Source organism: Erythrobacter ani, from assembly GCF_019204025.1.
In the GTDB taxonomy this organism is placed as follows: Bacteria; Pseudomonadota; Alphaproteobacteria; order Sphingomonadales; family Sphingomonadaceae; genus Erythrobacter; species Erythrobacter ani.
Genome location: NZ_JAGSPB010000001.1, coordinates 1,021,269 through 1,076,127, shown reverse-complemented (window position 1 = coordinate 1,076,127; position 54,859 = coordinate 1,021,269). Strand labels below are relative to the sequence as shown.

Below are 54,859 nucleotides of genomic sequence, written 5' to 3'. Positions count from 1 at the left end.
AAAAGCCGCTCGACCAGTCGATCTCAGGAATGAGCCTGCCGTTCATTAGCGGCCAGTCATAGGCGGCGTGGCCTGCATTGAGACCTGCAACCCATGCGCCGAGCAGCAGCTGGATAAACAGCACCGCCGCGACAATCACCGATGCTACTGTGAACGGAGCCGGGGCCACGCCAGGCTCGCGCGCAATTCGCCGCATGTCCCGTGTCGTCCAGACGAGCCCGGCAAGCAGCAGCAGCGCGGTGAGCAAATGGAGTGACAGACGGAAATGGCTTACATCGGTCATATCGCCGACGAGTCCCGATTGGACCATGAGCCAACCGAACAAGCCCTGAAGCCCGCCCAGCGCAAGCAAGCCGACCAAGCGCGGCTTAAACCCGCGAGGTATCACGCCCTTGATCCAGAACCACAGCAGCGGAACCGCGTAAACCACGCCGACCAGCCGCGCGAGCAGTCTGTGGAACCACTCCCAGAAGAAGATGAACTTGAAATCGGCGAGCGTCATGCCGCCAACGCTCGCCTCGAGCCTGTATTCCGGCGTGGCTCGGTACTTCGCGAACTCTTCCTGCCACGCTGCGTCGTTCAAGGGTGGGAGAATGCCGGTGGCCACATTCCATTCGGTAATCGAAAGGCCGCTTTCTGTGAGCCGCGTGATACCCCCAACCAGTACGATGACCACGACGAAGGCCGCTACCACCTCAAGCCAGCGCGCAATCGCAAGTGGGCGAGCGAAAGGGTCGCGATGCGATTCGTGCAATTCGTTCGGAAGAGCGCTGGTGGCCATGATGGCCGCGTAAATGTGCCGCGAGGCGGCTTTGCGCAAGTCCGTTTGCCGCAAACCCCTTTGCAAAGGGCGCAAGATTGCCCGCTAAATCGATAGTTCGATGCCGCAGGACTTGCGAAATGTGATAATGTTACATATCTGCAGTTCCACCACATGGCTGACACCTTCCTCTCGATTCGCCAGCGGTTCGACCGCGCAGGCATTTTGCTCGCAGGGCTCTGCGCACTGCACTGCGTCGCAACTATCGTCGTCGTGTCGGCTTTGGGCCTTGGCTCGCACTTTCTCTTGTCGCCCGAAATTCACCGGTTCGGACTGGCGCTGGCACTGATCATTGCGGCGGTTGCGATCGGGTGGGGCGCTCTGAAGCATCGGCGTGCGGCGCCGTTCGTAACCGCGATGACGGGACTTACCTTCATGGGCGGAGCGCTCGCGATCCCGCACGGCGCTGGTGAAGCGATCCTCACGCTGATCGGTGTGGTGCTGGTTTCGGCAGGCCACCTGCTGAACCTGCGCCCGGCCTCGCGCTCAGACTGATCCGCGCAGGCCTCGCAAACTCGCGGTTGCGCTTGCTGCGCTGAGGCCTATTTCACCTCCCATGAGCGATACCAAAAGCATCACCCTGAATGGCGAATCGCGCCGGACGAGCGCCGCGACGATCGCAGATCTTGTGCGCGAGTTAGAGTTTACGCCGGAGAAGGTCGCGGTCGAACGCAATGGCGATATCGTGCCGCGCTCGACCCTGGCGGAAGCTCCGCTTGCAGCGGGCGACACGCTGGAGATCGTGCACTTCGTCGGCGGCGGGGATGACGCAGATGGCAAAACTGACACATGGAGCGTCGCGGGCCGAACGTTCCGGTCACGCCTGATTGTCGGGACCGGCAAATACAAGGATTTCGAACAGAACGCCGCCGCACTCGAAGCAAGCGGCGCGGAAATCGTCACGGTTGCCGTGCGGCGGGTGAATGTGAGCGATCCCAAAGCGCCGATGCTGACCGATTACATCGATCCCAAGAAGGTGACATATCTGCCAAACACCGCGGGATGTTTTACCGGTGACGATGCCGTGCGCACCCTGCGGCTGGCGCGGGAGGCAGGCGGCTGGGATCTCGTCAAACTCGAAGTGCTTGGCGAGGCGCGCACGCTCTATCCCGACATGCGCGAAACGCTGGCGGCGACGGAAACGCTCGCCAAGGAGGGCTTCCTCCCGATGGTTTACTGCGTCGACGATCCCATCGCGGCCAAACAGCTGGAAGATGCCGGCGCGGTGGCAATCATGCCGCTGGGCGCGCCGATCGGATCGGGGCTGGGCATCCAGAACCAGGTCACGATCCGACTGATTGTCGAAGGCGCTAATGTACCGGTGCTGGTCGATGCAGGCGTCGGGACTGCTTCGGACGCGGCAGTGGGTATGGAACTGGGCTGCGACGGCATCCTCATGAATACTGCCATAGCTGAGGCGAAAGACCCGATCCGGATGGCCCGGGCGATGCAACTTGCCGTCGAGGCAGGCCGTGAAGCCTATCTTGCCGGGCGTATGGGCCGCCGCAAATATGCCGATCCCAGTTCACCCTTAGCGGGACTCATTTAATGACCGACACCCCGCCGCAAATAACGCTCGAAGATCACGGGTTGAAGGGCCGATACGTCATCAGACCGGATGGTGAGGGCGAGGAAGCCGAGCTTACCTATTCTCGTGCGTCCGACACACTCATCATCGTCGATCACACCGGCGTGCCGGATGCATTTCGCGGACGCGGCTACGGTAGGTTTCTCGCCGAGCGGGTGGTCGCCGATGCGCGCGAGAAGGGCTTCAAGATCGTGCCGCTCTGCCCCTTTTTCAAAGCTCAGGCCGACCGCCACCCCGATTGGGCGGATGTGATTTCCGGCTAACCGCCTAACACAAAATTAACCATGGTCGGCGAAAAGGTCCCTGTAACAGGGAGACGACCGTGACACTTGCCAGCACCACCAGTTTGGCCATCGGCGAAATGCGCGAGTTCGCAAGCTTCGCCGCGTGTGAGCAACGCTACATCAAACGCAGCCTCGATATTGGGCTGGCGCGCTGCGATGCGTTTCGCCTGTGGGGTCGGACTGAGCAAGAGAACACTGCGATCCGCCGCCAGTATGTGGCCTATCAGGATCTGAAGACCCTCCGCGACCTCGTTCCTACGGTCGGTGCCATGGGTGAGATCGAGCGGTTCATCGGCAAGCTTGTACGCACTGTCACCTTCGATCTCGAGCAGGAGCGGCTCGCGACGTTTTCGGCCTTCCGTTTCCTGTACGAACGTCTGCTCGGTCCCGAAGCGCGGCCCTATTTGCCCGCTGTATTCTGCGCCGCAGCGGCTCTGCCGCAAATTCGGCCCGAACGACGCAAGATGCTGCTACAAAGCTTGAGCGAAGCAGCAGCGACCGCACCTGCATGGTCGGATGCAATCCCAAGCTTTTATCCCGAGTTCATCGAGGACGTCGAGGCGGCTTGAAGCCCGCTTCGCCGGCAGACTACCCCTTGTACATCCCGTCGATGCGCGGCTGGTAGCGGTCGCGGATTTTATGCCGGCGGATTTTCATGCTCGGCGTCATTTCCTCGTTCTCGATCGTAAAAGCTTCGTCCGCAAATTCGAACTTTCGCACTTTTTCGATCACGGAGAGGTCCGCATTGGTCCGGTCGACGGCCTTCCGCACTGCCTGTTTGAAAGCGGGCAGGTTCTGCAGCGCCTTGAGGTCGAACTTCTCATCATTTGCGCGCGCCCATTCGAGCGCCCATTCGGCGTCTGGTACTATCAGGCCGACCACGTGCGGGCGCTTGTCACCGCTCACCATCGCCTGCGCGATTTCGGGTTGCAGCGTGAGCATCCCTTCGATTTTTTGCGGGGCAACATTATCGCCCTTGTCGTTGACGATCATATCCTTCTTGCGGTCGGTGATCACGATCCGGCCTTTGTCATCGAGGTGGCCGATATCGCCAGTGTGCAGCCATCCATCAATGATCGTGCGCGCCGTTTCGGCATCATTCTGCCAGTAACCGTGCATGACCAATTCGCCGCGGCACAGGATTTCGCCGTCCTCGGCAATCTCGATATCGACGCCGCGCATCGGCGGCCCGACCGTGTCCATTTTCAGACCGATTTTGGGCCGGTTGCAGCTCATCACGGGCCCGGCCTCGGTCTGGCCGTATCCTTGCAGCATGGTGAGCCCCATTGCCTCGAAGAAATTGCCGACATCGGGGTTGAGCGGGGCGCCGCCGGAAACCATCGCCTTGATCCGCCCGCCGAACTTGGCTCGGATCTTGGGGCGAAGGGTGCGTTCCACCAGCGCATCGAGCGGACGGTCGCGCAGGCGTTTCTTGCCCTCTGTTGAATTTTCGCTGATCCTGAGCGCAGTATCCATCATGAAGTTGGCCACGCGGCCCTGTTTCTCGACCTGCTTCATGATGCGCGTGCGCAGCACCTCGAACAGGCGCGGCACCACCACCATGAATGTCGGGCTGGTTTCCTCGATGTTCGAGGCGAGCTTTTCCAGGCCTTCGGAATAGAAGATTTCCGCCCCGACCGCGATCGGCAGGTATTGCCCTCCAGTATGCTCATAGGCGTGGCTGAGCGGGAGGAACGAGAGAAAGCGCTCTTCGCTGAGTCCGAAATCGTTGATGAGGATTTCCGCCGCCCCTGCGATATTGCAAAGGATTGATCCGTGGTGCTGTTTCACCCCGCGCGGCGCGCCGCCCGTGCCGCTGGTGTAGATCAGACAGGCCGTATCGTCCCGCTTGATATGGGCGAGGCGCGCGTCGACGGATTCGCGCGCGGCAGCCGCGTCGCCTGCGATCAGATCGTCCCAATTGTGATAGTCGAAGCTGCTCGCCTGTTGGCGGTGGAGATCCTCGATTCCGATGACGTGCTCGACTATGCCGGTGCGCCCAATTGCGCCCACAAGCGGTTTGAGCAGTTTCTCGGTTGAGACGATGACCGCCCGCGCGCCCGAATTGTCGAGGATGTGCGCGTGATCGCGCTCTGTATTCGTGATATAGGTCGGGACCGAGATGCATCCCGCTGCCATGATCGCGAGATCGGCAACGCACCATTCCGGACGGTTTTCGGAAACGATGGTAACGCGGTCGCCTTCGCCCAGCCCGATATGGCGCAGGCTTTCGGCCAGCAGGCAAACTTGGTCCGCGACCTGTCGCCAGCTCTGGGTGGTCCATTCGCCGTCTTTCTTGCGCCCCAGAAACGGAGCATCGCCCTTTTCATCGGCGCGCTTCAGAAAGAGTTCGACCAAATTGTCAGCGCGGTCGATGTCCTGGAGCGCTTGCGGGTCGGTAGGATCGATCACCGGGCGCGCCCCGGATGCTGGATGTTCGTTGGCTTGCACGGGAAATGGCTCTCCTCATCCCCTTGGAGGGTGTCATTATAAGTATGCTGTGGTCCTTGCGGTTCCGGATTAGGCGTTGTTCGCCGTAGCGGCAAGGAGGGCGGCGCCAGCTATTCGTAGCCGAGCAAGTCGGCGACGCGCGGATCGCCCGCCGATTCCCAGCCATCAGCCGTTCGGCGCAGCGCATTGGCTTTCCCGCGCGGCGTTCCGAAACGGATGTCGCCGTGACCAAGCGCCTTCAACTCGTCCGCCATTCCTTCTATCACGCTGCCTTCTTCAGACAGCACGATCTGGCCAAATCCCATGATCAGGGGGAGGCCCAGGGCCTCTTCGGCGGTCATGCCGAAATCGAGGACGCCGATGATCGAGCGCGCGATCTGAACCGGGATAGTTGGTCCGCCGGCTGCTCCGATTACGAGGACGATCTCCCCTTCGTCGTCGAACACGATTGTCGGTGCCATCGATGAGCGCGGACGCTTTCCACCTTGGACACGGTTGGCGACCGGTTTGCCGTCGACTTCGGCGGTGAAGCTGAAATCGGTCAGCTCGTTGTTGAGATAGAACCCGCCAAAGAACAACCCGGACCCGAAAGCGCCTTCGACGGTCGATGTGTAGCTGACCGCATTGCCCTGCGCGTCAACGACGGAGAAATGCGTGGTGCCGTTTTCGAGCGGCTCGTCACCGTCGGCGCGGGCGAGGGGTGCGCCAGGCGGGGTGCCAGCGACGACTTGTTCGAGCGCGCGGTTCGGATCGATCAAGGCACTGCGCGAGGCCACGTAAGCCGGATCGACAAGTCCGGCAACGGGCACTTCGACGAAATCGGCGTCCCCGATATATAGCTCGCGGTCGGCATAGGCGATGCGCTGGGATTCAAGGAAAATATGCCAGAAAGTCGGGCTTTCCGGCCCCATTGCGGCGACGTCGAACCGCTCGATCTGGCCGAGCATCTGCGCGACGGCCACACCGCCTGATGACGGCGGCCCCATGCCGCATACCCTGTAGGTGCGATACGGCGCGCAGACCGCGTTACGATCCTTGGCCTGGTAGGCCGTTATATCCGCCGTTGTCATCGTGCCGTCCTGCGGCGTCTCTTTGGCGATATATCTGGCGAGGCTCGCCGCGTTGCTTTCGTACAGCGACGTTGGTCCGGTTTCGGCCAGATCGGTCAGTGCCTCGACCAATTCCTCGTTGCGGATCAGCGTCCCGACAGGCCGCGCTTCACCATCGGGACCAAAAAACACACGGCGCGCATCGGCAGTCTTGCCAGCGCGATCCTTGTTTTGTGAAAGCGAGCCATTCAGCCGCCGGTTCATGAGGAAGCCGTCGCGTGCCAGCGCGATGGCAGGCTGGAACAGCTCCGCCCATTCGAGCTTTCCGAACCGTTCATGCGCTTTCGCGGCGAGCGCGATGTTGCCCGGGACTCCCACGCTGAGGCCTGAAAGGACGCTCAACTCGCGTGGAAGGCGCTCGCCATTTTCGTCGAGGAAGCGGCCCGGTGTCGCGGCGGCGGGCGCGGTTTCGCGCCCATCGAAGGTAGTGAGGCCATCCGCTCCTGCCCGAACGAGAAAGCCTCCTCCGCCGATGCCGGAACTCTGCGGTTCGACCACTGTCAGCGCCAGCATCACGGCTATAGCGGCGTCAGTGGCCGATCCGCCTTTCGCAAGGATCGCGTCGCCCGCCGCAGTTGCGCGGGGATCGGCCGCGCTTACGGCACCCCCTGTGGCTGCGGTTTCCTGTGCGGGCGGCACGGATACCACCTGTTCGGCGTACGGCGCGCAGGCGGCGAGACCGAAGCCAAGCGAAATTGCGATCAGTGTGTGTTTCAGCATGCGTGCCTCGCTATTCGGTTCCGACTGCCTCTGCAATGGTGGCAAATCCGTCGCGCTTCATAAGCCGCTCCAGCCCTTTCACGATTCGCGCGCCCAACCCCGGCCCGTGATACACCATGGCGGAATACAGCTGGATCAGGCTTGCCCCGGCACGAATACGTTCCCATGCATCGTCTGCGCTGCCGATCCCGCCGACTCCGATAAGCGGTATGGCTCCGCCGGTCGCCTTGCGAAAATCGCGCGCCCGCTGAAGCGCGAGCGGGCGAAGCGGTTCGCCCGATAACCCGCCGATCTCACCTGCGTGACGAGACCTGAGGTCCGGCCTGGAAATGGTCGTGTTGGAGACGATAAGCGCGCCAAGCTCCTTTTCGATCGCGATCCGCGCAATCGCATCGATGTCGGCCTGCTCGAGATCGGGAGCGACCTTGAGGAATATGGGCGGTGTGTGATCGCAGACCGCAACGGCGCGGGCTTCAATCACGGCGTCAATCAGTGCGGAAAGCGCGCCTTCATCCTGAAGTGCGCGCAGACCCGGTGTATTCGGGCTCGAAACATTGACCGCGAGATAGCTTGCATAAGGGGCCATGAGCCGCGCCATTTCCGCATAATCCGCGATGCGATCATCGGAGTCCTTGTTCGCGCCGATATTGACGCCGACGATGCCGTGCCGGCCGGATCTCGCCTTCAGCCTTGCGAGTGCAGCCTGCCCGCCCGCATTGTTGAATCCCATGCGGTTTATGACTGCGCGATCCTCTGCGAGTCGGAACAGTCTTGGTTTCGGGTTCCCTTCCTGGGGGCGGGGCGTAATAGATCCGACCTCGGTAAAGCCGAAACCCAGGCGCAGAAGCGCATCGGGCACTTCTGCATCCTTGTCGAACCCGGCGGCAACTCCGACGGGGTTGGGGAACCGCAATCCCGCTACATCGATGCAGAGCTTTTCGCGAATCGGGCTCGATCCGCGCTGAGGCAGCGCCTTCAAACCGGTGATTGCCAACCTGTGACCCGTTTCCGAATCGAGGGCGAACACGGCAGGCTTGATCAGGCGGAACAGCATGGCGTTCGCCTATCGCAGGTTCCACGCGCCTGTCGATAGTGTCAATTCGGGACAAGATTTTGGCCTGGCGAGGCGACCTTGTCGTTTCGATACAATTATTCTGCAAACGATTCGCATAGAACAATTTTGCGACCCGAAGGGCTCGGAGCAGTTTGCGAAGAGTTCCTCAACTCAAATGGGCGGTCCCTACGTGGGGCCGCCCTTTTTTTGTGTCATTTCAGTACAGAAGCCATTAGGTGCCTCGCACGGGGCAATCGCAATGGACTCATTTTTCGGGCAGAATTTGGAAGGAAGCAGCGCGGTTGCCGCGCTCGCCGACTTCGAGCTTACGCCCGATGCCCTGTTCGAAATCGACTACATCGCGCCCCCGGCTGCGCTGAGCGATCTCATCACGACGCTGTACCATATGCGCTGCGACGAATCGGTGTTTCGCGACATCCAGCCTGCGTCGATCGGGCACCTGTCGATTTTCCCTCACGGCAATGGCGAGATGCATTTCCGCGGCGGGTACAGCGAACCGAATCCCGAAATCGCGATTCTCACCCCGCTCTCCACTGCCGTACCGATCGTTGTCGACGGCCCCTTCCATGTCATCGGCGCTGCGCTGTCCCCGTTGGGCTGGGCAGCGCTGACGGGGCTGCACGCAGGCGAGCACCGCGACCATCTGGTCGAGGCGAACGTACTGATCGGGAACCAGTTCGATGATCTGGGCCGGCACCTCATCGAAAGCTACCGCGCAGGAACGATGAGCGGGCGCGAATGCGCTCTACAGATCGGCGATTTTATCGGACGGGCGGCAAAGAAGATCAATCCGCGCCATGCCGAGCTGGTACGGGTGGTCAACACCTGGCTTGGATCCTCGCTCAATCCCGACCTTGCCGATCTGATGGACAAGGCCGCGTACTCCGAACGCCAGGTTCAACGCGTTACCGAACGATATTTCGGATTGCCTCCTCAGGCGCTCGCCCGGAAATACCGCGCCTTGCGAGCTGCGGCCCTGCTGTCGTTCCCCCATCTGACGCCGGAATTCGAAGCCGAGCTGGGCGAGGCGTTTTTCGATCAATCACATATGATTCGCGAGATCACCCTGTTTGTAGGCAGGACGCCGGCACGCCTGTCCGACGATCAGACACCGTATCTGAGCGAGATGATTGATCCCAAGAACTTTCGCGAGCTGGACATCTGAAGTTCGGCGCCCATTCACAAAGTGCGCGCTACGCGCACAAACCCTTTCAACTACCGAGGTCACTTGATGCGCCGTATTCCCTTCCTGCTCGCCTCCTCTGCCGCAATCTCGCTCACAAGTGCCGCTCCCGTATTGCAGGCCCAGCCTTCCGGCGATCGCGCGCCGGTTGCCGAGCAGACTGATCAGGAATTCGAGAGCATCGATGCCTTCTTCAATGCCTACGACCAGGCTCAGCTCGATATGTCGCCTTCCGCAAAGGCGTATCGCGGGATCCGCGATGACGATTACGGGAAATGGACGGACCCATCGGATGAGGCGGAAGAGGCCCGATTCCAGCTGATGCAGGACACTGCCGCCCGCATGCGGGCCACCTTCGACATGGGGGAGCTGAGCGAAGATGAAGCGCTATCCTACCGACTGTACGAAATGATGGCGGAGCGGGAGGCGCTGCTCCATCCGTTCAGCAATTACGCTTTCGTCTTCGATCATCGCCGCGGCGCACACACCAGTATTCCAGCGTTTCTGATCAATATCCACCGCGTCAGCGAGCTGGACCATGCCGAGGCTTATGTCTCGCGGATCGCAGCGATGGGGCCTTATCTCGACACGATGACCGAGCAGGCGCGAGAGCGTGCGGACGCGGGGATAATGCCGCCGGATTGGGTTTATCCTTATGTGATTGCCGACATCGAAGCGCTTCTGGCCGCGGGCAGCGACAATGCTGTTCTCGAGGATTTCCGGGGCAAGATCGTCGCCGCCGATCTCGGTGCGGACATCGCCCGGCTCGAACTGCAGGCCGATAATGCGTGGCGAAACGAGGCCGTTCCCGCGTACCAGCGGCTGCTTGCCGAGGTTAAGCGCCAGCAGGCATTCGCGCCGACCGATGACGGCGTGTGGCGCTTGGCCGATGGGGACAAATATTACGCCGCGCGGCTGAAGAGTTACACGACGAAAGATCTCACCGCAGACGAGATCCACAATATCGGCCTGCGCGAGGTAGATCGGATTCACGGCGAAATGCACGCCATCATGGAGAAGGTCGGTTTCGAAGGATCGCTTCAGGACTTCTTCGAATTTGCGCGCACCGATGATCGCTTCTTCTACACCAGCCGTGAAGAATATATCGCCGATGCCCGCAAGAAGATCGACACGCTGGGCGAGAAGATGCCGGAATTCTTCGGCACGCTGCCCGAGGCTCCGATGGTCATCAAGGCGGTCGAAGCTTTCCGCGAAAAGAGCGCGGGCAAGGCCTTCTATCAGAGCCCGTCACCCGACGGATCGAGACCCGGCACGTACTACGTGAACCTCTATAATCTTCGCGACATGTCGAAGAATGAACTGGAAGCGCTCGCTTATCACGAAGGGCTGCCCGGTCACCATCTGCAGCGGGCGATCCAGACCGAACTCGGCGACAGCATGGCCCCGTTCCGGCGGTTCGGCGGTGTGACCGCGTATACCGAAGGTTGGGGCCTCTATTCCGAAGAATTGGGCAAGGACATGGGGTTCTATCAGGATCCGTATTCCGATTTCGGCAGGCTCGGGATGGAGCTCTGGCGGGCGTGCCGTCTGGTGGTCGATACCGGCCTGCACTCAAAGCGCTGGACCCGCGAAGAGGCGATAGAATACCTCGCAGAGAATACGCCGAACCCGCAGGGTGACATCGTCAACGCGATCGAACGCTATATCGTCACTCCGGGTCAGGCGACCGCGTATATGATCGGCAAGCTCAAGATCATGGAACTTCGCAGCATGGCCATGCGCGAGCTCGGCGACGACTTCGACTATCGCGGCTTTCACGATGCCGTGCTGCTCAGCGGGCCGGTGCCGCTCGACATTCTCGAAGAAAATGTCGAAAAGTGGGTGAACGAAGTCAAGGCGAGTTGACGCTGTCCAAAGCCGAACTGCGCCTCCGCACCGGAGTGATGTCGCTGAGATACAATGACCGTCGGTAGCACTGACATACTGCCTGAAACCTGCCGCCGTCTGCAATGGGTTTCCAAGTCCCCGCGGTCTCGGCATCGGGGACGGCTTGGCAGTGGGTCGCACTAGACTGCCATGCCGTCCCAATTCGAACTCTCGTACTATGATCCGCCGCCACGCCTTGCGCGGCATGTGCTTGCGCTCTTCCATTTCGCCTGGGACGAGGTGGAGATCGCCGACCGCCATCCGGGCGCTCTGGGCCAACTCGTCCTGTTCCCGCATGGGTCCGGCGCGCTTCATCTGCGAGACGGTTCGGAGCGAATCGAAAGCGATGCGCACATGCTTGCCGGGTTCGAAACGGCGGCGCCGTTCACGATCCAAGGGCCATGGCATTCCATCGGGGCATCGCTGTCGCCGCTGGGTTGGGCGGCGCTCGCCCGCCAGCCGGCCAACACCCATTTCAATCGCTTCATTCCCGCAGGCCAATTGCTGGGCGAGGAGATAGACGGTTTCGCGAAAGATATTAACGAGCGGTATCGGTCTGGCGAGCTGAGCGGGAAAGAAGCGTGCGATCTGCTGGCCAGTTGGATCGAGCCGCGCTTGCACCCCGTCCCGGGAATGCACGAACAATTGATCGAACACACTTTCGCGTGGCTCGGATCTTCCCTCAAACCCGATGTCGAAAGGCTGTTTTCAGGCCTCGATTATTCGCGGCGGCAGGCGGAGCGGCTGGTGACGCAGTATTTCGGGCTCTCCCCAATGGCCCTCGCGCGCAAGTATCGCGCCGTGCGCGCCGCCAGTCTGCTGGCGCAGCCTGAGATCACCGACGAGGCCGAAGCGGAGATTGCGACGGCGTTCTACGATCAGCCGCACATGATCCGGGAAATTCGGCGCTATTGCGGTTACACGCCGACGCGCCTTGGCGGACCTGAGGAGCCGCTTTTCCAAGCGATGCTTCGGATGAAAAATCTGGAGCGCTTGAAAAACTTTCGCCGCATCGGGTGAGGCTGCGCCGCACCGCACGCATGGTCCGCGCCTGGCCGTAAACGCGAACGACTCGCAAAAATCCGATTATGCTTGAAATCGGAGTAAAATGCTCCGATTTGATTCGTATGCGCCTTTCGAACCTTGCCGACTACGCCGTCATCACGATGAGCGCCGCTGCAAACCACTGTGGCGGTGAGCGAATTAGTGCAAGCGAGCTGGCTGAAGAAACCGGCCTGCCGCGGCCGACTGTCCAGAAACTCGTCAGCAAGCTGACGGGCGCGGGACTGCTTCGATCGCTGCGCGGCGCGCATGGCGGCTTGCAGCTTGCGCGGCCGGCTGCCGCGATCACGGTCGCCGATATCGTCGAAGCAGTCGAAGGGCCGATCGCGCTCACGGCCTGCGTCGATGCGCGCGGCGAGTGCGACCACGAAGCGCACTGCACGATGAAGCCACATTGGCCGATCATCAACGACGCCTTGCGCGGCGCCTTGGCCGAAATCACCCTTACCCAGCTGCGCACAAAGCCTGCGCAGCGCGCTCACGAAAAAGAAGTGGCATGACCGACAACCTCGATCTCGAAACGCCCGAAATGGACGCCGATGCAAAGGCGGCGGCTGCCAATGCTGCCGAATACGAGCATGGCTGGTCCTCCGACATCGAAACTGAATATGCCGAGAAAGGCCTATCGGAAGACACTGTGCGCTTCATTTCTGCGAAGAAGGGCGAGCCGGAATGGATGCTCGACTGGCGGCTGAAGGCATTCCGGCTGTGGCAGACCATGGAGGAGCCCGATTGGGCTAAGGTCGGCTATCCGAAAATCGATTACCAGGACGCGTATTACTACGCCGCGCCCAAAAAGAAGATCGAGCTGGAATCGCTTGATGAGCTCGATCCCGAGATCAAGCGCGTTTACGACAAGCTCGGAATTCCCGTGGCGGAGCAGGAAGTGCTCGCCGGGGTAAAGGGTGCGCGCAAGGTTGCGGTCGATGCCGTGTTCGACAGTGTCAGCGTCGCGACCACTTTCCGCGAAGAGCTTAAGAAAGCGGGCGTGATCTTCCTGTCGATCAGCGAAGCGATCAAGGAATATCCCGAGCTGGTGAAGAAGTGGCTCGGTCGGGTCGTGCCTCAGCGCGACAATTATTTTGCCACGCTCAATTGCGCGGTCTTTTCCGACGGGACCTTTGTCTATGTGCCTGAGGGCGTTCGCTGCCCGATGGAGCTGTCGACCTATTTCCGCATCAATGCTGAGAATACCGGTCAGTTCGAACGCACGCTGATCATTGCCGAGAAGGGGTCATACGTTTCCTATCTCGAAGGCTGCACTGCGCCGATGCGCGACGAGAACCAGCTCCACGCTGCCGTGGTCGAACTGGTCGCCATGGAAGATGCCGAGATCAAGTATTCGACCGTGCAGAACTGGTATCCCGGCAACAGCGAAGGTGTCGGCGGTATCTACAATTTCGTGACCAAGCGCGGGCTGTGCCAGGGCGACCGGTCAAAAATCAGCTGGACGCAGGTCGAAACCGGATCCGCTGTGACATGGAAGTATCCAAGCTGTGTCCTGAATGGTGAAAACAGCGTGGGTGAATTCTATTCGGTCGCGGTGACCAACAATCACCAGCAGGCCGACACCGGCACGAAGATGATCCACAACGGCAAAGGATCGCGTTCGACGATCATTTCCAAGGGGATCAGTGCTGGCAAATCGAACAACACCTATCGCGGACTCGTCCGCGTCGGCCCGAAAGCCGAGGGTGTGCGCAACTTCACCCAGTGCGACAGCCTGCTTCTCGGCGACGAGTGCGGCGCGCACACCGTGCCTTACATCGAGGTCAAGAACCCCGGCGCGCAGATCGAGCACGAGGCGACCACTTCCAAGATCAGCGACGAACAGCTGTTCTACGCGATGCAGCGGGGACTGGACGAGGAAGAGGCCGTGGCGCTGATCGTCAACGGTTTCGCCAAGGACGTGCTGAAAGAGCTACCGATGGAGTTTGCCGTCGAAGCGCAGAAGCTGCTGGCGATCTCGCTTGAGGGGAGTGTGGGGTGATAGCCGTCGCAGAAACTCTCGAGGTGCGCCAGGTTCGTTCTGAAGACGCCGAACCATTGGCGCAATTGCTGAATGAAGTAATTCGCGCTGGCGGCACGACCGCGCTTGAAGAATCCTTTTCAGGCGAATCGCTCGATCAGAAATATCTTACGGGTCCTGACGTGCTTGGCTGTTTCGTGGCCGAAGATCCGCATTCCGGTGAAGTTGCCGGCTTCCAAACTCTGGTGAGATCCTCCTCTCTGCCCGATGGGGTCGCCGATATCGCGACGTTCGCGCAGCGAGCGGCAACGCAGCGCGGAATAGGGACCAGACTGTTTGCTGCGACCAGCGTCCGCGCTCGCGAATTAGGCCTGAAAGAGATCAACGCCACGATCCGTGCGGATAACACGGGAGGCATCGCCTTTTATTCGAAGATGGGTTTCGAACATCATTCGGTCACGGAAGCTGTCCCGCTGGCGGATGGTACACCAGTCGACCGGGTGCATAAGCGCTTTAAGCTGAGCTCCAAAGCCAAAACGGCGGGCAATTCGCGCAAAACCCTCGGCCTCAAAGACACGTCCGACGCCACTGCCAATCTCAACAAGAAAGGCCGCGGCTGGAAGATTTCGGATTCGCGCCTCGATGAGCTGCACAATCAGGCGCGCGAACGCCGCCGCTTTTCGTCCGAGGCGCATAAGGCGCTTGCCAAGCGGTTTGCCGAGGCGGACCTTGGCCGTCACACCTTCAAGCGCCACGCCGTCGTCGGCAGCGCGATTGTCGATTTCAATTGCCATACGCTCGGAATGGCGGTCGATATTTTCGAGGAAGGCGACAACGAACAGCTCGCGGCTCGCCGCGACAAGAGCCTCGAGGCGGTCGGTATAAAAGTGATGCGTGTCCGCGCATCCGACATCCTCGACGATATGGACAAGGTGCTGGAGCGGATCACGCTCGGAATGAGGGCCCGGATCGGAGATCGCCGCGAGGCCGCCCGCGCACACCGCGAAGCCAACCCCAAACAGGATTATCCCAGCCGCCGCAGCTGACGGGCGGTGCGAAGCAGAACCAAATTTTTGAAGAGATGACGCGAATGCTCAATATCGAAAACCTTCACGCCAATGTCGGCGACACACCGATCCTCAAAGGCCTCACCCTCGAAGTGCCTGCCGGCGAAGTGCACGCCATCATGGGGCCGAATGGCGCCGGCAAATCGACCCTCGCACACGTGCTGGGGGGAAAGCCGGGCTATGAGGTTACGCAGGGCTCGGTGGAGTTCCGGGGGGGCGATCTGTTTGATCTCGACCCGCATGAGCGCGCCGGAGCAGGTCTGTTCCTCGGCTTCCAGTATCCGGTCGAAATTCCCGGTGTGTCGAACGTCCAGTTCCTGCGCGAGGCGCTCAATTCGCAGCGCAAATATCGCGGCGAAGAGCCGCTTTCTGGCGGCGAATTCCTGAAGCTTGCCAAAGAGAAGGCAGGGCTTCTCAAGATGGACATGGAAATGCTCAAGCGGCAAGTGAATGTCGGCTTTTCGGGCGGTGAGAAAAAGCGCGCCGAGATGGTCCAGATGGGCATTCTCGATCCCAAATTCGCTGTGCTGGATGAGACCGATTCCGGCCTCGACATCGACGCGCTGCGCATCGTGGGCGAGGGCATCAATTCGATCATGCGCAGCCCTGACAAGGGCGTGCTGCTCATTACGCATTATCAGCGCCTGCTCGACGTGGTGAAACCCGACCGGGTCAGCATTCTTGCCGATGGGCGGATTGTCCAGACCGGCGGGCCGGAGCTTGCGCTGCGGCTCGAGGGTGAGGGGTACGACGCGGTGATGGCAGATGCCTGAGACAGCGACCCTTCCGACACGCCGTGACGAGGCCTGGCGCTATGCCGACGTCGATGCGCTTGCGCGGATCGGGGCCGAGGCGCTCGACCAGTGGACCGAAATGGCTGTCCCGGCGGGGGAAACCCACCGTGAATCCTTCATCGTTGGCGGCGACGCACCGGAGCTTCGCCGCATTCGCCTTGTGCTAAGCGCTGGTGCACGGGCCGAACTGTTCGTCACCAACATTGGCGCCGACTATACCCGCCTCGAAGTCGAAGTGACGCTCGGCAAAGGCGCGCATTTCGAATTTGGCGGGATCACGATCGGCGGCGGCGATGCGGTGCGCGAATTCGTAACCACGACGATCCATGCCGAGCCTGAGGCGACCAGCAATCAGACGGTGCGGAGCGTCCACTGGGGCACCGGCACCGGCAATTTTCTCGGTGAAATCAAAGTGGCGCGCCGCGCCCAGAAAACCGGCGCTGCGCAGGATTTCAAAGGCTTGCTGCTCGAAGCGGGAGCGAGCGCCAATGCCGTCCCGCAGCTCGAAATCTTTGCCGACGACGTCAAGTGCGCGCACGGTGCGACTGTCGGTCAGCTCGATGAATCCGCGCGCTATTACATGGCCGCGCGCGGCCTCTCGCCGGAGGAGACGCGGCGTCTTTTGGTGCAGGCTTTCTTAGGGGATGCGCTTGTCGAACTCGGCGATGATGCAGAGCGCGAGAGACTCCTGGAGGCAGCTCTGGAGAAACTGGAGGAGAGAAAGTGATGATGAAAAGGGGTCTACTGGTAGCGTTTCCGGTGGCCGCACTCTTTATGGGAGGTGCGGGCACACCGTCGGCTGAAGCTTCCGAAACAGCCGAACTCCCCCCGATCAGCGCGTTCGCTCCCATCCAGCGCTACGCCATATCGCATGACGAGCCGCACGATCATGTCGATTTCTATCTGCGAGATTACGGTATGAGAGCGAACGGCGCTGTCATCGCAGAGATGGCTCACGAAAAGGACCCGAACCTTCGCGTCGTGCTTGTTACGATCGACGATATGGAGGACGACGCGATTGCCGGCGTCCAGTGGCGTTTCGATCTGCGCTCCAGTGCAGGGCGCTGGAAAGCCGTCGAGGCCGGGATGCGGCGCAAGTGCCAGCGCGGCCCGAATGCCGGCGAATGGACGAGGGAAGTGTGTCCGTGATGCCCCATTCATTCGAGATGAGGCGATGAACGCGCCTGCCACCATAAGTCTGGCCGAAGAACTGCGCGCGGATTTCCCGGGCATGGTCACGCGCGACGGAGCGCCTTGGCATTACCTCGATACAGCGGCGACCGCGCAGAAACCGCGGGAGGTGATCGATGCGATGAGCCGCGCACTTGGCGAGGATTATGCGACTGTGCACCGCGGCGTATACTCCCGTTCGGCCGAGATGACGCGCGCCTATGAAGATGCGCGGCGAACGATTGCAACATTCCTTGGTGGACGCGAGGAGGAAATCGTCTTCACCCGCGGTGCGACCGAAGCGATCAATCTCGTCGCGAACAGTTGGGGCCGGGCGAACCTCAAGCCGGGCGACCGCATCCTGCTGTCGCAGCTTGAGCATCATTCGAACATCGTGCCGTGGCAGATGATCGCGGCGGAGACAGGTGCAGAAATCGATGTGTGTCCGCTGACGGACGACCACCGGATCGATCTCGCCGCGGCCGAAGAGATACTGACCGAGCAGCACAGGCTGGTCGCTTTGTGCCATGTCTCCAATGTACTTGGCAGCGTGCTCGACGCGCCGCTCGCCGCTGATTTGGCGCACAAGGTTGGCGCGAAGCTGCTGCTTGATGGGTGCCAGTCCGCCCCGCACATGGCCGTCGATGTCGGCAGGCTCGGCTGCGATTTCTATGTCTTCAGCGCGCACAAACTTTACGGTCCCACCGGGATCGGAGCGCTATGGACAAAGGGCGACATTCTCGGCGCGATGCCCCCATGGGAAGGCGGCGGATCGATGATCGACCGCGTGACTTTCGAAAAGACCACCTATGCGCCCGCGCCGCAGCGTTTCGAAGCTGGCACGCCTGCAATCGCCGAGGCGATCGCCTTTGCCGCTGCTGCTGACTATGTCGCCGCAGTTGGGATCGAGCGGCTGCACAGGCACGAAGCCGGGCTGGTCGCCCGCCTGCGCCGGGAACTTGGCGCGATGAACGACGTCACCCTGTTTGGCCCCGCCGACAGCGCAGGCATCGTCAGCTTCGCGATCGACGATATTCACCCCCACGATCTCGGCACGATCCTCGACGAGGCGAATGTAGCGATCCGCGCGGGGCACCATTGCGCGCAGCCCCTGATGGACTATCTCGAAGTCCCGGCCACGGCGCGCGCCAGTTTTGGTCTGTATTCTAACGATGACGATGTTGACGCGCTGCTGGAAGGGATCGCCCGCACGCGCCGGATTTTTGGAAAAGCATGATGAACAAGCCTCAGGAAGAACGCGAATTCGTAGCGGCACCGGCGCCGAACGATCAGGTCGTAAAACCGCCGCGTGCGCGCGTTTCGGACGTGGTTGACCCCGACGAAGCCGCTGCGCCGCGCGAGCGCGACTATCTCGAAGGATTCTTGCATCAGAAACCCGCAGAAGGGCCGGTCGGCGGAGCGGGCAGTGATCTGCAGACCGCGGTGGTCGATGCGCTCAAGGAAATCTACGATCCGGAAATTCCGGTAAATATCTACGATCTCGGCCTGATCTACGGTGTCGAAGTCGATGATGACGCCGATGCGACCATCACCATGACGCTGACCACGCCGCATTGCCCCGTCGCAGAGACGATGCCGGGCGAGGTCGAGCTGCGCGCTTCATCGGTTCCCGGCATCCGCGATGCGGAGGTCAATCTGGTCTGGGATCCGCCGTGGAGCCCGGAAAAGATGTCCGACGAAGCGCGGCTCGAACTGGGAATGCTGTGATGGCTGATATCACGATCCGAAACATCGATTACGCCGATCCGGGCGATGCAGCCGATCTTATGGAATTGCTCGACTATTACGCGCGCGATCCCATGGGCGGGGGCGAACCGCTGAACCCCGAGGCAAAGGCTACGCTTGCGGCAAAGATGCAGGATTACCCAACAGCGTTTTCGCTGATCGCGTATTCGGATGGCGCGCCTGCGGGACTGGCAAACTGTTTTGTCGGCTTTTCGACATTTGCTGCAAAGCCGCTGGTCAATATTCACGACGTGATCGTGAAGTCGGAGTTTCGCGGACAGGGCGTTGGCAAAGCGCTGTTTGCCGAGATCGAGACCATCGCGGCGGACAAGGGCGCATGCAAGGTCACGCTTGAGGTGCTGAGCGGTAATGAGCCGGCGAAAGCGCTCTATGCGTCGCTCGGCTATGGCGATTATCAGCTTGACCCCGACATGGGCCATGCATTGTTCTGGCAAAAGGAGCTCGCGGCATGACCGATACGAAAACGCGCAAACTGCCCGCGGCGGTCATCCTGACCGAAGGTGCGGAGCGGCGCATCGCCGACCTCATGGCCCAAGCACCCGATGACGCGATCGGAGTGAAGCTATCGACGCCGAGGCGGGGGTGTTCGGGGCTCGCCTATTCGGTCGACTACGTCACCGAAGAAACGAAGTTCGACGAGAAAATCGAAACGCCCGGCGGCACTTTCTACATCGACGGGGCGAGCGTGCTCTACCTTGTCGGCTCGACCATGGATTGGCGCGAAGACGACTTTACCGCAGGCTTCGTGTTCGAAAACCCGAATGCGAAAGGCGCATGCGGCTGCGGTGAGAGCTTTATGGTTTGATGGCCACGACGGTTGAACTGACCACCTATATCGATGCGAGCTCGGATGAGGTCCTGCGCCGGGTCATGACCCCGCGCCTGCTCGATCACGTCGCGTCGCCGATGCTGACATTCGATTACCCGGCTGCGTTCGAACGCGGTGGCGATTGGCCCATGGGCGAGCACCGCGTGCGCATGAAGTTGTTCGGTGTCGTCCCGATCGGCTGGCAGATTATCGGTATCGAGATTCCCGAAAGCCCCGATGCCGATACGCATATCCTGCGTGACAATGGCTATGGACCGCTCATCACCCGCTGGGACCATTGGATCGTGATCCGCCCCGACCCTTCAGGTGAAGGCACGCGCTACACCGACCGCGTGCACATCGCCGCCGGTTTGTTGACGCCTATCATCGCGGCCTATGCTCGGATCTTCTACACCCACCGCCAGAACCGTTGGCGCGAGCTGGCACACTCGAACTTCGCCGCGCTCGAGACGTAGCGTCTAGTCGCCTTCGTCGATAATCCGCGCGAGCAGGCGGCGTTCGAGCTCATCGACTTCGCCATCGGCATCGACCATTTTTTCCAGCCAGTCCTGCTCGAAATCGGTCACTTTTGCGCCCTCTGCTGCGCGCTCTTCATATCCCGCCGCGGTGCTGCGTTTCCCGAAGACCTTGCCGAAATGATTGGCAACCTGCGGAGCTTCCTGCGCGGCCCTGGCAATGAAGCGCCCGACATTGACGCTGGTATCGGCCATGAAGCTTTCGAGTTCGGTGGCGCGGCCATGGCTGATCTGGGCGCCTTCGAGCATGAATCCTTTGAGGAAATTGCTGACTCCGTCGAGGAACAAATCATCCCATTCAGGCGCATTTTCCTCCGCGAGCGTCTTGTCTTTCAGCCTAAACAGCAATTCTGCATCGAACCGGCTGACTGCGGCCGGGCCGTGACCGCCGCTGGCAAAGATCACACGCCGCAGGATGCGGACCTCCGCTGCGCTGATATGCGTGGCCGATAGCTCGCCCCCGCAGCGTGTTGGGCCTGTGCCGCTGACCACCTCTCGCTCAATCTGGGCGAGGACATAATTCTTCAGCTTGTCCGGGGTGTTTTCGGCTCGTTCGACAATGCGGACAAGCGTTTCAAGCTCAGCCATGCTGTCGACCATGCCGTCATGATCGACCTGCGCGATGAGCCATTCGGCCTCTTCGTCGCTGCATTGCAGGCGCGGCTGCGTTCCATTGAGGACAAATTCGCCGACAGCCTCGACCATGAAATCGGTCCAGGCGTCGTCGCGCTCGGTCAGCACATGGTTGATTGCAAAGACAGCTTCGGCCTCTTCTCGGGTAATCTGGCCGTCGCCCCAGCCCTGCTGACGAAGGGCCAGCAATTCCTGCGGCGAAATCGCCCCGTCGGTTGCGGCACGCTGTGCAAGCTCGGTGAAATGTGTCGTCATAGCCCGGTCAAACCCCTTGGATAGTTGGGGCGGACATACCGCAAATGTACTTAAGACCGGGTTACCGCCGCGCGATTTCTGCGGCGCAGGCCTCGCTGTCGGCACCCCTGCCACCGTCCCTCAGGCGCGCTTCCACATGGGTTGCGACGGGCTGTGCGCCGTTCGCGCGGGGGTAGAGGAAGATATCGAGGATGCAGGTCCGGCCAGCAAACTGGAGCTTGCGGGCATCGCCTTCGGTTAGGTCGATCCGGGCCGTGCCAAAACGCGATGTCAACGCCTGCGCCCGCTGTCCGATGATACTCGCAGGACCGCTCGATGCCTCTGCGGCTTGCGTTCTCGATTGGGTTGGGGGCTGGAACACGGGTGCGTTGGACGGGGCCGGAATGAAGCCAGACCCGGCACAGGCAGAGGTCGCACCGAGCATGGCGATAAGGACGAGATTACGCATCGGCGGCTTTCTTGCGGCGCATCGCATCGTGCGTCAAATGCGTTCCGGCCGCTGCACCGACAATTGCTGCGATCAGGTTCACAAATGGGATGAGCATCATTGCGGCGACGACCGCGCCGAGCAGGAATCGCGAGGATCCTTTGACAGGACTCGGTGAAAGAAGACCCCCGCTTTGCCGCAGCCACGTCATATCGGTGAGCTCACGCCCAAGCAGGACCGCATTGACAAGCAGAAACACGATTGCGGGGCCGAGCCCCGTGAAAAGCAGAACGGCAGCGACCGGCAATGCCAACAGATTGAGGCTGACGGCGCGGCCAAATCCCCTCAGCGAATTGGCGATGTCCCGGTGCAGTGGGAGCGCGCGTGCCCTGTCCGCGCCATGCGGATAATGCCGCGCCTCGACAGCAGCCACGATCTCGTCGGCAAAGAATTGCAGCACCGCCAGAGCGATGATGCGAAACAGGAACCAGAACGCGATCAAGGCAATGATCGCCGCCGCCGCAGCCTGCGCGAAACCGCCCGCCTCCCAGCCAAGCCACGCGAAAAACCACGCAAGGCCGAAATAGAGCCCGACCCCGCCTGCCACAAAGATCAGCAGCGTGATCACGATGCTCTTGACCGCGACCCGCACGATCGCGGGATCACCCAGTTGGGACACGGCTTTCGAGAGGGATACAAGTACTGCGTTCACAAGGATGAGGGATGCTGCGGCAGCCCGATGAAGTCAAACGCGAAACTCCGCCCCTCCGCCCTTGGCCAACAGCGCAGAGGGCGCTAGGCGATGCGGCGAACGGATATATTTCAAGACAGGATGAATTAGAGTGACTGAACCGCGTTATGACGTGATCGCCATTGGCAATGCCGTGGTCGACGTGATTGCCTCTTGCGAAGAGGAGCTGATCGAGGAGCTTGATCTCAATCGCGGCGGGATGACGCTGGTGGATGAAGCGCGCGCCGATGAACTCTATTCCGCGATGCCACCGGCGCGCGAATTGTCGGGCGGTTCGGCTGCCAACACGCTCGCAGGCCTTTCGACCCTTGGCCTGCAATGCGCGTTCATCGGGCAGGTTGCCGACGACCAGCTTGGCAAGGTGTTCCGGCACGATATGCGCGCGACGGGCATCGATTTCGATACCCCTGCTCGCGAGAGCGAACCGGCCACCGGCCGCGTGCTGATCTTCGTAACGCCCGATGGCGAGCGGACGATGAATACGTTTCTCGGTGCCGGCCAGTTCCTGCCTGCTGCCGCGCTCGATGAGGAGCTGATCGCAAGCGGCGGAATCCTCTATCTCGAAGGGTATCTGTGGGATCCGGAAGAGCCGCGCCGCGCCATGCGCCGCGCGATCGAGGTCGCGCGCAAAGCGGGCCGCAAGATCGCCTTTACCGCGAGCGAAAGCTTCGTCATCGACCGCCACGGCGACGATTTCCGTTCAATGATCGAAGACGGTGTCATCGATATCCTGTTCGTCAACGAAAGCGAACTTGCGACCTTGACGGGTGAGGACGATTTCGAAGCTGGCCTTGCTGCTGTCGCGGGCAAAGTGCCTGTCCTGGTTGCGACCCGCAGCGAAAAAGGCGCCGTCGCCATCGCCAATGGCGAGCGCGCCGAAGTTCTGGCCGAACCGATCGACAAGGTCATCGACACGACGGGTGCAGGCGACCAGTTCGCGGCTGGCTTCCTCTCCGGTTTCGCCAAGGGCGAACCTTTGGAGCGCTGCCTGAAACGCGGCGCGATTGCCGCTGCCGAAGTCATCTCGCATTACGGCCCGCGGCCCGAAGTCGATATGAAAGCACTGATGGCTGATAAGCTCTAGCGTCCGAGAAACTCAGTCGTAGCGCAGAAAGCTGTAGGATACGCATGACACATCGGGCGATGTGTCACCCATGTTCTTACAAGCTTTCCTTGGAATTTCAGCAGCATGGCGATGTTGGATAGGGATGACATATGTCCTACACGAAGGCGCTGCCTGAGGGATTGCCGACGATTTGAAAGAGCCGCGCGCCCTGTACCGCGAACGGCTCCTGTAGGAAAATCTCTGGGGCTGAATTCACTGCGCGGGCACGTAATCATCCCGGCGCAGCGTCACCAGATACTCCGCGACTTGCTCGATCTGTTCAGGCTCGAGGTCGAAATCCATCACCTCCGGGTAATTGTGCGCATTGGCGAGCCAGCTTGCGAGCGTTTCGTCGGTGACACCCGGATTGTTGGCGATCGCTTCGAAAGTGGGAGAAGCGGGATTGGGCGACAAAAACGGGGGCTCGACGGCGTGGCAACCACCGCAGGCCGCCTCGACAAAGGCAGGCGGACCGGGATCGGTCGAAGCGACGCCGGCAGGGGCCGCCGTCTGGCAGGCAGAAAGAAGCACCGCGAGAAGTGTCAGCGGCACGGCGAGCGGATAGATGGGGGCTTTGGTCATGGACGCACGAAAGCACGGTTAGCGCACTCATTCATTGATCGAAGTCAAATTCGATCATCTGGTAGGAATGGAGGCCCCGCCCGGAGGGTGGATGCGGGCGGGGCTCACGCATCAGCTTGACTTATGTGCAAGTCCTGCGCTGACGGCTTCTGCCCTAGCTTGGGCAATGACTTCGTCGCGTACGGGCGCAACGGCTTTCATGGTTTCCCTGATGCATTTACGCGCCACGGTCCCTGCGCGTATCGAGCGTGTCCAGCCGGTGCTGCACACCTGCCTGACGGCTTTCTTGATCCGCTCATCGAGCGTCGCTCGTCCTGCATTCTCGGTCAGATTGAGGTCCTGGTAATCGATCGCAACGGTGTTCAAGCCTGGATCGGCTGCTGCGGGATATCCTACAGCGCCCAGAGTGAGTGCGATGGCCAGTGCTACGGTCTTCATGTCGGTCTCCCTTGTTAGTGACCCGCACAAATTGGCGCGGGCACTTCGGAAAGGCCAATTAAAAGCTGGTTTGATATATAAGTTCAGCTTATAGTCTGGATATGCGAACGCTGCCTCCCCTTACCGCCATTCGCGCCTTCGAGGCGGCGGCTCGGCACAAGAATTACACGCGCGCCGGAGAGGAGCTTGGCCTCACTCAGGCAGGCGTCAGCTATCAGATCAAGAATCTCGAACAGCGCGTCGGAACGCTTTTGTTCGTGCGGCAAGGTCGCTCGATGGAGCTTACACTCGCTGGTGAGGCCCTGGCTCCGCGGATTGCCCAGGCATTCGCCGCGATGGAAAGCGCCTTCGCCTTGCTTGGCGAAAATGAAGATTCTGTGCTTTCGATCGCCTGTTTCCAGACCTTCGCGACAAACTTCCTCGCCCCCAGGCTGGGTGCCTTTCAACTCGCCAATCCGGGGATCGCCGTGCGGATCGGAGTCAGCAATCGCTATGTCGACCTCGATGCGGGCGAAGCGGATCTGGCCATCAGGCTGTCGCGCGAAGCGACGCCCGAACTTGAATCGCATTTCCTCATGGATCTTGGAATTGCGCCATTTGCCAGTCCGCAATTCGTCGCGCGTCACCCCGAATTGCAGAGAGCGAATGCTGCTATACCGGATGAGCACCGCATATCCACGGGCACTGCATGGTGGCAGCTGTGGGATGAAGCGCATTGTACAGTGAGGGGTGCTGGCGGCGCCATTCAGACGCGCGGACTGGAATTCGATTCACAGATACTTGATGCGGCGGCTGCGATGAGCGGCAATGGCATTGCCATCCTGGCCCCTGCGCTCTTTGCCTCGGAAGCCGCGGCAGGCAGACTCCAGCGAATCGGCACGGCGATTGCCAGGCCGGGGGGCGTCTTTCGCTTGGTCTATCCCGGGGTGCGGCAGCACTCGCCAAAGGTCCGGGCTTTCCGTCAGTGGCTGATTGCTGAGATAAAACAGCATCTTGGCGCGGATCCCGACGGCTTGTTACGCCAGCATCCACCGTCAGCGCCAGCCTAGCGGCTTTCCCGTCCCACTTCGCGCCAGCCTATGTCGCGGCGGCAGAACCCGCTTTCGAAGCTCACCGCATCGACGGCCTCATAGGCGGCGCGCTGCGCTGCGGTGACGTTCGCTCCTGTGGCGGTCACGCTCAGAACACGACCGCCACAAGCAACAAGATCGCTGCCTTGATGTGCAGTGCCCGCATGAAAAACCTTCGCGCCGCGTTTTTCCGCATCGCCAAGGTCGATCACTCCGCCTTTGCTGGGCGTGCCCGGATAGCCTTCTGCCGCCATCACTACGGTGAGCGCGGTCTCATCGGAAAATTCAGCTGACTGGCCCGCCAACTGCCCCTTTGCGCAGGCCATCATCAATTCGGCGAGGTCGCTTTCCAGCCGCAGCATCAGCACCTGGCATTCGGGATCTCCGAAGCGGCAATTGTATTCGATCAGCTGCGGGCCGTCTTGCGTCAGCATCAGGCCCGCATAAAGGACGCCGGAATAGGGCATGCCCTCGGCCCGCATTGTCTCGACCGTTGGGCGGATGATCTCATCCATCGCGCGTTGCTGCAGCTCGGGCGTGAGCACCGGCGCAGGAGAATACGCGCCCATCCCTCCGGTGTTCGGACCCACATCGCCTTCGCCGACCCGCTTGTGGTCCTGCGCCGTGCCGAACGGCAGGATAGCCTCGCCGTCGGTCAGCGCGAAAAAGCTTGCCTCCTCCCCTTCGAGAAATTGCTCGATCACTACCTCGGCCCCGGCATCGCCGAACTGTCCGGAGAACATGTCGGCGAGAGCGATCTCTGCGCTTTCAATCGTGTCGGCGATCACCACGCCCTTGCCCGCGGCGAGGCCATCCGCCTTGAGCACATAGGGCGCATCAAAGCGGGTCAGTGTAGCGCGCGCCTCATCCAGCGAGCGGGTTCGAACATAGGCCCCGGTCGGGATGCCGGCCCGCGCGCACAAATCCTTGGTAAAGCCCTTGCTGCCTTCGAGCTGCGCGGCGGCTTTCGACGGTCCGAAGACCCCTATTCCCGCTCCGCGCAGACTGTCGCCCAGGCCGTCCACCAGCGGCGCTTCGGGCCCGATCACGACAAGATCGATCGTCTGCGCCCGGCAAAAGCGGATGCAGGCATCGTGATCGGTGGTGTCGAGGCCCGCGGTTTCCGCACATTGGGTGATGCCCGGATTTCCGGGGGCAGCGATCAGGCGTTTGCAGCTTGGGGATTGCGCCAGTTTCCATGCTAAAGCATGTTCGCGTCCACCCGACCCCAGCAGAAGGATATTCATGGCTCGCGCCCCCTCCAATTCCAACAATGACGGGCTGGTAGCGCGCGTGGCTCAAGGCGACAACGCCCAGCCATTGTCGATCACCGAGATTTCCTCCTCGCTGAAGCGGATGGTCGAGGAGCGGTTTGGCCATGTCCGCCTCCGCGGCGAGCTGTCGGGGGTGAAGCGCGCCGCGTCGGGCCATCTGTATTGCGCGCTCAAGGACGAGAATGCCGTGCTTGACGGGGTCATGTGGCGCGGCAGCACCAACCGCCTCGCCTTCACGCCCGAAGACGGGCTGGAAGTGATCGCGACGGGCAAGCTGACGACCTATGCCGGGCGTTCGAAATACCAGGTCGTGATCGAAAGCCTGGAATTGGCGGGCGAGGGTGCCCTACTGGCCTTGCTGGAGAAAACGCGCGCCCGGCTGGAGGCGGAGGGGCTGTTTGCGCGCGAGCGCAAGCGTGCCTTGCCGTTTCTGCCGCGCACGATCGGTGTCGTGACGTCACCAACCGGATCGGTTATTCGCGATATCCTCCACCGGCTGGCCGACCGGTTTCCAAGCCATGTCGTCGTGTGGCCGGTGCTGGTCCAGGGACAGGGCACGGCGGAGCAGGTGGCTGGCGCGATCCGAGGGTTTTCAGAGCTTTCTCCGGGCGGTCCGGTAGCGCGGCCGGATGTCGTGATCGTCGCGCGCGGCGGCGGATCGATCGAGGATTTGTGGAGCTTCAACGAAGAGGTGGTGGTTCGCGCAATCGCCGAATGCACCATACCGGTTATTTCGGCAGTGGGGCACGAGACCGACACGACGCTGGCCGATTACGCTGCGGACCGGCGTGCCCCAACCCCCACCGCGGCAGCCGAAATGGCGGTGCCGGTGCGGATCGATCTGGACGCCACCCTGGCCGATTTCGCGGGCCGTCAGCGGCGCGCAGTGTATCGCCCGGTAGAATTGGGCCGGGAGCGGCTCGAGGCGCGCGTACGCCACCTGCCGCGCGCCGAAAACCTGCTGCAACCGCAGGCCCAGCGCCTTGATGAGCTTTCCGATCGCCTGCGCCGCGGGCTCATGGACCGCGCCGCGCAAGGCCGAGAACGGCTTGCCGGTACAGCGTCCCGCCTTTCGCCAAATGCGCTCACCCGCGCGCATTCCGAGGCGCAGCGGCGGCTCGAACAAACCCGGCTCGTCCCGGCCTTGGTCGAGCGCCCGCTGGCAACCAAGCGCGAAAAGCTCGCCGCGCTCGCCCGTCTCGCGGAGCAATTGCATCCCAGGAAGCCGCTCGAGCGCGGCTATGCCATCGTCACCGATGCGGCGGGCAAGGCGCTGACGAGCAAGGCCCAGGCAGAGCGCGAGAGTGCGCTTAAGCTGCAATTCAAGGACGATGTTCTAGATGTGATTCCTGCTGGCGGAGATCCCGCGCCGAAAAAGCAGCAGAAGCCGCGCGCCCGATCTGCGCCAACAGCCGGAACGCCTGCGCGCCAAGACGATTTGTTTGACTGAAACCCCGATGTTAGTGAGACGCCCATGTTGATGTCCTCCGGCGACAAAGCCGCAAAGCTCTATTACGCCTCCGGCAGCTTTCGTGTGCTGCGCCCCGGCCAGCATGTGTTCTGCGCGGTCAGCGGGGAAGTCATCCCGCTCGAAGACCTGCGGTATTGGAGCGCCGAGCATCAGGAGGCCTATGCCACCCCCGAGATCGCGACGCGGCGCCTGCTGGGCGAAGGCTAGGCGATATGCGGGCGCGTTGGACATCTTGGGCGGCAGCACTGGCCCTTGCCGGATTGATGAGCGTTGCCCACGCCAATCCGGATGCTGCGGCGGTGCCCGAAACAGGATCGGTCGCCGCGTCCAACTTCAGATATTCCGGTGAATTGACGCAGGGCGGCTGGATCCGCGGGATTGCGCCCGATGGCGCGATCGAAGTGACGCTTGCGGGCGAAAAGATCGACGTGGCCGAAGACGGTTCCTTTTTTGCCGCCTTCGACCGCGACAGCGCGAACGAACTGGCTCTCGCCGCGATTACAGCCAAGGGGAGCACGATTGGCGAAACGGTCTCGGTCACGCCCCGCAATTGGCAGATCGAGCGGGTCAATGTCGCGAAACGCGGCGGCGGCACCAGCGAAGCCTGGTGGAAGAAGCGTGAACCGGAATGGAATGCGATTGTCGGCGCGCGCGCGAAACGGACAGGCGCGGCCGGCTGGCGTCAGGACTTCATCTGGCCGGTCACCGGCCGCATTTCGGGCCGCTTTGGCCGGCAGCGCATCTACAAGGGTGAGCCCGGCAGCTATCATTCCGGTATCGACATCGCGCCCGGCAACGGCGTGCCCTTTGTCGCCCCCGCAGACGGCGTGGTGGTGCTCGCACGGACTGGCTTCAGCCTGGAAGGCGGTCTCATCATTATCGACCACGGCGCAGGTCTGAACAGCGCGTTTCTCCATGCCTCGAAAATCGTGGTGGCCGAGGGCGAGAGCGTGACCCAGGGCCAGCATATCGGCAATGTCGGGGCGACCGGACGCGCGACCGGGCCGCATCTCCACTGGAGCCTCAAATGGAATGACGCGCGGCTCGACCCGCTGCTCTTCACCGGCCCGATGAACTGATATGTCGGGCTTTCGCCGCGTGATGGCGGCGATCTTGCTTGCGTTGCTGTGCGCCCCCGGCACGTGGCTGCGCTCACCCGACCTTGATCTGGCTCCCGCAACGATCGGGCTTTCGCGCATTCAGGCGGAGGCACCTGCAGTGCAAGGGCCATGGCGCGTTGCTGGCGTGTGGCATTACGACGCGGACAGTGTCTTGTTCGGAGGTTTCTCCGCGCTGATCCCGCTGGAGGACGGGCGGCTGCGCGCTTTTTCCGATCGCGGCGGTCAATTCTCCTTTATCCAACCCGACCGGCCCACAGCGCCTTTCTCGGTGACAAGTCAGCCGATTGCCTCGGACCGGCTGAACGACCGGCGCGATATCGAGGCTGCGACCATTGACGCGGAGAGCGGCGATACCTGGCTGGCTATGGAGCAGAGGCACTCGGTGCACCGCTTCGACCACGCGGGGAGACCAACCGGTGTGCGTATTATCGACGATGGGCCTCTCGACTGGTCCCGCAACAGCGGCGCGGAAGCGATGACCCGGCTCGGCGATGGGCGGTTTCTGCTCCTGCCAGAGCGCGGCAGATCAGGGCTCATGTTCGCGGGAGACCCTGTGCTGGATCACCCATTCAGCATTGTCACATACCGTCCGCCGATGCCGGGATATGCAGCGACTGATATGGCGCAATTGCCGGATGGTCGCATATTGCTCCTGCTGAGGAGCGTGAATTTGTCGCGCGGATTGCCACGATTCGAAAGCAAGCTCGCCATCGCGCCGCCGCCGGACCCGTCGGGGAGCAAGGCGTGGGCCCCGCAAATTGCGCTCGATCTTGGCGGATTGATCCCGCAGGAGAACTATGAAGGGATGGCCGTGCGCGAGCGGGATGATGGCAGCGTGGCCGTGTGGCTGATTTCCGACGACAATTTTTCGGTGGTCCAGCGCACTTTGCTGGCGCAACTGATCTTCGATGCTCCAGAGCGATAGCGTGCAGACGCAAAAAGGCGCGCCAGAGCGATTGCTCCGCGCGCCTTCAGACTTTTTCGAGCAGAAGAGCCGCTTTATGCGGCGTCCGCTGCGGCCTTCTTCAGCTCACGCTTCACCTTGAGCGCGCGCGACGAAAGCTTTTCGTCCTTGGTTTTCAGCAGCCAGTTGTCGAGACCGCCATTGTGCTCGACCGAGCGCAGGCCATGGGTCGACACGCGGAATTTGAAACCGCGCTCCAGCTTCTCGCTGAGCAGGGTGACATTCTGCAGATTCGGCAGAAAGACGCGCTTCGTCTTGTTATTGGCGTGGCTTACATTGTTGCCCACCTGGCGACCCTTGCCGGTCAGTTCGCAAATACGCGACATGATATCTCTCGTCTGTTCAAAATTGGGGGCTGCCAGCGATTCGGCGGCCCAGGCTCGGGTTATCCCGGAAAGCGGCGCGCATAGCCGGGGGCGGGTTTCGCGTCAAGCAAACTCGGTGAAATGCGCTGTGGCAGCACCCCGTGAATTAATTCTCGGAACCATCTGTTCCGGTTAGTCATTGGAATAGCGCGTGTTCGCCAGGCAAGAAATGCATCGGACCGTGTTTTGGAGGAATACAATGAAAAAGTTTATCACTGCAGCGCTCCTCGGAGCCGCATCACTCGGCCTAGCCGCATGCGACGTCGATCAGACCGAAGAAGGCTCGCTTCCTGAAGTCGAGGGCGGTAACATGCCCGAGTTTGACGTGGAGCCCGCCGATGTCGATGTCGACAGCAATATTGAAATGCCGGAAGTCGATGTGGATGTCGATCAACCGGATGCAGACGGCGAGCCGGTCACCGGCGACGAGTAAGCAAAACGCATGGTGACGGGGCCGGGCACACGCTGGCCGGTCCCGCCAGCCATGATGCGCGCCCTAGACGCGGCGCACGATGCGGCGGCGATGGGCGAAGTGCCTGTCGGCGCCGTCGTCGTTTTGGACGGCGAGGTCATTGCCGTCGCGGGGAATGCCACACGCACGCCCCCCGATCCAACCGGCCATGCCGAGATACGCGCCTTGCGCATGGCCGCGGAAACGCTCGGTCGTGACAGGCTGAGCGGATGCGATCTGTACGTCACGCTGGAGCCATGCGCGATGTGCGCGGGCGCGATCAGCCACGCCCGCATCGCGCGCCTCTACTACGCAGCGAGCGACCCGAAAGGTGGCGCGGTCGAACACGGCGCGAAGGTATTCGAGCAAGAGCAATGCCTGCACCGGCCCGAGGTCTATTCGGGTATGGGCGAGGCCGAAGCTGCTGAATTGCTGCGCGGGTTTTTTAAGGAGCGGCGGTAGGAGGAGTTACCAATCGGCTCTCGCTACCTTACAGCCCCCGCCAGATCTTCGCCGTCGCGCCATCGCGCGCGCCGTATCTTCCGCTGTCGCAGCGGGCCGGTCTGAAGCGCGCGCCGTAGCATAGGCGCAGTTCCTCAAGCCATCCGCGCTTATTCAGCTTCACGCCGATCTGGCTGGCGCTCCAGCCGGGATTTGCGTCGGCGAAAGCCTGGCGGATGCGGCCTGCGGTCAGGCCCTCCTCCCGGCTGATCCGGTCGTAATCGGGGATGCGCAATGACTCCCATAGAATCCGCGTCACCTTGAAATAGGTTTCGGGACGCCGGGTCATGCAGCTGCCATGCTTCGCCCATTGCCGCGCCACCAGCCGTGCCGAGGGCATCATGCACAAATTCGCGCGCAGCTCCGCTGGGGTGAGCCTTCCTCGCGGCCGGCACCATTGCGGCCATGACCCGCCGCTTTCCGGCCACAGCCCGTGTACGACGAAGCCGAAACGACCATTGTCGCCGGAACATTGCACGCGGTGCGCGCGGCTGTCTACGCGCGGTTTGCAGAATTCCGGCGACCAGCTGAGCGCCATCGTAAAGCCCGTCACCGGAATTTCGCGGCGCGGCCCCTCCGCGGTGATCTGGGGGACGGTCGATACACTGGGCGTGCGACACTGATAGGCCTGAGCATAGGCGTTTGCGGGCAGCGCGAGTGCGACCAATGCGATCGGGAGTCCCCGCATCTCTATTCAGGTTTCCCTTCGGATCCAGGCACCCGCATCCGGCTGGAATACGAAATAGAGCGCCGCGATATTCATCGCCAGAATGATAGCATATGCCGCAAAGAAATAGACGTTCATCGTCGGCTCGATGACCTCCGCAACGAGCGACAGCGCGCTGAGCAGGACCAGAAGCGCCAGGATATAACGAACGAAACCCCACCGGGCGACCGAGATCAGCATCCAGATGCCCAAGCTGATCGCAAAAGTGATCGCCACGATGGTGGGCAACAATCCGGCAACAAAAACCTGTGCGTCGGGCCCGCCACCACCAAGCGCGACCTGATTGTGGATGTCCATTACCAGCCAGTCCCATCCGGCAATAAAGACGAATAACTGTACGATCAAAGCGCCAAGATAAAGGTAATCAAACTTGCTCATCGATGCGGTTTTCATGCGTCCCTCCTGAAAATTCGCGGAAAGACTTCGCAATATTTGGTGAAGCTCTAATTAAAGCGGTTTGAAATCGAGGCCAATATCTGCCGCAGGCGCGCTTTGGGTCAGCCGTCCGACCGAACAATAGTCGACCCCGCTTGCCGCCTTCGCCGCGATCGTATCGAGATTGATCCCGCCGCTTGCCTCGGTCGGTACGCGCCCCGCGACCATCTCGACAGCCTGCGCGAGCGTCTCGGGCGACATATTGTCGAGCAGCAGGTGATGGGCACCAGCTTCCAGGGCAGGTTCGATCTGATCGAGGCGGTCGACTTCGCAGATGATCGGTCTGACGCCAGCATCGCGGGCGCGGCGCACCGCTTCGCCGACGCTGCCGGCGACAGCGACGTGGTTGTCCTTGATCATTGCTGCGTCCCACAATCCCATGCGGTGGTTCTGAGCGCCTCCCATCCGGGTTGCGTATTTCTCCAGCACGCGCAGGCCGGGAAGGGTCTTGCGCGTGTCGAGAAGCGTACACGAAGGATTGCCGCCCCCCTTTGGTCCATACCCACGCATCGCGGTCACATATTCGTGCGCCATGGTGGCTATGCCCGAGAGATGCTGGACGATGTTGAGCGCACTGCGTTCAGCGGTGAGCAGCGCGCGGGCATTGCCTTCAAGCCGCATCAGGTCCGTTCCTGCGCTCACCTTGTCGCCGTCCTGCGCGAGGGCTTCGATCTGCACGTCCGGGTCGAGGTGCCGAAAAAACGCCTCGGCCAGAGGAAGTCCGGCGACCACCACCGCATCGCGGCTGTCCATGACGCCGGCAAAGCGCGCTTCGGCAGGGATCACGCTCTCCGAAGTGACATCACTCCCGCCGCCTTCGAGCCCCACGCCCAAGTCCTCGTCCAGCGTGGCGCGGATGAATGTGTCGAGGTCGAAGCCGGGAAGCATGAAGGTCATGCGCTATCCATAAACGGACCGGCAGGGTCCGCAAGGGTGACCGCCCGCCCGCAGCGGGCGCAGCTCTGCTGCGCGTCTGGCGAGGAGGAGAGCGCGGATGCGCTCTTCCGGAAATCAATGCACGAAGCGCGCAACCACATCGCGGTAGGACCGGCTCACCTTCACCTCGGCACCCGAATCCAGCACGAGGAAACATTCGCCATTGGTGTGCGGTTTCACCTGTCGGACTTGGTCGAGGTTCACGATGGTCGAGCGGTGGACACGCTGGAACTTGCGCGGGTCGAGCCGGCGTTCGAGATCCTTCATCGTTTCGCGCAGGATCAGCGAATTATCGCCGGTGTAGATGCACATGTAATCGCCGGCGGCTTCGATATGTTCGATGGTCTCGACCTCGACGCGGAAGATCTGCCCGCGGTCTTTCACATTGATCAGCTTCTCGAAGCGTTCCGAGCCCGCATCTTCGCTCTCGTTGAAATTTGCGGCGCGATCGGGCGCGACTTCTGCCAGTACATCGAGCAATTGCTCGGCATCCTCGGCCGATTTCTTTTCCGCGATACGCTGACGCACGCGTTCGACAGTATCGGCGAGCTTGTCTTCATCGACCGGCTTCATCAGGTAATTGACGGCATTGGCCTCGAAGGCGCGGATGGCGTGCTCTTCGAACGCGGTAACGAAGACGAACAGCGGTGGCTCGATCTCCATCACGCCCTTCACGACGGAAAAACCATCGAAACCGGGCATCTGGATGTCGAGGAAGACCAGATCGGGTTTCTCAGTCTTGATCTTGCGGATCGCTTCTCGCCCGTTCGAACACGTGTCGATCACCTCGACATCTTCGAACTGTTCGAGCCTGACCTGGAGGCCCTGGATAGCGAGTTTTTCGTCATCGACGAGGATTGTGCGAATAGTCATTTGGAAGATCCAATGGCTCGTGGGGGGTTAAGGTTTATCACATTATCGGCGACAGGTTCAGGGTCTGAGCCGACGGATGCGTCGTTCGGAGCCGGTTTCGGCTCCGATTTGCTTTCGAGCTCGGGCTCGGAAGCGGTTGCAGGTTCATATGGGATTTCGATCAGCACTGTGAAGCCGCCGCCCGGTTCGGAACGGGTTTCGAACAGGTGCGTCTCGCCATATGCCTGCATCAGCCGGTTGCGGATATTGGACAGCCCCACACCGGTCGATACCGGGCCGCCCGAATTCGTCTGCGTGTTGCTTTCGATCAGACCCTGCTGGATCGGCCCTTCAAGACCCGGCCCGCTGTCCTCGACAGTCATGCGCAGCCGGTCCCCGACCACGCGCGCCGTGACAGAGATGCGGGCGCCCTCTTCCTGAGGGCTGACGGCATATTTGATCGCGTTTTCGACCAGGGGTTGGAGCAACATCGAAGGGAGGCAGGCGATGCGCGCCTCATCATCTATTTCGAAATGGGTGCGCAGGCGCTCTTCGAACCGCATACGCTCGATATCGAGATAGAGGCCGAGCGTCTCGATCTCCTGGTCCAGGGTCACCTGGCTGCCCGGCTCCGCGATCAGGGTATGGCGCAGGAATCCCGACAGCCGCGTTAGCATCGCGTTAGCGGGTTCCGTCTGCTTGAGAAGCACCAGCGTGCTGATCGAATTGAGCGTGTTGAACAGGAAATGCGGGTTCAACTGGTAACGCAGCATCGCCAATTGTGCGGCGGTCGTCTGCGCCTCCAGCCGTTCGAGGCGATCCGCCTGTTGCTCCGCCGTCAGGAAGAAGTTGATCGCGTAATAGAGCGCGCTCCATCCGCCCAGCAGGGTCAAGGGGATGAACAGCAGACCAAGAAAAAGCTGAGCGAAATTGGTCTCGCGCGCTCCGCCATAATAAATGCCCTGCACCCACGCGTCGATCGTGGCGTACACGACGACCGCACCCGCCAGCGCGATGGCGGTCATGCCCCAGGTGACGACCGGCCTGCGGTCGATCAGCTGGCGATAGATAACCGACAGCACGAGGGTCAGCGAGAACCCGGTGATCGTCGTTACAACGATGATGGCGAGCAGATCGAGCGGTTGACCGTTGGCCAGCGCGGAGACCGCCCGCAGAAGGAAAGCGCCGCCCCATCCGGCCAGCTGAAGGTTCCAGAAAGCGCGGTTCTTGCTCGCGAAAAACGGTACAGGCTGAATTGGAAGCACTGCCATAGAAAATCGTCTGTAGCCGATTTTTGTGAATGCCGCAGCGGATTTTGCCATCTATCGGCGTGCGCGCGCACCGTTTTGGCGCAGGATTGCGGTTAATCGGAGCTGTTAACGCCGCGGATGCTGGCGGTCTCGCGCTCGAAATGCTGTGACCAGTCCGATTTTCCTGCCGAGTCCCTGACAGCCGCAATCCCTGCAAATTCGCCGCGCACATGCTCGGCGCGCTTGCTCCATTTTTCGTGCGAGCCGCGCAGAAACAGGACCGCTCCGCTCGACGGCCTGAACCGCTCGAAAAATCGCACGGCGGCTTCTGGGTTGTAACCGGCATTGGCGAGCAACCAGGGCATCAACCGGTCGGCTTCGCGCTCGGTCGCCCGGACATTGCGGCGGCTGCGCCCATGACGGTCCAGCCATGCTTTGTGCTGGAGCAGGTTATGCGCCAATTCGTGTGCGATGGCTCCAGCGAGCTGATCTTTGGGATAGGCAAGTCCTCCGAAACGGGTCCCGATGACGACGCGCTCACCATCGGCAAGCGCGGTGTCGCCGTCACCGGTAAGCTCGAATCTGGAGGCGCAGGCTGTGACGGGACGGATATCGACTGCGCTCCCATCCGCAAATTCGAAGGTGATGTCTGGGTTGCTCACCAAATGCTGGCGGATTGAATCGTGCGCGCGGACAAGGCGGCGCCAATCGAGCCGCGCCTCTGCGGACCATGCGTTGGGATTGCTGCCGGCGATGCGCGTGATTTCACGGTTGCGTCTGAATGCTCCCGTCATTGCCGCGGGTGATCCTCGTGCAGCGGTCTGCACCGCGAAATCGCCGTCGATGCCCAGCGCCGCACGTGCGGTTTCGGGCGAGCGATAGCCTGCCGCATCCTGTAATTGCAGGCCGATCGCCGGAACAGCATCGGCACAATAGGCGGCGTTGGCTGTTACCAGTCGCCAGCCAATATCCTGCAGTTTCTGGTCTATGGTCTGGAAGCGCTCGATCGCGGCGATTTCCTCCGCCAGTTCGATCTCGTCAGGTGCCTGCGCAGAAAGAGCGGAAGCGCTGAGCGCCCCGACCAGAGCAATGAAGGCGCCCAGGCGCATCAGCTGCCGAGGGGTGGGCCTGCCTCGGCGAGGGTTTCCTTCATCCGGTCATACCCGACATAGCCGTTGATCGTCGTATCCCCTGCGATCCAGCCGGGCGTGCCGCCGAACCCGAGCGACTGAGCGATCGAGGTGTTGCGCGCCAGCTCGGTCGTGACCGCGTTCGAGGCCGCATCAACGCGCGCGCGCTCGAGATCCATGCCGATATTGCGGGCCACGATTTCGGCGGTTTCCGAGTTGGCTGGGCCCATCTTGAACATCGCATCGTGGAATTCCGGATACTTGCCTTGCAATGCCGCGGCGAGCGCCATCCGCGCTGCACCTTCACTGCCCTGGAATTGCGGCAATTCGCGCAGAATGACTTTCAAATCCGGGTCTTCCGCGATCAGGCGCGTTACATCGGGAACACTCGCTTCGCAGTAGCCGCAATTGTAATCGGTGAATTCAACGAGCACTTTTGTGCCATTGGGGTTACCCATGACCGCCCCGGGAAACGGTTCATATACCTCTCCGCCGAGCTGGGCGAGCCGTTCACGCCCCTGTTTTTCTTGAAGGGCGACAAAGAGTTCCTCGAGTATCTCGGGGTTCTCCATCATGTAGGCACGGGTGCGGTCATCCGCGAAGCCCGAATAGGACCAGGCAGCGGCCCCGGCAAAGCCGAAAACCAGCGCGACCAGCGCCGAAAGCAGGTATTTTGTGAAGCTTGAAGCCATTATTGCCCGGTCTGATTGGTTGAAGGTGCGCCGAAGGCTTTAGCGCGCGTCGCGGATCCGTTCCAGTTCCGACCGCGCCTGCAAAGCAACGTCCTGCGCGCGGATCCAGTCGGTAGAGCCCACCGGCAGGCCTGCCTCCGCCGCCTGCGCGTTGCGCAAAGCCTCGGGATAGCGGCGGCTCATCACTTGCTGTTCGGCGCTGGCGAGGCGCGCGCGCGGTATGTCGCCGCGTGCGGCATAGACGACGCCGAGTTGATACCAGGCGAAGGGATTGAACCGGTCTCTCGCGACGGCGGCGCGCAGCACGCGCTCGGCCTCGGCGAAGTTTTTCTGATCTTCGGTCGCGATCAGGGCATGCCCGAAAATTCCTGCAATCAGCGGATGGTTGAGCGTGATCTCTGTCGCCCTGCGCAGCGGTACAAGCGCGTCTTCCGGTCGTCCCGATTCGAGCAGGATCTGACCTTCCACTTCAAGAAAGTAGGGATTGTCCGGCTCCATCGCGAGCAATGCCTCTGTTTCCGCCAAGGCCCGGTCCATCTGCGCATCCTTATGAAATGCATAGGCCCGGGCATAGCGTGCGGGCACGCTGGTGTCGGTATCCGGATAAAGGTTCAGTGTGCGGTGCGGCTCTGCAAGATAGCCGTAAAGTTTGGAGCGCACACGGAGGAACCGTTCCTGCAGGTCGGGGTCGTCCGGCGCGTCCCAGGCGGGATCTGCTTCGTACAGATCGCGCAGGGTCTGCAACCGGTCGCCCGCGAGCGGGTGGGTGCGGCCATAGGCGGCTTCGTCGGCCTGGCTGAAGCCGCGGCGGATTTCCAGATTGCGCAGCCGTTCGAAGAATGTGAGCGAACCGCGTCCCGAAATGCCTGCACCTGAAAGGTAGCGCGCGCCAGCGAGGTCGGTTGCGGCTTCCTGATTGCGGTTGAAGGCGAGAAAACTGCCGAGCGCCGCCTGCTGACCGGCGAGCACTGCCCCGATTGCCGCATCGCCTGCCCCTGCAAGCGCTGCACCGACGCCGAGCAACAGGGAAAGCAAAGTGATACCCTGCGCAGAACTGGTCCGCTCTCCGAAGCGAACGACATGCCCTGCAGTGATGTGGCCGAGCTCGTGCGCGATGACGCCCTGCACTTCATTGGCGGTTTCCGCGGCATTCAGCAGTCCGGCATGAACATAGACGACCTGCCCCCCCGCGACGAAGGCGTTGATCGACGGATCGTTGATGAGGACGATGTCCACATTGCCCGGCTCCAGCTCCGATGCCTCGATCAGCGGCGCGGCCATGTCGTTGAGCAGCGCCTCGGTCTCGGCATCGCGGAGAATCGATTGTGCCGCGACCGGGCCTGCCGCCATCATCAGGGCGGCGAGGAGCGCCAGCGCATAGGCAACCATGCGGGCTGCATGGTGCCGCGTGTGCGAAGAGAGCGGGGCAGTCATCCCTGGAGTGCTAACGCGTTTTGGCATGAACGGAAACTGAAACCGTGTCGCGAGACGTAACCTCGGCGGCGAACTGTGCGATCCGGTCGTCGACATCGCGGCGCGCTCGCCACGGCGCGGCGAGTGAAATCAACGGATCGTTGTGCTCCATTTCGGGATAGAACCGGCTCTGCGCCGCAGCTCCGGCCTCGGTCAACTTGCTTGCCAGAAACCGGCTGTTGCGCGGGTAGACAAGCGTGTCTTTCTCGCCGTGGATCAACAGGACAGGCGGCGTTATGCGGCCTGCATCTCCTTCGATATGCACGGCGGGCTGCGTTTGTTCGGGCTCAGCTGCGTGGCCGAAGGCGTCTTTCGTGGAATCACTGTCGAAGGGGTAGAAATCATACGGTCCTGAAAGCCCGATCACCCCGGCGATATCGCCTGGCGAAAGCCCCTCCCCGGCCAGCCAGCGCTCCTCAAGCGCCGCCATTGCGACATTGTACGCCCCGGCAGAATGCCCCGCGATGACGATCCTGCTGGGATCGCCGCCATATTTCGCGATATTGCGGCGGGTCCAGCCAATAGCACTTGCGGTGTCTTCGAGCATGGCGGGATAGGCCCCCGCCTCGCCGAGCCGATACCCTCCGAGAACCACGACGAACCCTTTTGGCACAAAAGCGCGACCGATAAAGCCATAACTTTCCGGATCGCCCGATCGCCAGCTGCCCCCGTGCACGAAAAGCAGGACCGGCAGGGTGTTGTTCGCGGTGGTATTGTCGTCCGGCGCCCAGACGACCAGTTTCTGGTGAGGATGATCTCCGGTCGAAATCGTACCCTTGTGTTCGACCTCATGCGCACCGCCCACTAGCCGGTCGATCGCGCTCAGCACGGCCGGTCCGTCGCGGCGAATGGCCAATTGCAGCGCGGCTGCGGCCAATACGGCGGCGAGAGCGATGGCGGCGATAGTCCAGATCACGATACGGCGCGCTCCTGTTTTGGGCTTTCCGCTCATACACCGCTCTCGGCATGCGGCGAGGCTTTGCCTTCGCTTGCCGTTTCGACGAGCGTTTCCATCGAGCCATCCAGTTCGAGGCCAGACTGCTTCAAGAACTCGCTCGCCTGCCGATAATCCGCCCCCATCCACAGCGGCACCTTCTTTGCCTCGATCGTGACCCGCGCTGCTTCTTCCTTGGCAGAGAGCGCCTCTTCCGCAACGCGGCGGATGAAGACCGCTGCGATCCGATCCGGCATTTTGTCGACCACCGACCCGAATGCGACGAGGTCTTTCTGCGTATCATCACCGACCATGGCAAAGCGCAGGTGCGGGTAAGTTTCGAGAATGCGGATGATCGCGTCTTCCTTGTGCGAGCCGTGGCCTTCGGACCCGAGTGTTTTGCGGTTGAAGCCCCAGTCGCGCAGCATGATCGGGCCGAGCGGCATGTCTCGCTGGCGTTTGAAGGCGACGAGATAGGTGAACAGGTTCCACGGGCTGGACGAGACGTAAAACACCGGGCGAGGGCGGGCCTGCGGGACGGCGGCATCCATGTCAGCCGATCCGGTTCCCGCATCTCCGCCCAATGCGGAATAGAAATCCTGCGCGCCCGGCACGGCCACGCGCTGCCCCGGCATCTGGATCAGCACGCGTTTCCAATTGCGCAGGATGGCCCGGGCATTTCCGGTTATTCCGGTTTCCAGGATCGTGTCGTCGATGTCGGATATCACGCCGATCCCCGCATCCCTTCCAGGTGCGAGTACGAACGCCGTTGTTTGTCCGGCATCGCCGCCATCTTTATGGGCAGACCAACGCAGCTTTGCGCGCTCCCAGCCCGAGTTCATCGGCAGGGTCTGTTCATCCTCGAACGGGATTTCGAAATGCGCGAAACCTTCGGTATCCGTCGTCACGGTTTTGCGCAGTGTGCCGCCTGCGCCTGTCTCGTACTCGAGTTCGACCGTCAGGCCTTCGACCTCATGCGAAGCGTACTGGCGCAGCATGGTCCTGAATGAACCAAGCAGGCCGCGTTTGCCAAAGTCGGATTCGCCCCCTCGCAAGGCACGGACCGGCAAAAACAGGCCCCTGTCATTGCGAAAACCAAAGAAGGGTTGAACCCGTAACGGACCGCGATTCGCGAATAGACCAAACATAGGTCCACGCGGTTAGCGGCTTGGAGGCTCCACGCCAACCGATCCGAAATTCAAATCAATCCCTTAGCCGACGAGTTTCTTCGCAGCGCGTTCGATCAGCGGGATATCCTCTTCGATTTCGCCTAGCACTGAAACGCCGCCATTGCCGTCGCGGCGAACCATGACGAGCGAGAATTCCGGCCCCTTGGCCGAGATCGCATCGAGCGTGAGTGCTTCGAGCTCGCGCAGCTTTTCAGCCAATGCGAGGCGAATTTCATGTTCCGGCTCGGCAGGCTTGCCCGCTTCTTCGCGGCGTATTCGCCGCTCGGCGGCGACCACGCCCTTGAGGCCGCCCTTCGTTTCCGCGAGGAAATCTGCGAGCGTACCGCGCTCAAGACGCAGGCGGTGCGCGTGGTTCAGCGCGGCGGCGTATTCGGTCAGACGGGTCTTGTCATAGTCGCTGCCGAATACGAGTTTCACCACCGGCGTCATCGGCGCGCGATCCTGAAGCGTCAGCCCGTTATCGTCGAGCAATTCGCGGTAGTCTTCGGGAGCATCTTTCGCCGCGAGCGAGAAATCGTAGGCGCGGCCGACCGCCGCATAGAGCGCGGAGCGGCTGCGGTCTTCGGAAATCCGGGCTGCTTCGGCAAGCTCTCTGGCCGACGCGAGGAAATCGTGAAGGCCTGCATTATCGTTCAGCTCGGTGGAAGGATCGACCGGTTCGACTGCACCAAAACTGGCCGCCGGCACATAGGCCACGGGTTCCGGTGCGGCCTCGACGGGGCTTTCGACCGGCGCGAAAGGTGTTTCACCCGGTTCATCGTCGTCCTGTTGGTAGAATGCAGGCATGGGCTCTTCCGCGTCATCTTCGGCTTCGCCCAGATATTCCGCGCCCATCGGATCGGTCAGCTCTTCAGCTTCCTCGATGACAGGCTCATCTTCGGTCGCATCAACCTCGTAATCGGAAGGGTCGAACTGGTCGGCATCCAGGTCCACGGCCTTTTTGGCAGGTGTCTTTATGTACTCCGACAGCGAGGCGAAGCTGTAACCGGCGCCTTCGCCTTCATCTTCGTCCTCTTCATCGGGATCGTCGAGAGCATATTGGCCGAAATCGGGCAGCGGCAGATCGTCATCGGTCGGTGACCCGCCTAGAACACCGCCAAGCGATGCGACATTGTCTGAAACATCATCCTGATTGGCGGCGGGTTCTGCAGCGTCAGCGGCGAGGCCTTGCGCATCGGCGGCAATTTGCGCTTCGATGCCAAGTTCGAGGACGTCTTCTTCAAGATCGTCTGCCGGTTCGTGAGCGTCAGATTCCTGGTCGATCTCGCCGGCGGGAGAATCGGCCCACTCGGTCAGGGGATCGGCATGGTGCTTGTGCGGTTCATCCTCATCCACATCGGCCGTTTCGGAAGATTCCAGCGCCTGATCGATTTCAAGCAGCAGCTCGTCCGCTGTCACCTGGTCTGCAATCTCTTTCCAGTTGATCACGCCATAGATGAAGTCGATGGTTTCATCGTCGCTCGAGAAGGGCAGCAGGATGCCGCGATACATGATCGAGGCACCGCGCTGGTTAACGAATTCAGCTTCGAACCCGATCGGAGCCTGATTGGCGAGGATCTGCATGTAATGGTCGGTGATGCGGCTCAGCAGTGAGCGCGGCGGGACATCGGAAAGTTTGGCGATGTTCCCTTCGGCGCCGCATTCCTCGGCGAGTTTGAGGCCGAGATATTGAACGGCCGGGTCCTCGATGCCGCTCGAAAAATCCAGCAGAACGCTGTTGGGACCGAAATCGGGGAGGTTTTGAGGTTCGAGGTCTTCGATAGAGGGGAAGCTGCGGTCGCCCAGAAGGCTGGCCCAATGGTTATAGGCGCGAACCTGCATGCGGCGTTCGTCCTGGCCGATCGCCTCCGGCGGCAGGTCGCGCGCCGTTTCGTTGTCTTCGTGGCTGTCCCAGTCCTGGCTATCGCTAGCCACGTCACCGGAATCAAATGTGCCCCGCAGATTGTCCATTGCCTAATCCGCCCCTTGTTAAACGGTTTCAGGCTTGGTTCTGGAGATGCGTGGTAAACATTGCGTTAAGTCAACTTGGAAAACTCAATGCTTACAGGCCGAGACTGCGTGGCGTCACGAAGCCTTCGTGCGTCTGCGCCGATCGCTAGAGGAAATACCGCATGGTGATGGTCAGGTCCTGGGCGACGGCCCCAAGATCGAATACCGCATCCTTGAACTTGGGCGGGCCCATGCGAACCTTGGCATCGCGCGAAAAGCCGAAACCTTCCTTGGGCATCATTCCGAGAGCACGATCGGCTTTGCCATTGTCGTTTTCGTCATGCAGCAGCGCGATGGCGTAGCTTCCCGGCTCGACATCGGTGAAGCGTATTGTGACGGCATCCCCCGCTGGTACCACCGTGCGGTGCGAGGCCGGATCCTTGATGCATTTGGGGAACACGTCTTCCTTGGCCGTCATGCAGGCGCGCACAACGCCCTCGCCAGAACGCAGATCGGTGACGGTTATCGTCACTTCGCCCGCTGCTGCCGGCGTTGTCGTGGCCGCAAATACGGCTCCTGCTGCCAAAATACCTGCTCGTTTCATATCCGTACCCCCCTTGGTGCGTCGCCGGACTGCTCGACCATACGCTTCGAAAGGCCCCGATCTGTCCCGCACAATCGGTCCCAAAAGCGAAAATACAGCCCGAAATTGCATGCATAATGTTCGTGATGCTTTTCGTGGTGGCTTGCTGTTATCACCCAATTCCCCAACGGAGAATGAACAAGCGCGCGCGGAAACATTTCCCAGCCCATGTGATTGGTGACACCCATGATGGTCGCTGCGGTGAGTACGACCCCCAGCATCGCGATGTGGATGGGCAGGATGAAGACCAGCAGCGGGATCAGCAGCGCGCCCGTTAGCGACTCCATCGGATGAAAGCTCATCGCGGTCCACGACGTTGGCGGGCGACTGTCGTGATGAACGGCGTGCATGATGCGAAACAGCCTGCGGTGATGCATCGCGCGGTGGCTCCAATAAAACCAGGTATCCTGCGCGAACAGGTAGATGAACACCGATACAGGGAGATACCACAGCGGATACGCGCCGAAATCGGTGTAGAGCCGTGTCCAGCCAAGGTGGTTCCAGGCCCAGAGCACCATGCCTGCAGGCGCGCCATAAATGATGGCGGCGATCAGCGACCAGCGGATTTCACGCCCTATCTGGCGCTTCTTTCCTTCGTAAAGGCCGGGCCTCACGCGCTGCGTTATCAAGGCGAACAGCCCTGAGGCGGCAAAGTACCGCAGCGCGACGAAGGCCGATGTCGCGATGCTGACGATCAGCAACGCCAGCAGGATGGGCATGTCAGCGGGCAACATTGCCCGGACCATAGGCGCAAACCGTGCGCCTGCGAAACCGTCTAACCGGCGCTATCGACATCGCTGCAATGGGGATCGATCAGCGACGTGTGCCGCCGCATCGCCGCCCGGGCGAGCGCTTCCACTTGCGTCTTGCGGCGTGCCGGGGCGAGCGGATCGAGCGAGGCATGCTGCACGATCTCCGCATCGTATCCATCGGCGACGACTATTCCGCAAACGTCGGGCCGGTATGCTTCACTCGCCAGCGGATCGCGGTTCAGCCCCGGAGCGAGGCCCCAATAGAACCGGTCGCAAAAATCGAGATAATCGGGCCATTTCGCATCGCCGAGCAGGTCGCCCCGCGCGACCTTGATCTCGACAATTACGATCAGCCCTTTCGCATCGATGCCCATCAGATCGGCGCGCCTTCCGTTCTTCAGAGGCATCTCCGAAATGCACCAGATATTGTTGCGAGCGAACAGACGCATGATCCCGCGGGCTACGTCCCGGGCCGATGCGGGGGACTGCGAATCAAGGGTGTCGGCAGATGCGGATTTCATGCGACATGATTGGAACATACCGCGAACACAGTCAAGCGTATGGAACGGCGATCAGGCGGCGTCGCGGGTCCGGCTCAATCCGATAACGTCCAGAACCGCTTCGCGGGCCAGGTGATATTCACGCCACAGCGCAAGGGCCGGCGCGGCCACGTCCTGCCCGCGCGCGGCTATCACTTGAAGCGCGGACAGACCCGGCTGCATCATCGCATCGATGTCCTCGACGCCCTGCCACACGAGGTCCTGCTGCCAACCATGCGCGTTCTTGAGAGCCGCGAGGAAATCCTCGCTGCCAGCACTGATCGCTTCTGGCGCAAGGCCGGCATGGCGCGCCAGCTCCGCGGCCTGTTCGTGCAGCGTGGCCCAGCGTTCTGCCAGCGAAACGACCGGCCGCGCGGCCCGCCGGACCGTTTCGCGCATGGCGCGGGTTTGCTGTGGAGGAAGCGCGGACATGATGGCTAACGAGGTAGTGCGAGTCTCTTGCCGAAGAGTTAATCGCGCGTTTGGCGGCGATTATTGTGTGGCGCGGCAAGGCAGCTCTTGCTAAGCGCCGCGCCCAGTGCAATTCGTTGCTAGCGATCGCACGGCGATCCGCACCCGTAGCTCAGCTGGATAGAGCGCTGCCCTCCGAAGGCAGAGGTCACAGGTTCGAATCCTGTCGGGTGCGCCAGTCAACTGCCCTAGCGCGTTGTTTCCAGGCCCGTTCCTACCGAATCGCGGAATGCGTTCCTACGATTGACCCTACACAACTTGCGGGCTTGAATGGTCTTTTCGGGGCCGCTGCGGGATGTTCCGACACAGCATTATAATTTGAGGGCCTTGGAATTCGAGCACCTCGACTGCGTAGCAGGTTTGGAGAATCGGTTCAGATTGCAGCCGCTTAGGTCATTGGGTGACGGCACCGCAGTCCAACCTAAATTTGGCGAGGTATTTCCGCAGGCGATCGGAATCATTGGTCGATGTGCGCTGTTCGCGTGAGGCGGCAAAGAGGGTGCGTGCTGCGTCAGAAAGGCTGGCTGAGCGTCGACACACCTGAACCACATATTCCAGCTGGACCCGGTCGAACGGGTCAATCGCTGTCATTCGATCCTGTCCGAGTAGGCCGGTCAGGCCCCCGCTCTCTGCCTTGCCACCGTGCAGACGGGCTCTCGGCAAAGGAGATAGCGGTCCCGCGCTTCTTTATTGAATGTAACGCGCGTGCCCTCGCGCTCCGCGAAACGCTCAAGTTCGTAGTCTAGGTTGGGCTCGATATCTTCGCGCCGGTCGGCAAGGCCCGGCAGCGCGAAGGTCCATAGATTGAGGCGTGCAAACAGGTCCTCGCGGAAATTCCCGGTTTGAGCCGGAAACACCTAAATAGCGGACGTTTTGGAAGCGACTTAGGCGCGGTCGGGGAATCATCAGCCTGTAAGCTCCGGCGTGTCATTTAGCTGCCGACGCAGTCACAAGTTTTCTCAAGCTGGCGATGCTGCCGCGCGCGATGCTCTAGTCGGCCTGCTTGGTGCCCCGGCTGGTCGCAGGCAAACGGAGACGATCGACCGTGAACAGAGTAGAAGACAAATCCCTGATCTTGCTGAGTAGTCAGAGACGTCCCAGCACTGCCCGCGTCTGAATTTTTAGCAACGCCGGCTGTGCCATTTTTCCTCACTAATGAATATTTTACCGCGCGCCACTCTTAGGGGGTCGTGCTTGCGCGGTGATTTCGCGTCAGAAGGGGCAGCAGCGACTGCTGATACGACCAGGCGCCCGTTTGATCGCGCTGCGCGTGTTGTTTCGAATTTCAGCCGCTCGCTCATTCGATCTCTTTCAGAAGTGCGGCAGACCGCGTCTTTGGCCACGTAGGTTTCCGAATGTCAGCGGGCTTGTTGCCGACGTAGCTGGTTCAGGGAGGTCGACGATGGAGCTTTTCCAATTTGCATGGTCCGAGCTGCTGCCGTTCGTCGCGATCGGTTTTCTTGCTCAACTGGTTGATGGGGCGCTCGGCATGGCATTTGGAGCTATAGCGACCACGCTCTTGGTCGGTTTCATGGGAATGCCTCCGGCACAAGCTTCGTACAAAGTCCATTTGATCAAGATCATGACGACTGGTGTGTCTGGTCTGAGCCACGCGATCACAGGAAACATCCACAAACGCCTGTTCTTGATGATCGTTGTTCCGGGCGTACTCGGCGGGATATTCGGGGCCTATGGTTTGGCGCAGTTGGATGGCGAGGCTATCAAACCGTTTATCTTCGTCTATCTCTGCCTCTTGGGCATTCTGCTGATATACAAGGGAGTGAGGGGCAGGCTCAAACGACGCGCACCCAGGGCCATTCTCCCGCTCGGATTTGCTGGCGGCATGCTCGATGCGATCGGCGGAGGCGGATGGGGCCCAGTGGTAAGCTCGGGGCTGATGCTCCAGGGGACCGAACCGCGCGCAGTCGTGGGTTCGGTAAACAGTGCCGAATTCTTCGTGGCGATCGCCATATCAGGCGCGTTCGTCGGCCAGTTTGGCTTGGGGCACTTGGCCGCGGCGACCTTAGGGCTTTTGATCGGCGGCGTGCTTGCCGCGCCCTTTGGGGCGATCGCAGCGAAGTATCTTCCCGCGCCGGTGATGCTTGTTCTTGTGGGCTGCGTTCTAACTGCTACGACGGGCTATTGGCTGCTGGACAGCATCTTCTAGAGCCATACGCATTGCTGCCGATCCAATTCGGTCCGGCGCGATCTACGTAGCATTCCTGATGTCGCTGAATTTGCCCTCCAGCAATGGTGTCTTCGCGACCCGAAGCCGAGAAATCGGTATACCTAAAGAGGCGGCAAATGTGCCGCCTCCTTTTTGTCCAATCCGGACGAACATGGCTTCCAATGCCAGACTGGCAAGAAATCCGTCCAGCTTGACCTAGGAGGTTTGCGTAGTGAGTGCGCATAAGCCGCTCGCTACGTGAAATCCACAGGAGACACTCACTTCGGGAGCAGCTGTAATGAAGCTCAAGCATGGTGCGCTTGTGATGGCGATCGATGGTAGGAAAATGGTGCTGCTCCGCAATCAGGGCGACACCCGCAAGCCGGTCTTGCAAACTGTTCTCCAGGAAATATCCGAGAATCCGCGATCAGGCGAGCAAGGGTCGGATAGACCTGGGCGAACTTTTTCAAGCGCGTCCTCGCGCCGCAGCGCCATGAGCGAAACGGATTGGCATGAGGAGGCGAAAAAGAACTTTGTAAGGGACGCCCTTGGAGTGTTGGCGGCGTATCGAAAAGAGCAGGGAAGCGAGATGCTCGTGCTAGCCGCACCATCTGTACTGGGCGAATTCCGCAAGCAGTGCCCTGACAGTCTGAAACCGGGCATAATCGCCGAAATCGACAAGGATGTCGTCAATCACCGGCCAGAAGAAATCGTGGCGATTATCGATGCGGTAGAGCCTTGAGGATCAGAAAGTGGCAACTCAACCTCCCAAACCCGACAGGATCGAACCAAGTGCGCCGCCAGAACGTCCTGCGCGCGACCCTCGCCCCGAACCGATCCACCCACCCGAGACCGAACCGCTTCCGCCCGATATCGACGAACCCGACGTCTCTCCGGACGAGTTCCCTGTTCCTGAGTAAGTCGCGTGTCGGGCGTCTTCGCGGATGTGCTGGAAATGCAGTCGGCCCGTAACAATCCTTCATATTACTCCCCTCTTGCGAGCGGTTTCATAATCCGGTTGCTACGGGCCTATCTGAGTGGGTCATCGTTTCCTTGCGGTTACTCGCCAATCAGCAATCCTCTTATGGCATGAGCCGCGCGTCGCCACTTGACGGATATCAAGCACGGGATGCGAAAGTGTCACGATTGGTGCCACCAAAAGGCAATACTCAGAGCGAGCGCGAGCATGCTGAGCGCCAGCGCCTTCGCAGCAGGATGCGAGCGTCGGCCTCCGTTCACCAGCGCGATCCCGAGCTTCACGGACATGTTGGCAAGGATCGTACCTGCGAGCGCGATGGCTGCGAGCCAAGGTGACACAGCCTCCGCGGGCAGGCCACCGGCGGTCACGATCGCTACATCGACATCCATCGAACCCATCATGAACAGCATGACGGCTATTCCCTGTTCGCCGAAGCGATCCAACCCCCAGCGCGCCGCGACTGCCGCCACAGCCACGAAAATCACGAAACCGAGCGCTGGAAGCAGCGCAATAGGGTTCGTGGGCAGAGTCGTCCGCTTGCCATCGCCTTTTCCGCGCCAAAGCCGCACCCCCGCAGCCCATGTGACAAGCAGAGGGGGCAGTATAACCGTCGCGAAAGGAATAATCAGGCGCGGTGCCAGTACGAGCACCAGAAGCAACACCCGCACATACATTACCGCGCTGGCCAGAACGATGCCGCTGCATTCGACGCCAGTGGCATTCTCGTCTCGCAGCCGCTGGGACAATGATTGCGTTACGGCGGTCGAGGAATAGGCTCCCCCGATAAACGCGGTCAGGATTGTGCCATGCCTCGCGCCAATGGCGCGGTCCGCGACATATCCGAGAAATGAGAAACCCGTCACAAGGATGACCACAAGCCAGAGGTCTTGCAGGTTCCATGCATCGAACGGTCCCATATCACGATCTGGCAGGAAGGGTCGGACAGCCAGTGCGATGACGGCGAAGCGAACCGCAGCTTTAAGATCCGCTTCGTCAAGATTGGTGATCCAGCGGTGCGTTTCTATTCGCAGTGCCAGCACCATAGTCACCAGCGCGCTGAATGCGACCGCGATCTCCGGCGAACCAAAACCGGAGAGAAAGCCGAGGCCAAGGGTTGCAAGTGCCGCCACCGCGCTTGTTGCGTCCGCTTGGCCTGTAACCCGCGCTTCATGTGCGTACGCAAGTGCAACGACCAGCCCCAGCAAAGCGATTATCGAAAAGCCAATCAATTCGGCCTGATACCGCGCCAGAAGACCCGCGATCCCACCAGCGATGGCCAGCACTATAAATGTACGAACGCCTGCAGCGCGCTGGCCGTCCTTGCGGTTCCGCAGAGTCCATCCGCGCTCTATGCCAACCAGCAGGCCTACCGCAGTCGCGCCGAGCATCGGAAGCCACGCATCAGCTTGCTCAATCACGGAACTTTACGAGCGCTGGCTCGTGCAATCAGCTCTTGAGCCTCTGCAAGGAGCGGTGCGGCAATGTCGATCGCGTTGCTCGGATGGGCCACGCTGTTGCAACTGATCAGTCTGGCGAATGCGCGAGAATTGCGCACGCTGTTCGGCGGTTGCTTGGCCAGCACATGGACTGCGATATAAATCGCGGGCTTGCCGGCATCGCGCGCTGCCCGCTCGATGACCTTGGCCATCGTGCCACCGCTGGAGACGATATCGTCGACAATGACGGGTGTCATTTCGGGTAGCAAGCCTTCGACCGATCCGCTGATCCGCACCTCGCGATCACCCAGGCGCTGCTTCTCGAATACGGCAAATGGAGCGCCAATCCGCGTGGCGATCCGCTTGATCCACGGCGCGCTCTCGCTGTCGGGTCCGATGAGATAAGGGCTAACGACATGGGCTTCGATCCATTTTGCGATTGGGCCAGAGGCCGGCGCGGCGCGGGCAGGGATGCAGAATAGATCGGCCAGGTTCGCGATCCGGTGAAGATGCGGCTCAAGTGTCACCAGCCAATCGAAATGTCGTGAGAGGATCGATGCGAAGCTTTTCGCAGAAACAGCTTCGCCGTCCGAAAAGGCCTGATCCTGACGCATATACGCAAGATAAGGCGCGATCAGGCCCACCTGCCGAGCACCCTGTTGACGCGCTGCATCGGCAGCGAGCAAGAGCGTCATGAGGCGCACGTCCGGATTATCGAGGCTGCAAAGCAAGACGACATCGCGATCGGAAACTGGCGTATCGAGCCGAACGTAACTTTCCCCATCGGGAAACCGGCGATGTGTGATGACGCCTTCCTCAAGCGCGGCGTTGGCGAGAATGCTCTGCCGCAGCCCATCCGCCGCATGCAGCGAAAATAGTAGAGGTTTCATCGTGCCCTTTCCTCGATCAGGTCAGTGTTTGCCCGATAATAGTCGAGGGCATATTGAAGCTCGCCGATGCTTTCACTGTGGAGCGTGATAAGTGGCTGACCAATCTCGATGGGGTCGCCAATATTCACGTGGAGCTGGAGGCCGGCGGACGGTGAGCGCGGAGCACCGACGAGCTTTGCAAGGCGAGCCAGACGACGATTATCGACCGAGGCGATGCGTCCGCTTCGCATGACTTCGATGACATGCTGATACGCCGCAAGCACGGGCCGGCGAAAGTCGCCTTGGGCTTCGCAGATCGCCACGAACTTTTTGAAAGCCCCGCCATTGTCGATCAGCGCTGTAGCGGTCGTTTTTCCGCTACCGGGAGGGCACGCGCTTCCCATTTCCAGGATAATCGCGGCGAGGACGATCGCCCGTTGACGCAATTCTCGCGGTGCGCTGCGATCACATTCAAGCACAGCAAGGACGTCGCGCGCTTCGAGAGCAGGCCCGATGCCATCCCCGACTGGCTGCGAGCCATCGGAGACGACAGTTTCGACAGACAGTCCGAAGGCTTCTCCGACTCCTTTCATGAATGCGGAGAGCTCTTCTGCATCGGCTCGCGATCTCACTTTGGCAGTTCGTCCCACGGGCATGTCGATCAGAATATGTGTGGACCCGGCGGCGATCTTCTTCGACATCACCGATGCGACCATTTGCGATGTGCAGTCGAGTTCCAGTTCGCGCTCGATCCTGATCAGTAGGTCATCCGCCGGGGAAAGCTCAACTCCGCCGCCCCAGACCATGCAGCCGCCCTCCTGTTCGACAACGCCACGCATTTCCTCGCCGCTCAGATCGACGCGCGTCATGGTCGCCATAGTGTCAGCGGTTCCAGCGGGAGATGTGATCGCACGCGAAGAGGTCTTGGGTATTGTCAGCCCGGCAGCTGCGACAATCGCAACAACAATCGGTGTGGTCCGATTGCCAGGCAGCCCGCCGACACAATGCTTGTCGACGATCACATCGCCGGGCCAAACGAGCCGGTCGCCGATCGCCACCATCGCCCGCGTGAGCGCGACGATCTCGCTGACATCCGGAGGCTGGCTGGCCAGTGAGGCGATAAACGCGGAAATCTGCACGTCAGACAGCCTACCTTCGACAATATCGCGAAAAATGGCTGTCGCATCGCTTGAGCTGAGTCTGTGGCCATAGACCTTGCTGCGCACGCCAGCCATGGAGTCGACGCTGCGCGGGTGATGAAGGGTGATGCTGTCGCCTTGTGAAAGCCCCAGCATTCGCCATGCAGTTTCAGAAAGGCCGATTTCATCGATCGCGACCACTGTGTTTTCAACCTGATATAGCCGCGCGATCGCCTGCCGTTCACGGCCGCGTAATTCTACGCGCGCGCGCTCAGTCAGGCCTTCGGATCGCGCCACGGTGCAGTTGCGGTTCACAATGGCGATGGCTTCACGCTGCGTATGCAATTTCAATCGCTTGGCTTTGAGTGGCACGAGCTCGCGCTGACGATCCAAGTCGGGGTTCATGAAAGGACGGCTCATCACAGTTGCACGCGTTCACCGTGCTCTGGAACACGCGTCTCCCAGCCGAATTGCTCCGCGATCTTCAGTCGAAATCGATCAGCCGATTCCGCTTCGCCATGCACGACAAAACATCGGCTCGGTGGAGTTTTGAAGCCGCCCAACCAGCGTAGCAATTCGTGCTGATCGGCATGGGCGGAAAGCATATCGAGCGAAACCACTTCAGCCCTGACCGGCACGTAATCGCCGTGGATCTTTATCGCCTCGGCCCCGTTCAACAGCGCCGCCCCTCTGGTGCCGCCTGCTTGGTATCCTGCCATCACGATCGTGCTGCGATGGTCGGGAGCGTACCGCTTAAGACGGTGCAGGATCCGTCCACCGGTTACCATTCCGCTTGCCGAAATGATGATCTTGGACCCTGGCTCGGTATCGAGCCGCTTCGAGTGCTCCACATCGCGAGTGTAAATCACGTCGTCCCACGCATCGCGGCAATGCGCGGCGCTCAGCCGATGGTCCTCGGCGTGCTGGCAAAACAGATCGGTTGCGCTGCACGCCATCGGGCTGTCGAGGTAGACGGGGACATCGGGAAGGGCGCCCCGCTGGCGAATAGCATTGATATGAAAAAGCAATGCTTGCGCGCGCCCGACAGCAAATGAAGGGATGATAACGCTGCCGCCGCGAGCAACGGTGCGGGTAATGACATTCTCGAGTTCCTGCTGTGGTGACAAACCAGGGTGGAGCCGGTCGCCATAGGTGGACTCGACCAAGAGATAATCCGCCTCGGGCACCGGTTCCGGATCGAACATGAGAGGGTCGTCGTACCGCCCAATGTCGCCCGAAAAGACAATGCGCTTGCCATCAACCAGCATCTCGACAGTCGCAGCGCCAAGGATGTGTCCTGCATAGCGGAAGATGATCGAACAATTGTCCGTGACCGCGATGCGTTTTCCGATTTTTTGCGGGGAAAAGGATTTGAGTGAGCGGACCGCATCTTCTTTGGTATACAGCGGCAGCGCCGGCTTGTGCTGGCTGAAACCGCGGCGGTTTGCATAGCGCGCGTCCGCTTCGAGCAGGTACCCGCTATCGGGCAGCAGCAGGCCGCATAGTGCGCGGGTTCCTCTGGTGCAGAAAACCTTGCCGGAAAAACCGTTCTTTACCAGCAGCGGTAAGTATCCCGAATGATCGAGATGCGCGTGTGTAAGCACCACGGCGTCAATGCTGGCGGGATCAACCGGCAAAGGGTTCCAGTTGCGCGACCGCAGGACCTTGTAGCCTTGGAAAAGGCCGCAATCGACCAGCACCTTGCGGTGCGCAGTCTCGACAAGGAACTTCGAGCCCGTGACCGTATCGGCGGCACCAAGAAAAGTCAGATCAACGATAGCAAACCTCCTGCCAACATGTGTTGCCGACTATCGAGCAAGGTGCAGAACACCTCTTGGCCGAGGCGAATATCCGTAAATCCCCCGATGTTCTTTGAGGGGCCGGCGGTAAAGATTGCGCAGAATTACGTACATTCACCGATCCCACCACAGGGAACGCAGCCTCTAGTCTCATCTCTATCGAAGCAAAGATTTGAGGATGACGATGTATCAAGAGATTGGCGTTGCCCTTCTGGACCGTGCAGTTTCTCTCCCGGCGCGCGATGGAGAAACCGTGATCGAGCAGGGTGACTCCTGCGACCAGACCCTCGAAATCCGCAGCGGTATTGCGCGGGCAGTCGACTATTCAGCCGATGGATACCGACAGATATTGGCGTTCTTCTTTGCCGGAGACTTCATCGGTTTACCGTTGTGCAGCTCGCACCGCTATTCGGTCGAAGCCGTCAGGGGCCTGCGCTTTGTTCCTCATGCCTCACAGCGATTGCAAACGGGCTTTCCAGTCCACGATAGTGAACCTGAGGCGATCGCGAAGGCCATCTGGCAAGAGGAAAAGGCGTTCATAGCGCGTAGCCTGATCCTTGGTCGTGTTGGAGTACAAGCGCGTGTCGCTGCTTTTCTGACTTATTTGAGCCAACGCCTTGAACTCGCGGATGGTATGCTGGACTTCTCCATCCCCCAGGGTGATATGGCTTCCTATCTCGGAACATCGCCAGAAACGGTTTGCCGAACGTTACGCAGATTGCGCGACGAGGGCGTCATCGCGGTGCCTTCCAGGGACCGCTTGCAGATTCTGAATGCATGTCAGCTCAATGTGCTTGCGGAGGGCGAGTAGTCCAAAAA

60 protein-coding genes, 1 tRNA gene and 1 pseudogene (1 of these 62 running past the window's edge) are annotated in these 54,859 nt (G+C 61.0%); 31 read left to right on the top strand and 31 right to left on the bottom strand.

Annotated elements, in window-relative coordinates:
* Nucleotides 1–781 carry the 5' portion of a COX15/CtaA family protein gene (locus KCG45_RS05130; protein ID WP_218315995.1) on the bottom strand. It extends 299 nt beyond the left edge of the window, so the window shows 781 of its 1,080 coding nt (coding positions 1–781); it begins with the start codon at nt 779–781; its stop codon lies beyond the left edge, outside the window.
* Between the two features lie 153 nt (nt 782–934).
* Between KCG45_RS05130 and KCG45_RS05125 the strand changes: the two genes are divergently transcribed.
* From KCG45_RS05125 to KCG45_RS05110, 4 genes are all read left to right on the top strand, one after another.
* Nucleotides 935–1,315, top strand: a complete 381-nt coding sequence (locus KCG45_RS05125) for a MerC domain-containing protein (RefSeq protein WP_218315994.1) — start codon at nt 935–937, stop codon at nt 1,313–1,315.
* Between the two features lie 61 nt (nt 1,316–1,376).
* Nucleotides 1,377–2,369: a sulfur carrier protein ThiS gene (gene thiS, locus KCG45_RS05120; protein WP_218315993.1), complete on the top strand. Its 993-nt coding sequence runs from the start codon at nt 1,377–1,379 to the stop codon at nt 2,367–2,369.
* Nucleotides 2,369–2,671, top strand: a complete 303-nt coding sequence (locus tag KCG45_RS05115; protein ID WP_218315992.1) for a GNAT family N-acetyltransferase — start codon at nt 2,369–2,371, stop codon at nt 2,669–2,671. Before thiS ends, KCG45_RS05115 begins: the two co-directional genes overlap by 1 nt.
* Before the next feature lie 98 nt (nt 2,672–2,769).
* A complete protein-coding gene (locus tag KCG45_RS05110) occupies nt 2,770–3,261 on the top strand; it encodes a hypothetical protein (protein WP_218316457.1) in 492 nt (163 codons plus the stop codon).
* A 19-nt stretch (nt 3,262–3,280) separates the two neighbouring features.
* On the opposite strand, the gene KCG45_RS05105 is transcribed toward KCG45_RS05110, so the two are convergent.
* The 3 genes from KCG45_RS05105 to KCG45_RS05095 form a co-directional block, all read right to left on the bottom strand.
* Entirely contained in the window at nt 3,281–5,104 is a 1,824-nt protein-coding gene (locus KCG45_RS05105) for an AMP-dependent synthetase/ligase (RefSeq protein ID WP_369410750.1), read from the bottom strand.
* Nucleotides 5,105–5,253: 149 nt separating this feature from the next.
* Nucleotides 5,254–6,972 carry a gamma-glutamyltransferase gene (ggt, locus tag KCG45_RS05100; protein ID WP_218315991.1) on the bottom strand — a complete coding sequence of 573 codons (1,719 nt, stop codon included), beginning with the start codon at nt 6,970–6,972 and terminating at the stop codon, nt 5,254–5,256.
* A 10-nt stretch (nt 6,973–6,982) separates the two neighbouring features.
* A complete protein-coding gene (locus tag KCG45_RS05095; protein ID WP_218315990.1) occupies nt 6,983–8,026 on the bottom strand; it encodes a quinone-dependent dihydroorotate dehydrogenase in 1,044 nt (347 codons plus the stop codon).
* Nucleotides 8,027–8,285: 259 nt separating this feature from the next.
* Here KCG45_RS05095 and KCG45_RS05090 point away from each other — a divergent pair, with 259 nt between their 5' ends.
* The 14 genes from KCG45_RS05090 to KCG45_RS05025 all read left to right on the top strand — a co-directional run bounded on the left by KCG45_RS05090 (nt 8,286) and on the right by KCG45_RS05025 (nt 20,230).
* A complete protein-coding gene (locus KCG45_RS05090) occupies nt 8,286–9,212 on the top strand; it encodes a helix-turn-helix transcriptional regulator (protein ID WP_218315989.1) in 927 nt (308 codons plus the stop codon).
* A gap of 66 nt (nt 9,213–9,278) precedes the next feature.
* The gene (locus tag KCG45_RS05085) at nt 9,279–11,096 is read left to right on the top strand and encodes a DUF885 domain-containing protein (RefSeq protein WP_218315988.1); all 1,818 of its coding nucleotides are present in this window, start codon (nt 9,279–9,281) and stop codon (nt 11,094–11,096) included.
* 171 nt (nt 11,097–11,267) lie between these two features.
* Nucleotides 11,268–12,137 carry a helix-turn-helix transcriptional regulator gene (locus tag KCG45_RS05080; protein WP_218315987.1) on the top strand — a complete coding sequence of 290 codons (870 nt, stop codon included), beginning with the start codon at nt 11,268–11,270 and terminating at the stop codon, nt 12,135–12,137.
* Nucleotides 12,138–12,244: 107 nt separating this feature from the next.
* Complete coding sequence (locus KCG45_RS05075; protein WP_218316455.1) at nt 12,245–12,679, top strand: SUF system Fe-S cluster assembly regulator; 435 nt, start codon at nt 12,245–12,247, stop codon at nt 12,677–12,679.
* Entirely contained in the window at nt 12,676–14,169 is a 1,494-nt protein-coding gene (gene sufB, locus KCG45_RS05070; protein ID WP_218315986.1) for a Fe-S cluster assembly protein SufB, read from the top strand. Before KCG45_RS05075 ends, sufB begins: the two co-directional genes overlap by 4 nt.
* Nucleotides 14,166–15,194, top strand: coding sequence for a GNAT family N-acetyltransferase (locus KCG45_RS15600; protein ID WP_369410736.1), 1,029 nt, complete (start codon nt 14,166–14,168; stop codon nt 15,192–15,194). Before sufB ends, KCG45_RS15600 begins: the two co-directional genes overlap by 4 nt.
* A 44-nt stretch (nt 15,195–15,238) precedes the next feature.
* The gene (gene sufC, locus KCG45_RS05060; protein WP_218315985.1) at nt 15,239–15,988 is read left to right on the top strand and encodes a Fe-S cluster assembly ATPase SufC; all 750 of its coding nucleotides are present in this window, start codon (nt 15,239–15,241) and stop codon (nt 15,986–15,988) included.
* Nucleotides 15,981–16,736, top strand: coding sequence for a SufD family Fe-S cluster assembly protein (locus KCG45_RS05055; RefSeq protein WP_218315984.1), 756 nt, complete (start codon nt 15,981–15,983; stop codon nt 16,734–16,736). Before sufC ends, KCG45_RS05055 begins: the two co-directional genes overlap by 8 nt.
* A complete protein-coding gene (locus tag KCG45_RS05050; RefSeq protein WP_218315983.1) occupies nt 16,736–17,158 on the top strand; it encodes a hypothetical protein in 423 nt (140 codons plus the stop codon). The genes KCG45_RS05055 and KCG45_RS05050 overlap by 1 nt, the downstream gene beginning before the upstream one ends.
* A gap of 25 nt (nt 17,159–17,183) precedes the next feature.
* The gene (locus KCG45_RS05045; protein WP_218315982.1) at nt 17,184–18,416 is read left to right on the top strand and encodes an aminotransferase class V-fold PLP-dependent enzyme; all 1,233 of its coding nucleotides are present in this window, start codon (nt 17,184–17,186) and stop codon (nt 18,414–18,416) included.
* The gene (locus KCG45_RS05040; RefSeq protein WP_218316453.1) at nt 18,416–18,907 is read left to right on the top strand and encodes an SUF system Fe-S cluster assembly protein; all 492 of its coding nucleotides are present in this window, start codon (nt 18,416–18,418) and stop codon (nt 18,905–18,907) included. The genes KCG45_RS05045 and KCG45_RS05040 overlap by 1 nt, the downstream gene beginning before the upstream one ends.
* The gene (locus KCG45_RS05035) at nt 18,907–19,398 is read left to right on the top strand and encodes a GNAT family N-acetyltransferase (RefSeq protein ID WP_218315981.1); all 492 of its coding nucleotides are present in this window, start codon (nt 18,907–18,909) and stop codon (nt 19,396–19,398) included. Before KCG45_RS05040 ends, KCG45_RS05035 begins: the two co-directional genes overlap by 1 nt.
* Nucleotides 19,395–19,751, top strand: a complete 357-nt coding sequence (locus KCG45_RS05030; protein ID WP_218315980.1) for a HesB/IscA family protein — start codon at nt 19,395–19,397, stop codon at nt 19,749–19,751. The genes KCG45_RS05035 and KCG45_RS05030 overlap by 4 nt, the downstream gene beginning before the upstream one ends.
* A complete protein-coding gene (locus KCG45_RS05025) occupies nt 19,751–20,230 on the top strand; it encodes an Rv1443c family protein (RefSeq protein ID WP_218315979.1) in 480 nt (159 codons plus the stop codon). The genes KCG45_RS05030 and KCG45_RS05025 overlap by 1 nt, the downstream gene beginning before the upstream one ends.
* Before the next feature lie 3 nt (nt 20,231–20,233).
* Here the strand turns inward: KCG45_RS05025 and KCG45_RS05020 are convergent, their stop codons facing one another.
* The 3 genes from KCG45_RS05020 to KCG45_RS05010 form a co-directional block, all read right to left on the bottom strand.
* Nucleotides 20,234–21,178 carry a hypothetical protein gene (locus KCG45_RS05020; RefSeq protein ID WP_218315978.1) on the bottom strand — a complete coding sequence of 315 codons (945 nt, stop codon included), beginning with the start codon at nt 21,176–21,178 and terminating at the stop codon, nt 20,234–20,236.
* 61 nt (nt 21,179–21,239) lie between these two features.
* Entirely contained in the window at nt 21,240–21,626 is a 387-nt protein-coding gene (locus KCG45_RS05015) for a hypothetical protein (RefSeq protein ID WP_218315977.1), read from the bottom strand.
* Nucleotides 21,619–22,317: an EI24 domain-containing protein gene (locus KCG45_RS05010; RefSeq protein WP_218315976.1), complete on the bottom strand. Its 699-nt coding sequence runs from the start codon at nt 22,315–22,317 to the stop codon at nt 21,619–21,621. Before KCG45_RS05010 ends, KCG45_RS05015 begins: the two co-directional genes overlap by 8 nt.
* 130 nt (nt 22,318–22,447) lie before the next feature.
* Here KCG45_RS05010 and KCG45_RS05005 point away from each other — a divergent pair, with 130 nt between their 5' ends.
* Nucleotides 22,448–23,440, top strand: a complete 993-nt coding sequence (locus KCG45_RS05005; protein WP_218315975.1) for an adenosine kinase — start codon at nt 22,448–22,450, stop codon at nt 23,438–23,440.
* Between the two features lie 234 nt (nt 23,441–23,674).
* On the opposite strand, the gene KCG45_RS05000 is transcribed toward KCG45_RS05005, so the two are convergent.
* Nucleotides 23,675–24,043, bottom strand: coding sequence for a hypothetical protein (locus KCG45_RS05000; protein WP_218315974.1), 369 nt, complete (start codon nt 24,041–24,043; stop codon nt 23,675–23,677).
* A gap of 111 nt (nt 24,044–24,154) precedes the next feature.
* Nucleotides 24,155–24,481 carry a UrcA family protein gene (locus KCG45_RS04995; protein WP_218315973.1) on the bottom strand — a complete coding sequence of 109 codons (327 nt, stop codon included), beginning with the start codon at nt 24,479–24,481 and terminating at the stop codon, nt 24,155–24,157.
* Nucleotides 24,482–24,582: 101 nt separating this feature from the next.
* Here KCG45_RS04995 and KCG45_RS04990 point away from each other — a divergent pair, with 101 nt between their 5' ends.
* Nucleotides 24,583–25,530 (top strand): LysR substrate-binding domain-containing protein, encoded by a 948-nt coding sequence (locus KCG45_RS04990; protein WP_218315972.1) that lies wholly within the window; start codon nt 24,583–24,585, stop codon nt 25,528–25,530.
* Here KCG45_RS04990 and purD read toward each other — a convergent pair.
* Nucleotides 25,527–26,798, bottom strand: coding sequence for a phosphoribosylamine--glycine ligase (purD, locus tag KCG45_RS04985; protein WP_218315971.1), 1,272 nt, complete (start codon nt 26,796–26,798; stop codon nt 25,527–25,529). The genes KCG45_RS04990 and purD overlap by 4 nt on opposite strands.
* Here purD and xseA point away from each other — a divergent pair.
* From xseA to KCG45_RS04965, 4 genes are read left to right on the top strand one after another with little or no spacing between them, the layout of a single operon-like run.
* Nucleotides 26,797–28,275 (top strand): exodeoxyribonuclease VII large subunit, encoded by a 1,479-nt coding sequence (xseA, locus tag KCG45_RS04980; protein WP_218315970.1) that lies wholly within the window; start codon nt 26,797–26,799, stop codon nt 28,273–28,275. The genes purD and xseA overlap by 2 nt on opposite strands.
* Before the next feature lie 24 nt (nt 28,276–28,299).
* A complete protein-coding gene (locus KCG45_RS04975; protein ID WP_218315969.1) occupies nt 28,300–28,503 on the top strand; it encodes a DUF2093 domain-containing protein in 204 nt (67 codons plus the stop codon).
* A gap of 5 nt (nt 28,504–28,508) precedes the next feature.
* Nucleotides 28,509–29,375: a M23 family metallopeptidase gene (locus tag KCG45_RS04970; RefSeq protein WP_218315968.1), complete on the top strand. Its 867-nt coding sequence runs from the start codon at nt 28,509–28,511 to the stop codon at nt 29,373–29,375.
* 1 nt (nt 29,376) lies between these two features.
* The gene (locus tag KCG45_RS04965; protein ID WP_218315967.1) at nt 29,377–30,342 is read left to right on the top strand and encodes an esterase-like activity of phytase family protein; all 966 of its coding nucleotides are present in this window, start codon (nt 29,377–29,379) and stop codon (nt 30,340–30,342) included.
* Between the two features lie 74 nt (nt 30,343–30,416).
* Here the strand turns inward: KCG45_RS04965 and rpmB are convergent, their stop codons facing one another.
* A complete protein-coding gene (gene rpmB, locus KCG45_RS04960; RefSeq protein WP_218315966.1) occupies nt 30,417–30,707 on the bottom strand; it encodes a 50S ribosomal protein L28 in 291 nt (96 codons plus the stop codon).
* Nucleotides 30,708–30,945: 238 nt separating this feature from the next.
* Between rpmB and KCG45_RS04955 the strand changes: the two genes are divergently transcribed.
* Together KCG45_RS04955 and KCG45_RS04950 are read left to right on the top strand one after the other, a co-directional pair.
* Nucleotides 30,946–31,179, top strand: a complete 234-nt coding sequence (locus tag KCG45_RS04955) for a hypothetical protein (RefSeq protein ID WP_218315965.1) — start codon at nt 30,946–30,948, stop codon at nt 31,177–31,179.
* A gap of 9 nt (nt 31,180–31,188) precedes the next feature.
* A complete protein-coding gene (locus tag KCG45_RS04950; RefSeq protein ID WP_255547955.1) occupies nt 31,189–31,659 on the top strand; it encodes a nucleoside deaminase in 471 nt (156 codons plus the stop codon).
* A 28-nt stretch (nt 31,660–31,687) separates the two neighbouring features.
* Here KCG45_RS04950 and KCG45_RS04945 read toward each other — a convergent pair whose 3' ends face one another.
* The 15 genes and pseudogenes from KCG45_RS04945 to KCG45_RS04875 all read right to left on the bottom strand — a co-directional run bounded on the left by KCG45_RS04945 (nt 31,688) and on the right by KCG45_RS04875 (nt 45,579).
* The gene (locus KCG45_RS04945) at nt 31,688–32,386 is read right to left on the bottom strand and encodes a ribonuclease T2 family protein (protein WP_218315964.1); all 699 of its coding nucleotides are present in this window, start codon (nt 32,384–32,386) and stop codon (nt 31,688–31,690) included.
* Nucleotides 32,387–32,392: 6 nt separating this feature from the next.
* Nucleotides 32,393–32,818: a hypothetical protein gene (locus KCG45_RS04940; RefSeq protein WP_218315963.1), complete on the bottom strand. Its 426-nt coding sequence runs from the start codon at nt 32,816–32,818 to the stop codon at nt 32,393–32,395.
* A gap of 54 nt (nt 32,819–32,872) precedes the next feature.
* Complete coding sequence (gene nadC / locus KCG45_RS04935) at nt 32,873–33,757, bottom strand: carboxylating nicotinate-nucleotide diphosphorylase (protein WP_218315962.1); 885 nt, start codon at nt 33,755–33,757, stop codon at nt 32,873–32,875.
* Nucleotides 33,758–33,871: 114 nt separating this feature from the next.
* Nucleotides 33,872–34,669: a LytR/AlgR family response regulator transcription factor gene (locus tag KCG45_RS04930; protein ID WP_218315961.1), complete on the bottom strand. Its 798-nt coding sequence runs from the start codon at nt 34,667–34,669 to the stop codon at nt 33,872–33,874.
* Nucleotides 34,666–35,919 carry a sensor histidine kinase gene (locus KCG45_RS04925; RefSeq protein ID WP_218315960.1) on the bottom strand — a complete coding sequence of 418 codons (1,254 nt, stop codon included), beginning with the start codon at nt 35,917–35,919 and terminating at the stop codon, nt 34,666–34,668. The genes KCG45_RS04930 and KCG45_RS04925 overlap by 4 nt, the downstream gene beginning before the upstream one ends.
* Before the next feature lie 92 nt (nt 35,920–36,011).
* Entirely contained in the window at nt 36,012–37,007 is a 996-nt protein-coding gene (locus KCG45_RS04920; RefSeq protein ID WP_218315959.1) for a M48 family metalloprotease, read from the bottom strand.
* Nucleotides 37,007–37,720, bottom strand: a complete 714-nt coding sequence (locus KCG45_RS04915) for a DsbA family protein (protein WP_218315958.1) — start codon at nt 37,718–37,720, stop codon at nt 37,007–37,009. The genes KCG45_RS04920 and KCG45_RS04915 overlap by 1 nt, the downstream gene beginning before the upstream one ends.
* A gap of 39 nt (nt 37,721–37,759) precedes the next feature.
* Nucleotides 37,760–39,154, bottom strand: a complete 1,395-nt coding sequence (locus KCG45_RS04910; RefSeq protein WP_255547954.1) for a M48 family metalloprotease — start codon at nt 39,152–39,154, stop codon at nt 37,760–37,762.
* A gap of 10 nt (nt 39,155–39,164) precedes the next feature.
* Complete coding sequence (locus KCG45_RS04905) at nt 39,165–40,145, bottom strand: alpha/beta hydrolase (protein WP_218315957.1); 981 nt, start codon at nt 40,143–40,145, stop codon at nt 39,165–39,167.
* Nucleotides 40,142–41,197, bottom strand: coding sequence for a phosphatase domain-containing protein (locus KCG45_RS04900; RefSeq protein ID WP_255547953.1), 1,056 nt, complete (start codon nt 41,195–41,197; stop codon nt 40,142–40,144). The genes KCG45_RS04905 and KCG45_RS04900 overlap by 4 nt, the downstream gene beginning before the upstream one ends.
* A 1,383-nt stretch (nt 41,198–42,580) precedes the next feature.
* A pseudogene (locus KCG45_RS15440) lies at nt 42,581–43,267 on the bottom strand (PAS domain-containing protein); the annotation flags it as partial.
* A 145-nt stretch (nt 43,268–43,412) separates the two neighbouring features.
* Nucleotides 43,413–43,850 (bottom strand): DUF2141 domain-containing protein, encoded by a 438-nt coding sequence (locus KCG45_RS04890; RefSeq protein WP_218315954.1) that lies wholly within the window; start codon nt 43,848–43,850, stop codon nt 43,413–43,415.
* Nucleotides 43,847–44,635 carry a sterol desaturase family protein gene (locus KCG45_RS04885; protein ID WP_255547952.1) on the bottom strand — a complete coding sequence of 263 codons (789 nt, stop codon included), beginning with the start codon at nt 44,633–44,635 and terminating at the stop codon, nt 43,847–43,849. The genes KCG45_RS04890 and KCG45_RS04885 overlap by 4 nt, the downstream gene beginning before the upstream one ends.
* 29 nt (nt 44,636–44,664) lie before the next feature.
* Entirely contained in the window at nt 44,665–45,162 is a 498-nt protein-coding gene (locus KCG45_RS04880; protein ID WP_218315953.1) for an MmcB family DNA repair protein, read from the bottom strand.
* A gap of 51 nt (nt 45,163–45,213) precedes the next feature.
* Entirely contained in the window at nt 45,214–45,579 is a 366-nt protein-coding gene (locus tag KCG45_RS04875) for a hypothetical protein (RefSeq protein ID WP_218315952.1), read from the bottom strand.
* Between the two features lie 173 nt (nt 45,580–45,752).
* On the opposite strand from KCG45_RS04875, the gene KCG45_RS04870 reads away from it, so the two are divergent.
* Nucleotides 45,753–45,829 (top strand) — tRNA-Arg (locus tag KCG45_RS04870).
* 215 nt (nt 45,830–46,044) lie between these two features.
* Here KCG45_RS04870 and KCG45_RS15670 read toward each other — a convergent pair.
* Nucleotides 46,045–46,242 carry a hypothetical protein gene (locus KCG45_RS15670; protein WP_500793768.1) on the bottom strand — a complete coding sequence of 66 codons (198 nt, stop codon included), beginning with the start codon at nt 46,240–46,242 and terminating at the stop codon, nt 46,045–46,047.
* A gap of 811 nt (nt 46,243–47,053) precedes the next feature.
* Between KCG45_RS15670 and KCG45_RS04865 the strand changes: the two genes are divergently transcribed.
* The 3 genes from KCG45_RS04865 to KCG45_RS04855 all read left to right on the top strand — a co-directional run bounded on the left by KCG45_RS04865 (nt 47,054) and on the right by KCG45_RS04855 (nt 48,738).
* Nucleotides 47,054–47,818: a sulfite exporter TauE/SafE family protein gene (locus KCG45_RS04865; RefSeq protein WP_218315951.1), complete on the top strand. Its 765-nt coding sequence runs from the start codon at nt 47,054–47,056 to the stop codon at nt 47,816–47,818.
* A gap of 298 nt (nt 47,819–48,116) precedes the next feature.
* Nucleotides 48,117–48,560, top strand: a complete 444-nt coding sequence (locus KCG45_RS04860; RefSeq protein WP_218315950.1) for a baeRF12 domain-containing protein — start codon at nt 48,117–48,119, stop codon at nt 48,558–48,560.
* A 10-nt stretch (nt 48,561–48,570) separates the two neighbouring features.
* Nucleotides 48,571–48,738, top strand: coding sequence for a hypothetical protein (locus tag KCG45_RS04855; RefSeq protein WP_218315949.1), 168 nt, complete (start codon nt 48,571–48,573; stop codon nt 48,736–48,738).
* A gap of 220 nt (nt 48,739–48,958) precedes the next feature.
* Here KCG45_RS04855 and KCG45_RS04850 read toward each other — a convergent pair whose 3' ends face one another.
* From KCG45_RS04850 to KCG45_RS04835, 4 genes are read right to left on the bottom strand one after another with little or no spacing between them, the layout of a single operon-like run.
* Entirely contained in the window at nt 48,959–50,215 is a 1,257-nt protein-coding gene (locus KCG45_RS04850; RefSeq protein WP_218315948.1) for an MgtC/SapB family protein, read from the bottom strand.
* A complete protein-coding gene (locus KCG45_RS04845) occupies nt 50,212–51,123 on the bottom strand; it encodes a ribose-phosphate diphosphokinase (protein WP_218315947.1) in 912 nt (303 codons plus the stop codon). Before KCG45_RS04845 ends, KCG45_RS04850 begins: the two co-directional genes overlap by 4 nt.
* Nucleotides 51,120–52,661, bottom strand: coding sequence for a thymidine phosphorylase family protein (locus KCG45_RS04840; protein WP_255547951.1), 1,542 nt, complete (start codon nt 52,659–52,661; stop codon nt 51,120–51,122). The genes KCG45_RS04845 and KCG45_RS04840 overlap by 4 nt, the downstream gene beginning before the upstream one ends.
* Nucleotides 52,661–54,010 carry an MBL fold metallo-hydrolase RNA specificity domain-containing protein gene (locus tag KCG45_RS04835; protein ID WP_255548036.1) on the bottom strand — a complete coding sequence of 450 codons (1,350 nt, stop codon included), beginning with the start codon at nt 54,008–54,010 and terminating at the stop codon, nt 52,661–52,663. The genes KCG45_RS04840 and KCG45_RS04835 overlap by 1 nt, the downstream gene beginning before the upstream one ends.
* Before the next feature lie 208 nt (nt 54,011–54,218).
* Between KCG45_RS04835 and KCG45_RS04830 the strand changes: the two genes are divergently transcribed.
* Nucleotides 54,219–54,851 carry a Crp/Fnr family transcriptional regulator gene (locus KCG45_RS04830; RefSeq protein ID WP_369410735.1) on the top strand — a complete coding sequence of 211 codons (633 nt, stop codon included), beginning with the start codon at nt 54,219–54,221 and terminating at the stop codon, nt 54,849–54,851.
* Nucleotides 54,852–54,859: the final 8 nt, after the last annotated feature.

Coding starts and splice junctions, on each gene's coding strand:
- KCG45_RS05125 (WP_218315994.1), top strand. CDS start 935: ATGGCTGACACCTTCCTCTCGATTCGCCAGCGGTTCGACCGCGCAGGC.
- thiS (WP_218315993.1), top strand. CDS start 1,377: ATGAGCGATACCAAAAGCATCACCCTGAATGGCGAATCGCGCCGGACG.
- KCG45_RS05115 (WP_218315992.1), top strand. CDS start 2,369: ATGACCGACACCCCGCCGCAAATAACGCTCGAAGATCACGGGTTGAAG.
- KCG45_RS05110 (WP_218316457.1), top strand. CDS start 2,770: ATGCGCGAGTTCGCAAGCTTCGCCGCGTGTGAGCAACGCTACATCAAA.
- ggt (WP_218315991.1), bottom strand. CDS start 6,972: ATGCTGAAACACACACTGATCGCAATTTCGCTTGGCTTCGGTCTCGCC.
- KCG45_RS05095 (WP_218315990.1), bottom strand. CDS start 8,026: ATGCTGTTCCGCCTGATCAAGCCTGCCGTGTTCGCCCTCGATTCGGAA.
- KCG45_RS05090 (WP_218315989.1), top strand. CDS start 8,286: ATGGACTCATTTTTCGGGCAGAATTTGGAAGGAAGCAGCGCGGTTGCC.
- KCG45_RS05085 (WP_218315988.1), top strand. CDS start 9,279: ATGCGCCGTATTCCCTTCCTGCTCGCCTCCTCTGCCGCAATCTCGCTC.
- KCG45_RS05080 (WP_218315987.1), top strand. CDS start 11,268: ATGCCGTCCCAATTCGAACTCTCGTACTATGATCCGCCGCCACGCCTT.
- KCG45_RS05075 (WP_218316455.1), top strand. CDS start 12,245: ATGCGCCTTTCGAACCTTGCCGACTACGCCGTCATCACGATGAGCGCC.
- sufB (WP_218315986.1), top strand. CDS start 12,676: ATGACCGACAACCTCGATCTCGAAACGCCCGAAATGGACGCCGATGCA.
- sufC (WP_218315985.1), top strand. CDS start 15,239: ATGCTCAATATCGAAAACCTTCACGCCAATGTCGGCGACACACCGATC.
- KCG45_RS05055 (WP_218315984.1), top strand. CDS start 15,981: ATGCCTGAGACAGCGACCCTTCCGACACGCCGTGACGAGGCCTGGCGC.
- KCG45_RS05050 (WP_218315983.1), top strand. CDS start 16,736: ATGATGAAAAGGGGTCTACTGGTAGCGTTTCCGGTGGCCGCACTCTTT.
- KCG45_RS05045 (WP_218315982.1), top strand. CDS start 17,184: ATGAACGCGCCTGCCACCATAAGTCTGGCCGAAGAACTGCGCGCGGAT.
- KCG45_RS05040 (WP_218316453.1), top strand. CDS start 18,416: ATGAACAAGCCTCAGGAAGAACGCGAATTCGTAGCGGCACCGGCGCCG.
- KCG45_RS05035 (WP_218315981.1), top strand. CDS start 18,907: ATGGCTGATATCACGATCCGAAACATCGATTACGCCGATCCGGGCGAT.
- KCG45_RS05030 (WP_218315980.1), top strand. CDS start 19,395: ATGACCGATACGAAAACGCGCAAACTGCCCGCGGCGGTCATCCTGACC.
- KCG45_RS05025 (WP_218315979.1), top strand. CDS start 19,751: ATGGCCACGACGGTTGAACTGACCACCTATATCGATGCGAGCTCGGAT.
- KCG45_RS05020 (WP_218315978.1), bottom strand. CDS start 21,178: ATGACGACACATTTCACCGAGCTTGCACAGCGTGCCGCAACCGACGGG.
- KCG45_RS05015 (WP_218315977.1), bottom strand. CDS start 21,626: ATGCGTAATCTCGTCCTTATCGCCATGCTCGGTGCGACCTCTGCCTGT.
- KCG45_RS05000 (WP_218315974.1), bottom strand. CDS start 24,043: ATGACCAAAGCCCCCATCTATCCGCTCGCCGTGCCGCTGACACTTCTC.
- KCG45_RS04995 (WP_218315973.1), bottom strand. CDS start 24,481: ATGAAGACCGTAGCACTGGCCATCGCACTCACTCTGGGCGCTGTAGGA.
- KCG45_RS04990 (WP_218315972.1), top strand. CDS start 24,583: ATGCGAACGCTGCCTCCCCTTACCGCCATTCGCGCCTTCGAGGCGGCG.
- xseA (WP_218315970.1), top strand. CDS start 26,797: ATGGCTCGCGCCCCCTCCAATTCCAACAATGACGGGCTGGTAGCGCGC.
- purD (WP_218315971.1), bottom strand. CDS start 26,798: ATGAATATCCTTCTGCTGGGGTCGGGTGGACGCGAACATGCTTTAGCA.
- KCG45_RS04975 (WP_218315969.1), top strand. CDS start 28,300: ATGTTGATGTCCTCCGGCGACAAAGCCGCAAAGCTCTATTACGCCTCC.
- KCG45_RS04970 (WP_218315968.1), top strand. CDS start 28,509: ATGCGGGCGCGTTGGACATCTTGGGCGGCAGCACTGGCCCTTGCCGGA.
- KCG45_RS04965 (WP_218315967.1), top strand. CDS start 29,377: ATGTCGGGCTTTCGCCGCGTGATGGCGGCGATCTTGCTTGCGTTGCTG.
- rpmB (WP_218315966.1), bottom strand. CDS start 30,707: ATGTCGCGTATTTGCGAACTGACCGGCAAGGGTCGCCAGGTGGGCAAC.
- KCG45_RS04955 (WP_218315965.1), top strand. CDS start 30,946: ATGAAAAAGTTTATCACTGCAGCGCTCCTCGGAGCCGCATCACTCGGC.
- KCG45_RS04950 (WP_255547955.1), top strand. CDS start 31,189: ATGGTGACGGGGCCGGGCACACGCTGGCCGGTCCCGCCAGCCATGATG.
- KCG45_RS04945 (WP_218315964.1), bottom strand. CDS start 32,386: ATGCGGGGACTCCCGATCGCATTGGTCGCACTCGCGCTGCCCGCAAAC.
- KCG45_RS04940 (WP_218315963.1), bottom strand. CDS start 32,818: ATGAAAACCGCATCGATGAGCAAGTTTGATTACCTTTATCTTGGCGCT.
- nadC (WP_218315962.1), bottom strand. CDS start 33,757: ATGACCTTCATGCTTCCCGGCTTCGACCTCGACACATTCATCCGCGCC.
- KCG45_RS04930 (WP_218315961.1), bottom strand. CDS start 34,669: ATGACTATTCGCACAATCCTCGTCGATGACGAAAAACTCGCTATCCAG.
- KCG45_RS04925 (WP_218315960.1), bottom strand. CDS start 35,919: ATGGCAGTGCTTCCAATTCAGCCTGTACCGTTTTTCGCGAGCAAGAAC.
- KCG45_RS04920 (WP_218315959.1), bottom strand. CDS start 37,007: ATGCGCCTGGGCGCCTTCATTGCTCTGGTCGGGGCGCTCAGCGCTTCC.
- KCG45_RS04915 (WP_218315958.1), bottom strand. CDS start 37,720: ATGGCTTCAAGCTTCACAAAATACCTGCTTTCGGCGCTGGTCGCGCTG.
- KCG45_RS04910 (WP_255547954.1), bottom strand. CDS start 39,154: ATGACTGCCCCGCTCTCTTCGCACACGCGGCACCATGCAGCCCGCATG.
- KCG45_RS04905 (WP_218315957.1), bottom strand. CDS start 40,145: ATGAGCGGAAAGCCCAAAACAGGAGCGCGCCGTATCGTGATCTGGACT.
- KCG45_RS04890 (WP_218315954.1), bottom strand. CDS start 43,850: ATGAAACGAGCAGGTATTTTGGCAGCAGGAGCCGTATTTGCGGCCACG.
- KCG45_RS04885 (WP_255547952.1), bottom strand. CDS start 44,635: ATGGTCCGGGCAATGTTGCCCGCTGACATGCCCATCCTGCTGGCGTTG.
- KCG45_RS04880 (WP_218315953.1), bottom strand. CDS start 45,162: ATGAAATCCGCATCTGCCGACACCCTTGATTCGCAGTCCCCCGCATCG.
- KCG45_RS04875 (WP_218315952.1), bottom strand. CDS start 45,579: ATGCGCGAAACGGTCCGGCGGGCCGCGCGGCCGGTCGTTTCGCTGGCA.
- KCG45_RS15670 (WP_500793768.1), bottom strand. CDS start 46,242: ATGACAGCGATTGACCCGTTCGACCGGGTCCAGCTGGAATATGTGGTT.
- KCG45_RS04865 (WP_218315951.1), top strand. CDS start 47,054: ATGGAGCTTTTCCAATTTGCATGGTCCGAGCTGCTGCCGTTCGTCGCG.
- KCG45_RS04860 (WP_218315950.1), top strand. CDS start 48,117: ATGAAGCTCAAGCATGGTGCGCTTGTGATGGCGATCGATGGTAGGAAA.
- KCG45_RS04845 (WP_218315947.1), bottom strand. CDS start 51,123: ATGAAACCTCTACTATTTTCGCTGCATGCGGCGGATGGGCTGCGGCAG.
- KCG45_RS04840 (WP_255547951.1), bottom strand. CDS start 52,661: ATGAGCCGTCCTTTCATGAACCCCGACTTGGATCGTCAGCGCGAGCTC.
- KCG45_RS04830 (WP_369410735.1), top strand. CDS start 54,219: ATGACGATGTATCAAGAGATTGGCGTTGCCCTTCTGGACCGTGCAGTT.